At 54.1% G+C, this 57671-nt stretch carries 53 protein-coding genes (2 of these 53 only partly in view); 31 read left to right on the top strand and 22 right to left on the bottom strand.

What is annotated here, in order from left to right; translation table 11 throughout:
* A protein-coding gene (locus ACQ0PY_RS06985) for a flavin reductase family protein (RefSeq protein WP_054176122.1) crosses the window boundary here: on the bottom strand, positions 1–94 show its start. The gene continues 530 nt to the left of window position 1, outside the view; the window shows 94 of its 624 coding nt (coding positions 1–94); it begins with the start codon at positions 92–94; the stop codon falls past the left edge of the window.
* Positions 95–190: 96 nt separating this feature from the next.
* Positions 191–1027 carry an alpha/beta fold hydrolase gene (locus tag ACQ0PY_RS06980; RefSeq protein WP_109739994.1) on the bottom strand — a complete coding sequence of 279 codons (837 nt, stop codon included), beginning with the start codon at positions 1025–1027 and terminating at the stop codon, positions 191–193.
* 274 nt (positions 1028–1301) lie between these two features.
* Between ACQ0PY_RS06980 and rnk the strand changes: the two genes are divergently transcribed.
* From rnk to uspG, 3 genes are all read left to right on the top strand, one after another.
* Entirely contained in the window at positions 1302–1712 is a 411-nt protein-coding gene (gene rnk / locus ACQ0PY_RS06975; RefSeq protein WP_043001447.1) for a nucleoside diphosphate kinase regulator, read from the top strand.
* Between the two features lie 147 nt (positions 1713–1859).
* The gene (yldA, locus tag ACQ0PY_RS06970; RefSeq protein WP_272482625.1) at positions 1860–1949 is read left to right on the top strand and encodes a small membrane protein YldA; all 90 of its coding nucleotides are present in this window, start codon (positions 1860–1862) and stop codon (positions 1947–1949) included.
* A gap of 110 nt (positions 1950–2059) precedes the next feature.
* Entirely contained in the window at positions 2060–2488 is a 429-nt protein-coding gene (gene uspG / locus ACQ0PY_RS06965; protein ID WP_043001448.1) for a universal stress protein UspG, read from the top strand.
* Between the two features lie 77 nt (positions 2489–2565).
* On the opposite strand, the gene ahpF is transcribed toward uspG, so the two are convergent.
* Entirely contained in the window at positions 2566–4131 is a 1566-nt protein-coding gene (ahpF, locus tag ACQ0PY_RS06960; RefSeq protein WP_109739993.1) for an alkyl hydroperoxide reductase subunit F, read from the bottom strand.
* Between the two features lie 243 nt (positions 4132–4374).
* The gene (gene ahpC / locus ACQ0PY_RS06955; protein ID WP_002894394.1) at positions 4375–4938 is read right to left on the bottom strand and encodes an alkyl hydroperoxide reductase subunit C; all 564 of its coding nucleotides are present in this window, start codon (positions 4936–4938) and stop codon (positions 4375–4377) included.
* 376 nt (positions 4939–5314) lie between these two features.
* Between ahpC and dsbG the strand changes: the two genes are divergently transcribed.
* The 3 genes from dsbG to ACQ0PY_RS06940 all read left to right on the top strand — a co-directional run bounded on the left by dsbG (position 5315) and on the right by ACQ0PY_RS06940 (position 8218).
* Positions 5315–6061, top strand: a complete 747-nt coding sequence (dsbG, locus tag ACQ0PY_RS06950) for a thiol:disulfide interchange protein DsbG (RefSeq protein ID WP_043001450.1) — start codon at positions 5315–5317, stop codon at positions 6059–6061.
* A gap of 331 nt (positions 6062–6392) precedes the next feature.
* A complete protein-coding gene (locus ACQ0PY_RS06945) occupies positions 6393–7616 on the top strand; it encodes a phosphoadenosine phosphosulfate reductase (protein ID WP_043001451.1) in 1224 nt (407 codons plus the stop codon).
* Positions 7601–8218: an IbrB-like domain-containing protein gene (locus ACQ0PY_RS06940; RefSeq protein ID WP_043001452.1), complete on the top strand. Its 618-nt coding sequence runs from the start codon at positions 7601–7603 to the stop codon at positions 8216–8218. The genes ACQ0PY_RS06945 and ACQ0PY_RS06940 overlap by 16 nt, the downstream gene beginning before the upstream one ends.
* 48 nt (positions 8219–8266) lie before the next feature.
* On the opposite strand, the gene ACQ0PY_RS06935 is transcribed toward ACQ0PY_RS06940, so the two are convergent.
* The 7 genes from ACQ0PY_RS06935 to entC form a co-directional block, all read right to left on the bottom strand.
* Positions 8267–8464 (bottom strand): YbdD/YjiX family protein, encoded by a 198-nt coding sequence (locus ACQ0PY_RS06935; protein ID WP_043001453.1) that lies wholly within the window; start codon positions 8462–8464, stop codon positions 8267–8269.
* A gap of 57 nt (positions 8465–8521) precedes the next feature.
* Complete coding sequence (gene cstA, locus ACQ0PY_RS06930) at positions 8522–10627, bottom strand: pyruvate/proton symporter CstA (protein ID WP_043001454.1); 2106 nt, start codon at positions 10625–10627, stop codon at positions 8522–8524.
* Positions 10628–10812: 185 nt separating this feature from the next.
* Entirely contained in the window at positions 10813–11226 is a 414-nt protein-coding gene (gene entH / locus ACQ0PY_RS06925) for a proofreading thioesterase EntH (RefSeq protein ID WP_043001455.1), read from the bottom strand.
* 2 nt (positions 11227–11228) lie between these two features.
* Positions 11229–11984 carry a 2,3-dihydro-2,3-dihydroxybenzoate dehydrogenase EntA gene (entA, locus tag ACQ0PY_RS06920; protein ID WP_109739992.1) on the bottom strand — a complete coding sequence of 252 codons (756 nt, stop codon included), beginning with the start codon at positions 11982–11984 and terminating at the stop codon, positions 11229–11231.
* Positions 11984–12841 carry an isochorismatase gene (locus ACQ0PY_RS06915; protein WP_043001457.1) on the bottom strand — a complete coding sequence of 286 codons (858 nt, stop codon included), beginning with the start codon at positions 12839–12841 and terminating at the stop codon, positions 11984–11986. Before ACQ0PY_RS06915 ends, entA begins: the two co-directional genes overlap by 1 nt.
* A 13-nt stretch (positions 12842–12854) precedes the next feature.
* Positions 12855–14462, bottom strand: a complete 1608-nt coding sequence (gene entE, locus ACQ0PY_RS06910) for a (2,3-dihydroxybenzoyl)adenylate synthase EntE (RefSeq protein WP_109739991.1) — start codon at positions 14460–14462, stop codon at positions 12855–12857.
* Positions 14463–14471: 9 nt separating this feature from the next.
* On the bottom strand, positions 14472–15647 hold the full coding sequence (gene entC / locus ACQ0PY_RS06905) for an isochorismate synthase EntC (RefSeq protein ID WP_109739990.1): 1176 nt from the start codon (positions 15645–15647) through the stop codon (positions 14472–14474).
* Between the two features lie 184 nt (positions 15648–15831).
* Between entC and fepB the strand changes: the two genes are divergently transcribed.
* Positions 15832–16770 carry a Fe2+-enterobactin ABC transporter substrate-binding protein gene (gene fepB / locus ACQ0PY_RS06900; RefSeq protein ID WP_043001460.1) on the top strand — a complete coding sequence of 313 codons (939 nt, stop codon included), beginning with the start codon at positions 15832–15834 and terminating at the stop codon, positions 16768–16770.
* A gap of 49 nt (positions 16771–16819) precedes the next feature.
* On the opposite strand, the gene entS is transcribed toward fepB, so the two are convergent.
* On the bottom strand, positions 16820–18058 hold the full coding sequence (entS, locus tag ACQ0PY_RS06895; RefSeq protein ID WP_043001461.1) for an enterobactin transporter EntS: 1239 nt from the start codon (positions 18056–18058) through the stop codon (positions 16820–16822).
* 111 nt (positions 18059–18169) lie between these two features.
* Between entS and fepD the strand changes: the two genes are divergently transcribed.
* Genes fepD through fepC form a run of 3 tightly spaced genes read left to right on the top strand, consistent with a single transcriptional unit; the run spans position 18170 to position 20954 of the window.
* Positions 18170–19174: a Fe(3+)-siderophore ABC transporter permease gene (gene fepD / locus ACQ0PY_RS06890; protein ID WP_044326712.1), complete on the top strand. Its 1005-nt coding sequence runs from the start codon at positions 18170–18172 to the stop codon at positions 19172–19174.
* Positions 19171–20163, top strand: coding sequence for an iron-enterobactin ABC transporter permease (gene fepG, locus ACQ0PY_RS06885; RefSeq protein WP_109739989.1), 993 nt, complete (start codon positions 19171–19173; stop codon positions 20161–20163). The genes fepD and fepG overlap by 4 nt, the downstream gene beginning before the upstream one ends.
* Positions 20160–20954 (top strand): iron-enterobactin ABC transporter ATP-binding protein, encoded by a 795-nt coding sequence (gene fepC / locus ACQ0PY_RS06880; protein ID WP_043001464.1) that lies wholly within the window; start codon positions 20160–20162, stop codon positions 20952–20954. Before fepG ends, fepC begins: the two co-directional genes overlap by 4 nt.
* Before the next feature lie 37 nt (positions 20955–20991).
* Here the strand turns inward: fepC and wzz(fepE) are convergent, their stop codons facing one another.
* The 4 genes from wzz(fepE) to fes form a co-directional block, all read right to left on the bottom strand.
* A complete protein-coding gene (gene wzz(fepE), locus ACQ0PY_RS06875) occupies positions 20992–22125 on the bottom strand; it encodes an LPS O-antigen length regulator Wzz(fepE) (protein ID WP_043001465.1) in 1134 nt (377 codons plus the stop codon).
* A gap of 212 nt (positions 22126–22337) precedes the next feature.
* The gene (gene entF / locus ACQ0PY_RS06870; protein ID WP_109739988.1) at positions 22338–26234 is read right to left on the bottom strand and encodes an enterobactin non-ribosomal peptide synthetase EntF; all 3897 of its coding nucleotides are present in this window, start codon (positions 26232–26234) and stop codon (positions 22338–22340) included.
* Positions 26231–26449 (bottom strand): MbtH family protein, encoded by a 219-nt coding sequence (locus ACQ0PY_RS06865; RefSeq protein ID WP_043001467.1) that lies wholly within the window; start codon positions 26447–26449, stop codon positions 26231–26233. The genes entF and ACQ0PY_RS06865 overlap by 4 nt, the downstream gene beginning before the upstream one ends.
* A gap of 30 nt (positions 26450–26479) precedes the next feature.
* The gene (fes, locus tag ACQ0PY_RS06860) at positions 26480–27682 is read right to left on the bottom strand and encodes an enterochelin esterase (protein ID WP_231912839.1); all 1203 of its coding nucleotides are present in this window, start codon (positions 27680–27682) and stop codon (positions 26480–26482) included.
* 243 nt (positions 27683–27925) lie between these two features.
* Here fes and ACQ0PY_RS06855 point away from each other — a divergent pair, with 243 nt between their 5' ends.
* Positions 27926–30199: a TonB-dependent siderophore receptor gene (locus ACQ0PY_RS06855; protein ID WP_054176113.1), complete on the top strand. Its 2274-nt coding sequence runs from the start codon at positions 27926–27928 to the stop codon at positions 30197–30199.
* Between the two features lie 55 nt (positions 30200–30254).
* Entirely contained in the window at positions 30255–30878 is a 624-nt protein-coding gene (gene entD, locus ACQ0PY_RS06850) for an enterobactin synthase subunit EntD (protein ID WP_104446132.1), read from the top strand.
* A 3-nt stretch (positions 30879–30881) separates the two neighbouring features.
* Here entD and ACQ0PY_RS06845 read toward each other — a convergent pair whose 3' ends face one another.
* Both ACQ0PY_RS06845 and ACQ0PY_RS06840 read right to left on the bottom strand, forming a co-directional pair.
* Positions 30882–31817 carry a transketolase family protein gene (locus ACQ0PY_RS06845; protein ID WP_109739986.1) on the bottom strand — a complete coding sequence of 312 codons (936 nt, stop codon included), beginning with the start codon at positions 31815–31817 and terminating at the stop codon, positions 30882–30884.
* Positions 31810–32640 (bottom strand): transketolase, encoded by an 831-nt coding sequence (locus ACQ0PY_RS06840; RefSeq protein ID WP_109739985.1) that lies wholly within the window; start codon positions 32638–32640, stop codon positions 31810–31812. Before ACQ0PY_RS06840 ends, ACQ0PY_RS06845 begins: the two co-directional genes overlap by 8 nt.
* A 361-nt stretch (positions 32641–33001) precedes the next feature.
* Here ACQ0PY_RS06840 and ACQ0PY_RS06835 point away from each other — a divergent pair, with 361 nt between their 5' ends.
* The 8 genes from ACQ0PY_RS06835 (at position 33002) to ACQ0PY_RS06800 (ending at position 41865) form a co-directional block, all read left to right on the top strand.
* Entirely contained in the window at positions 33002–33952 is a 951-nt protein-coding gene (locus ACQ0PY_RS06835) for a sugar-binding transcriptional regulator (RefSeq protein WP_043001472.1), read from the top strand.
* 350 nt (positions 33953–34302) lie between these two features.
* Entirely contained in the window at positions 34303–35823 is a 1521-nt protein-coding gene (locus tag ACQ0PY_RS06830) for an FGGY family carbohydrate kinase (protein WP_109739984.1), read from the top strand.
* A 139-nt stretch (positions 35824–35962) separates the two neighbouring features.
* Positions 35963–36898 (top strand): D-ribose ABC transporter substrate-binding protein, encoded by a 936-nt coding sequence (locus ACQ0PY_RS06825; RefSeq protein WP_043001474.1) that lies wholly within the window; start codon positions 35963–35965, stop codon positions 36896–36898.
* Positions 36899–36941: 43 nt separating this feature from the next.
* Entirely contained in the window at positions 36942–37562 is a 621-nt protein-coding gene (locus tag ACQ0PY_RS06820) for a DUF2291 family protein (protein WP_044266436.1), read from the top strand.
* Position 37563: 1 nt separating this feature from the next.
* A complete protein-coding gene (locus ACQ0PY_RS06815) occupies positions 37564–39108 on the top strand; it encodes a sugar ABC transporter ATP-binding protein (protein ID WP_044256653.1) in 1545 nt (514 codons plus the stop codon).
* Between the two features lie 17 nt (positions 39109–39125).
* A complete protein-coding gene (locus tag ACQ0PY_RS06810) occupies positions 39126–40193 on the top strand; it encodes an ABC transporter permease (protein ID WP_044256655.1) in 1068 nt (355 codons plus the stop codon).
* Positions 40194–40246: 53 nt separating this feature from the next.
* Positions 40247–41044, top strand: coding sequence for an SDR family oxidoreductase (locus tag ACQ0PY_RS06805; RefSeq protein WP_109739983.1), 798 nt, complete (start codon positions 40247–40249; stop codon positions 41042–41044).
* A 35-nt stretch (positions 41045–41079) separates the two neighbouring features.
* Positions 41080–41865: an SDR family oxidoreductase gene (locus ACQ0PY_RS06800; protein ID WP_043001479.1), complete on the top strand. Its 786-nt coding sequence runs from the start codon at positions 41080–41082 to the stop codon at positions 41863–41865.
* A gap of 131 nt (positions 41866–41996) precedes the next feature.
* On the opposite strand, the gene ACQ0PY_RS06795 is transcribed toward ACQ0PY_RS06800, so the two are convergent.
* Positions 41997–44030: a choline transporter gene (locus ACQ0PY_RS06795; protein ID WP_043001480.1), complete on the bottom strand. Its 2034-nt coding sequence runs from the start codon at positions 44028–44030 to the stop codon at positions 41997–41999.
* Positions 44031–44156: 126 nt separating this feature from the next.
* Between ACQ0PY_RS06795 and betI the strand changes: the two genes are divergently transcribed.
* From betI to betA, 3 genes are read left to right on the top strand one after another with little or no spacing between them, the layout of a single operon-like run.
* Positions 44157–44747, top strand: a complete 591-nt coding sequence (gene betI, locus ACQ0PY_RS06790; protein ID WP_044256659.1) for a transcriptional regulator BetI — start codon at positions 44157–44159, stop codon at positions 44745–44747.
* Between the two features lie 17 nt (positions 44748–44764).
* Positions 44765–46237 (top strand): betaine-aldehyde dehydrogenase, encoded by a 1473-nt coding sequence (betB, locus tag ACQ0PY_RS06785; protein WP_043001482.1) that lies wholly within the window; start codon positions 44765–44767, stop codon positions 46235–46237.
* 13 nt (positions 46238–46250) lie between these two features.
* The gene (gene betA, locus ACQ0PY_RS06780; protein WP_043001483.1) at positions 46251–47927 is read left to right on the top strand and encodes a choline dehydrogenase; all 1677 of its coding nucleotides are present in this window, start codon (positions 46251–46253) and stop codon (positions 47925–47927) included.
* Positions 47928–47932: 5 nt separating this feature from the next.
* Here betA and ACQ0PY_RS06775 read toward each other — a convergent pair whose 3' ends face one another.
* The gene (locus ACQ0PY_RS06775) at positions 47933–48634 is read right to left on the bottom strand and encodes a GNAT family N-acetyltransferase (RefSeq protein WP_044256664.1); all 702 of its coding nucleotides are present in this window, start codon (positions 48632–48634) and stop codon (positions 47933–47935) included.
* A 144-nt stretch (positions 48635–48778) separates the two neighbouring features.
* Between ACQ0PY_RS06775 and ACQ0PY_RS06770 the strand changes: the two genes are divergently transcribed.
* The 3 genes from ACQ0PY_RS06770 (at position 48779) to ACQ0PY_RS06760 (ending at position 50985) form a co-directional block, all read left to right on the top strand.
* Positions 48779–49894: a YbdK family carboxylate-amine ligase gene (locus tag ACQ0PY_RS06770; RefSeq protein WP_109739982.1), complete on the top strand. Its 1116-nt coding sequence runs from the start codon at positions 48779–48781 to the stop codon at positions 49892–49894.
* 69 nt (positions 49895–49963) lie between these two features.
* Positions 49964–50212, top strand: coding sequence for a DUF1158 domain-containing protein (locus ACQ0PY_RS06765; RefSeq protein ID WP_043001486.1), 249 nt, complete (start codon positions 49964–49966; stop codon positions 50210–50212).
* Positions 50213–50565: 353 nt separating this feature from the next.
* Positions 50566–50985, top strand: coding sequence for a fimbrial protein (locus ACQ0PY_RS06760; protein WP_054176110.1), 420 nt, complete (start codon positions 50566–50568; stop codon positions 50983–50985).
* A 122-nt stretch (positions 50986–51107) separates the two neighbouring features.
* Here ACQ0PY_RS06760 and ACQ0PY_RS06755 read toward each other — a convergent pair whose 3' ends face one another.
* A complete protein-coding gene (locus ACQ0PY_RS06755; RefSeq protein WP_043001487.1) occupies positions 51108–51449 on the bottom strand; it encodes a RamA family antibiotic efflux transcriptional regulator in 342 nt (113 codons plus the stop codon).
* Complete coding sequence (locus ACQ0PY_RS06750; protein WP_043001488.1) at positions 51446–52579, bottom strand: MBL fold metallo-hydrolase; 1134 nt, start codon at positions 52577–52579, stop codon at positions 51446–51448. Before ACQ0PY_RS06750 ends, ACQ0PY_RS06755 begins: the two co-directional genes overlap by 4 nt.
* Positions 52580–52770: 191 nt before the next feature.
* On the opposite strand from ACQ0PY_RS06750, the gene ACQ0PY_RS06745 reads away from it, so the two are divergent.
* The 5 genes from ACQ0PY_RS06745 to ACQ0PY_RS06725 all read left to right on the top strand — a co-directional run.
* Entirely contained in the window at positions 52771–53352 is a 582-nt protein-coding gene (locus ACQ0PY_RS06745) for a TetR/AcrR family transcriptional regulator (protein WP_043001489.1), read from the top strand.
* Entirely contained in the window at positions 53352–53720 is a 369-nt protein-coding gene (locus ACQ0PY_RS06740; protein ID WP_044256666.1) for an MmcQ/YjbR family DNA-binding protein, read from the top strand. The genes ACQ0PY_RS06745 and ACQ0PY_RS06740 overlap by 1 nt, the downstream gene beginning before the upstream one ends.
* Before the next feature lie 98 nt (positions 53721–53818).
* Positions 53819–54472, top strand: a complete 654-nt coding sequence (gene nfsB, locus ACQ0PY_RS06735; RefSeq protein WP_043001491.1) for an oxygen-insensitive NAD(P)H nitroreductase — start codon at positions 53819–53821, stop codon at positions 54470–54472.
* Between the two features lie 398 nt (positions 54473–54870).
* Positions 54871–57486, top strand: a complete 2616-nt coding sequence (locus ACQ0PY_RS06730) for a filamentous hemagglutinin N-terminal domain-containing protein (protein ID WP_109739981.1) — start codon at positions 54871–54873, stop codon at positions 57484–57486.
* Positions 57487–57585: 99 nt separating this feature from the next.
* Positions 57586–57671 carry the start of a ShlB/FhaC/HecB family hemolysin secretion/activation protein gene (locus ACQ0PY_RS06725; protein ID WP_109739980.1) on the top strand. Its footprint extends 1594 nt past the window's final position, so 86 of the gene's 1680 nt are visible here — the first part of the coding sequence; it begins with the start codon at positions 57586–57588; the stop codon falls past the right edge of the window.

Genomic DNA, 57671 nt, shown 5'->3' with positions numbered 1-57671 from the left:
GAGAAGCGATCCAGCCAATTGGCCTGGGGCCAACAATGGCATTCAGCGGGTCGTGCGGCAGGCCGTGTCCCTGCGAGGGTTGATAGAAATACATAGTATTCTCTGATGAATTTAACGTCGGCGAAGCACGAAATGCGCTCCGCTCATCCCCCTGATGGAAGAGGATCAGCGTAGAGCAATCCGTTAAAGATTACGACTGAATAAAGTTGAGCAGATCCTGATTTATCTGCTGCTTATGGGTGGTGCAGATGCCGTGGGAACCGCCCGCGTAGACCTTCAGTTGCGCGTCGGGCAAGATTTCTGCCGCCACTTTGCCGCAGGTTTCAAGCGGGACAATCTGATCGTCATCGCCATGAATGACCAGCGTCGGAATGGTCATTTTGCGCAAGTCTTCGCGCAGATCTGTTTCCGAGAACGCCTTGATGCAGTCGTACAGCGCTTTTATTGAGCCCTGTAATCCCTGCTCAACAAAACTCTCGCGCACGGCTTTCGACTCTTTCGCTCCCGGACGGTTATAGCCGTAGAAGGCGGCAGTGAGTTCATAGAAAAAGGCGGCACGGTCATTGACAACGCCTTCACGGATACCGTCGAACACCTCTTTTGGCACGCCGTTTGGGTTGAAATCCGTTTTCACCATGATAGGCGTCACCGCGCCAATCAATACCGCTTTCGCCACGCGCTGCGTCCCGTGTCGCCCAATATAACGCGCCACTTCGCCACCGCCCGTCGAGTGACCGACGTGCACCGCATTTTGCAGGTTCAGGTGTGCGGTCAGTTCAGCCAGATCGTCGGCATACTGATCCATCGTGTGCCCCTCCCACGGTTGCGCGGAACGTCCATGCCCGCGCCTGTCGTGGGCGATTACCCGATATCCTTTCGACCCCAGAAAAAACATTTGATCTTCAAAGGCATCTGCCGTTAACGGCCAGCCGTGGCTGAAGACAATGGGCTGTCCACTGCGATCACCCCAGTCCTTAAAATACAGATCGCTGCCATCTTTGAGAGTAATTTTGTCGTACTGGCTCATGAGATCTCCTGTAACGGAACGCTGAGAAAGTGACGCGCTCGCGGCGCGCGCTTAAAAAGCATAATGCAAATTTGAGAACGATCACGTTTATCCAATAAAATTCATACCAGCGATGCTTTTTTAGCTATTTACCCGAATGTGAACTAAATCACTTCAAACCCAGGGTAAGTCTCAGTATCATCGGGAGAGTTAAACCCTTGCCGCCAGACGGTGAGGGTTTTCTTTTGGGAATATTACCTGCGGCAAAACGCAGTACTGACGACATGGAGTAAAAATGTCCAGACCAACTATCATCATTAACGACCTTGATGCAGAACGCATCGATCGCTTACTGGAGCAACCCGCGTATGCAGATTTACCCATTGCCGACGCGTTAAATGCCGAGCTGGATCGTGCCCAAATGTGTTCGCCAGAGACCATGCCGCATGACGTCGTGACCATGAACAGTCGTGTTAAATTCCGCAATCTGAGCGATGGCGAAATTCGCGTGCGCACGTTGGTTTATCCTGCGGCGATGACCGACAGCAGTACGCAACTTTCAGTGATGGCGCCAGTGGGGGCAGCGCTGTTGGGCGTGCGTGTGGGCGACACCATTCACTGGGAACTTCCGGGCGGCGTATCCACCCACCTCGAAGTACTGGAGCTGGAATACCAGCCAGAAGCTGCTGGCGACTTCCTGCGTTAATCCCATCTGCATAAGCGACTTTCCGCTTTACCCAGAGGATGCGCTCGCATCCTCTTTCCGGCATCTTCAGTAAAATCACCCTTTCTTCCTGGTTCGCCTTTTTCCTGACTCGTCCACACTGAATCGGTTTCATTGGCAGGTGCGGTCATGAACGATACATTCAGCATATTACTGGGATTCTTCATTATGGCGGCGATCATCGTCGGCGCCGTGCTTTACCTGGAGAATCACTGGTAGCGAATGAACAAGGAATCGCCGCACATGCGAAAAATACCCTGCAGAAAGCAGACAGAATTATTATTATATGCTTGAATGATTTAAGTATTAATTAACAGGGAGAAACGGGTATGTATAAGACAATCATTATGCCGGTTGATGTTTTTGAAATGGAACTCAGCGATAAGGCGATTCGCCACGCTGAATTTCTGGCGCAGCAGGATGGCGTCATTCATCTTTTGCATGTGCTGCCTGGTTCTGCCAGCCTGAGCCTGCATCGCTTCGCCGCCGACGTTCGTCGTTTTGAAGAACACTTACAGCATGAAGCCGAAACCCGACTGCAAACGATGGTCGGTCACTTCAGTATCGATCCTTCCCGTATTAAGCAGCATGTCCGCTTTGGCAGCGTCCGTGACGTGGTCAATGAGCTGGGTGAAGAACTGAATGCTGACGTAGTGGTCATTGGTTCACGTAATCCGTCAATTACCACACACCTGCTGGGTTCTAACGCCTCAAGCGTGGTACGTCATGCCACGCTGCCGGTACTGGTTGTGCGTTAATCATCTGATGACTGACAAAAAAAGAGGTGCCAGTCGGCACCTCTTTCATTTTGCAGGTGTAGTCTTACTTTCTTTTTTTATGCCGTCTTCGTACGAATCAGGTAATCAAAGGCGCTCAGGGAGGCTTTCGCCCCTTCGCCGGTCGCGATGATAATCTGCTTGTACGGTACGGTGGTGCAGTCGCCCGCCGCAAATACGCCCTTCACACTGGTTTCGCATTTCGCGTCGATGATGATTTCACCCATCCGGTTGCGTTCAATCGCCCCTTCCAGCCAGGTGGTGTTTGGCAACAGGCCAATCTGGACGAAGATCCCCGCCAGTTCAACGTTGTGAACGTCGCCGCTCACACGGTCGCGGTATTCCAGACCAACCACTTTCGTGCCATCGCCTTTCACTTCTATCGTCTGCGCGTTCAGAATAATATCGACGTTTTTCAGGCTGCGAACTTTGTCCTGCAGTACCTGGTCCGCCTTCATTTCCGGGGCAAATTCCAGCAGGGTCACGTGTTCCACAATCCCTGCGAGATCAATCGCCGCTTCTACGCCGGAGTTACCGCCGCCGATCACCGCCACACGCTTGCCTTTAAACAGCGGACCATCGCAGTGCGGGCAATAGGTGACGCCTTTGGTACGATACTGATCTTCGCCCGGAACGTTCATGTTGCGCCATTTCGCACCGGTAGCAATGATAATGCTGCGCGCTTTCAGTACCGCACCGGAAGCGGTTTCAATCTGATGCAGACCGCCTTCGCTGGCCGCTGGCACCAGTTTGCTGGCGCTCTGGCTGTCGATGACATCCACGTCATAATCATCGACGTGCGCCTTCAGTGCACCAGCCAACTTCTGCCCTTCCGTTTTCGGGACAGAGATGTAGTTTTCGATATCCACAGTATCGAGTACCTGGCCGCCAAAACGCTCACCCATCAGGCCGGTACGAATCCCTTTACGTGCGGAGTAAACCGCTGCGGCTGCACCCGCAGGACCGGAACCGACAATCAGAACATCATAAGCATCACGCTGGCTCAGCTCTTCTGCGGCGCGTTTTTCAGCGCCAGTATCCACTTTCGCCACGATTTCCGTCAGCGTCATCCGACCCTGACCAAACTCTTTCCCATTAACGTAGACAGCCGGTACGCCCATCACGTTACGCTCAGTGATCTCGTTCTGGAACGTGCCGCCATCAATCGCCGTATGCTTGATACGCGGGTTCAGCACCGCCATCAGGTTCAGTGCCTGCACAACGTCAGGGCAGTTATGGCAGGAGAGTGAGTAATACGTTTCAAATTCAAAATCGCCGTCAATATCGCGGATCTGCTCGAGCAGAGACTGCGCTTCTTTTGACGGGTGTCCACCGGTCCACAACAGCGCCAGAACCAGCGACGTAAATTCGTGTCCCAGCGGAGAACCTGCAAAACGCGGCCCCTGCGTTGAACCCGGATTGGTGATCAGGAAAGAGGGTTTGCGCACCGACAGGCTGTTGTCTTCTTTAAAGGTGACTTTCTCTGACAGTCCAGCGATTTCAGCCAGCAGTTCCTTGATTTCCGCCGATTTAGCGCTGTCATCCAGCGTCGCAATCAGCTCAACAGGTTTCGTCAGTTTCTCAAGATAAGCCTTGAGCTGGGTTTTCATATTTGTGTCGAGCATTGTTCTTCCCTCTCTGAAAACATCATCATGCAAGCTGATTTGGCTGAGTCTGCATTAATACAACTTGCGTCATGGTGCTGAATAAAACGGGCACCCATAAGCACCCGTATGTGAGGTAAATTCCCTGTATTCCTTGTCACAGGAAGGCAGCAAGCTTATGAATCCCCGGGAGCTTACATAAGTAAGTGACCGGGATAAGTAAGCGCAGCCAACACACCTGTGGCATGAAAAACGCCGGAATTTTTAGATTTTACCGACCAGATCAAGGGATGGAGCCAGCGTCGCTTCGCCTTCTTTCCACTTAGCCGGGCACACTTCGCCTGGGTGAGAAGCAACATACTGAGCGGCTTTGATTTTACGCAGCAGGTCAGAAGCATCACGGCCGATACCTTCAGCGGTAACTTCGATCGCCTGGATGATACCCTGCGGGTCAACAACGAACGTCGCGCGGTCTGCCAGACCTTCGTCTTCACGCATGTTGTCGAAGTTACGGGTCAGGGCGCCAGTCGGGTCGCCGATCATCGCATATTTGATTTTAGCGATGGTCTCTGAGCTGCTGTGCCATGCTTTGTGGGTAAAGTGGGTGTCGGTAGAGACGGAGTAAACGTCTACGCCCAGCTTCTGCAGTTCTTCGTAATGGTCTGCAACGTCACCCAGTTCGGTCGGGCATACGAAGGTAAAGTCAGCCGGATAGAAGAAGAAGACGCTCCAGCGGCCTTCGGTATCTTTCTCGGTCACTTCGATGAATTCACCGTTTTTGAACGCCTGGTTTTTAAAAGGTTTAATTTTGGTATTAATCAAAGACATCTGTACTTCCTCCATGTTTTCGTTGAGAGATAAGTTACCGAAGATTGACTGACAGGGCTAATGCGTTTCCTTTATCAAATCAATAAGCGTTAGCTAACAAACCTCTCAATTCAACGTTGTGAACGTGCTACGACGCAAAGTAAAAAGGGCCACCTTTGCAGGCAGCCCCGTTACCTGAACTACCCGTGGGTAACTTCAGCGCCAGTGAAACTGGCTATGTGTTGCGCTCTACATTACCTTAACAAAGGCTGTAACAGCGAGAATGATTACACCACCCCACTCCTCAAAGGGCAACGTTCCAGCCTGAGGTCTTATCTATGGCTGTGATAGGTTTCCCCACCGTTCTCGCAATCGCTCTGATTTATAAGGATAAATGATGTTAAAACGTACGCTTTTGCTCTCCCTGCTCCCTCTTTTTGCCTGGGCCGAAGACCTGCCTGCGCCCGTTAAAGCGATAGAAAAACAAGGGATTACCATTATAAAGTCGTTCGATGCGCCCGGCGGGATGAAAGGCTATCTTGGGAAATATCAGGATATGGGGGTCACTATCTACCTGACGCCTGATGGCAAGCAGGCCATTTCAGGCTACATGTACAATGAAAAAGGCGAAAACCTGAGCAATCAGTTGATAGAGAAAGAAATCTATGCGCCTGCCGGACGGGAAATGTGGCAGCGCATGGAAAAAGCCGACTGGCTTCTCGATGGCAAAAAAGAGGCTCCGGTGGTGCTGTATGTTTTTGCTGATCCTTTCTGTCCGTACTGCAAACAGTTCTGGCAACAGGCTCGGCCATGGGTGGAGTCCGGCAAAGTCCAATTGCGAACGCTACTCGTCGGCGTCATCAAACCAGAGAGCCCAGCTACCGCTGCTGCCATTCTGGCATCGAACGATCCGGCAAAAACCTGGCATGATTATGAAGCCTCTGGCGGAAAAATGGCGCTCACGGTACCCAAAGCGATTTCTCCGGCACACATGAAAATCCTCAATATGAACCAGAAAATCATGGATGATTTAGGCGCAAACGTCACGCCCGCAATTTATTATATGAATAAAGATAACGTTCTTCAGCAGGTCGTTGGCTTGCCTGAAAAAGCGCAACTGGATGCCATGATGACACATCCATAAGTACTACGGGTAATTATATGCCATTAGATATAATTACCCTGAATATTTCTCATAACACGTTGTAAAAATCACTTCGTCATTTAAGCTTTACTTAAGTAACACTCAAACCAGAAAGAAACATTTCTTTGCAAAAACCCTTTGTTTTTAACCACACCAGCTTGTATAGCAAGCATGTAATATCAATTAAAATATATTCAAAACGGATATATGTAAGATAATTTAATTAATTCATTGAATTTATTTAAGTATTGCACGATCCCAAAAAAGTCTTATATTATAGAGGGATATCTATTTCAGGCGAATGACTTTAACGTTTAAGGATAAGCGATACATGTCCGTTTATAAAATATCATTAAACCAAAATGTTCTTGAAGCCGCTGAAGAACGCATCACCTGGACTCTCGAAAATCTTCCCCGCGTATGCGTCTCCTTTTCCGGTGGTAAAGATTCTGGCTTGATGTTACATCTGACGGCCAATATTGCCCGTAAGCTACACAAAAAAATCAATGTGTTGTTCATTGACTGGGAAGCGCAATTTTCCTGTACCATTAGCTATATTACCGCGCTGCGCGAAATGTATGCCGATGTCATCGACCATTTCTATTGGGTTGCCCTTCCGCTCACCACCCAAAACTCACTCTCACAGTTTCAGCCTGAATGGCAGTGTTGGGAACCCAATGCCCAGTGGGTTCGTCAACCGCCGCCAGACGCCATCACCGATCCGGGTTATTTTCCCTTCTATCAATCCGGCATGACCTTCGAACAGTTTGTACGTGAATTTGCCGACTGGTTTTCGAATAAACGCCCGGCAGCGATGATGATCGGGATTCGGGCCGATGAATCCTATAACCGTTTTGTGGCAATCGCCAGTTTACGTAAACAGCGTTTTGCCGATGACAAACCCTGGACGACCGCTGCACCAGGCGGACATACCTGGTATATCTATCCATTGTATGACTGGAAAACAGCCGATATCTGGACCTGGTTTGGTCGCACCAATTTGCCCTGTAATCCGCTCTACAACCTGATGTATCAGGCCGGTGTTCCGGCCCGTTACATGCGTATTTGTGAACCATTTGGCCCTGAACAGCGCCAGGGATTATGGCTCTATCATGTTGTTGAACCGGAAAGATGGGCCGCGATGTGCGAGCGCGTGAGTGGCGTCAGGAGCGGCGGGATCTACGCCGGGCAGGATAATCACTTCTATGGCCATCGAAAAATTCTCAAGCCCGATCACTTGAGCTGGCAGGACTACGCCATGCTGTTACTGCTCAGCATGCCCATCTCCACGGCAGAGCATTACCGCAACAAAATCGCCGTCTATTTACAGTGGTACAAGAAAAACGGCCTCGGAGAGATCCCGCAAACGCAGACGGGTGATATCGGTTCGAAAGATATCCCCTCCTGGCGACGCATCTGCAAAGTGTTATTGAACAATGATTACTGGTGTCGGGCGCTCTCTTTCAGTCCAACTAAACCGAAAAGTTACCAGCGTTATAGCGAACGCATGAAAGCGAAACGCAAGGAATGGGGAATTTTATGCAACAACGATTAACTCAGGACCTCCTTAGCTATCTTTCTGGCTTATCTGATGACGAAAGAATTAAAGCCATCAATGAGTTCAGAAAGGCGATTCACAGCGTCAGTCCATTTCGCAACGAGCCGGTTGACTGTGTGCTATGGATAAAAAACGATCGCATTTCGCCTAACGATTACAATCCTAATAACGTCGCACCACCGGAGAAAAAGCTGCTGCTGAAATCCATTGAGGCGGATGGCTTTACCCAACCCATTGTTGCCACCCAATCCAGTCCGGAAGAGTATGAGATCGTCGACGGTTTTCACCGCCATGAACTGGGGAAAAGCAAAGCCTCGCTTAAATCCCGTCTCAAAGGCTATTTACCCATTACTTGTCTGGAAGGGGAGCGGCATGACCGCATGGCAGCAACTATTCGCCATAACCGTGCTCGTGGCCGTCATCAGATCCACGCGATGTCAGAGATCGTACGTGAACTGGCATTACTGGGATGGGAAGACGAAAAAATCGGTAAGGAACTGGGGATGGACGAGGACGAAGTCCTGCGCCTGAAACAGATCAACGGTCTTCAGGAGCTGTTTGCCAGTCGTCGGTTTTCAAAAGCGTGGACGGTGAAATAACCTGATTATGCCGGATGACGTGCTTATCCGGCCCGAAGATCCTTGAGTTCAACAGCAGCGCGCCCCGCCCTTTCCGCCATAGCGCGCATCCTGACGCTCACGGAAAAACTCCTCATAGGTCATAGGCGTCTGATCCGGATGGGTGATCCGCATATGCTCGACATAGTTATCATAGTCCGGCACGCCAATCATGAGTTTCGCGGCCTGGCCCAGATATTTCCCGGCTTTCGAAAGCGTATCAAACATCATTACCACCTGTCAGAAAATCCCCTCTCCCGATCGGGAGAGGGGCATAATTACACGTTAGTGTGCGCCTTTGGCCTGCGCAACGATCTCTTCCACATTTTCCGGCATCGGCTCATACGGCGTCTCTTTTGCCGTCGGCTTGTCCTCTTTGAGAGCGGCGAGCGCCGTCTTAATGGAGAACAGTGCCAGTACCACGACCACTACCATGAAGAAGATAGTCAGGCCCGCATCCAGACGGTTGTTAAACACCAGTTGCGCCAGTTGCGATTCCGTGTACTGCGGCGGGATATTGCCGCTGTCGATCATCGCCTGGAACTTATTGGCAATCGCCAGGAAGCCCACTTTTGTATCCGGGCTGAAGGATTTCTGCCAGCCCGCCGTCAGGGTACAAATCAGCAACCATGCAGTCGGCACCAACGCCACCCACGCATAACGCTGACGTTTCATCTTGAACAGGACAACCGCGCAGAGCATCAGTGCCATACCTGCCAGCATCTGGTTAGCGATACCAAACAGCGGCCACAGGGTGTTAATGCCGCCTAACGGATCCACCACGCCCTGATGCAGGAAGTAGCCCCACGCCAGCACGCACAGTGCGGTCGCCAGCAGGTTGGCAGGCAATGAGTCCGTACGTTTAAGGCCTGGAGAAACGACACCCAGCAGATCCTGCAACATGAAGCGCGCGGCACGCGTCCCCGCATCGACCGCCGTCAGAATAAACAGCGCTTCGAACAGAATGGCGAAGTGATACCAGAAGGCCACATCCATCATCCCACCCAGCGCGCCGTGCAGGATATAGGCCATCCCCACCGCCAGCGTAGGCGCACCACCCGCACGGGAGATAATCGACTGCTCACCCACCTCGTTAGCAATCTGATGCAGCGTGTCCGGCGTAATCGCAAAGCCCCAACTGCTGACCACCTGAGCGGCAGACGCCACCACATCCGCTGTGCCGGCAGGCGCCAGCACGGCCATTGGGCTGTTCATAGCGAAGTAGACGCCCGGATCGATGATGCAGGCAGAAACCAGCGCCATGATGGCGACAAACGATTCCATCAGCATACCGCCGTAGCCAATGAAGCAAGCCTGACCTTCGTTTGCCAGCATCTTCGGCGTCGTGCCGGAGGAGATCAGCGCGTGGAAACCCGAAACGGCGCCACAGGCGATAGTGATAAACAGGAACGGGAACAGGTTACCTGTCCACACCGGCCCGGTACCATCGACGAATTTAGTCAGCGCAGGCATCGTCAGCGTTGGACGCATGATCAAAATGCCAACCGCCAGACCAACAATGGTCCCGATTTTCAGGAAGGTCGAGAGGTAGTCACGCGGCGCCAGCAGCAGCCACACCGGCAATACCGCCGCCACGAAGCCGTAACCCACCAGCATCCAGGTTAACTGAACCCCAGTGAAGTCAAAGTACGGCGCCCAGGTAGGACTTTCCGCGACCCAGCCGCCGGAAATAATCGCAAACACGAGGAACACCAGACCGATAACCGACACTTCGCCGATACGACCCGGACGCAGATAGCGCAGATAGATCCCCATAAAGATCGCCAGCGGAATCGTAAACGCGACGGTGTAGGTTCCCCACGGACTGTGGGTCAGCGCTTTCACCACGATCATCGCCAGCACCGCAAGGATAATCACCATGATCATGAAGCAGGCCACCAGCGCAATCACCCCTGCGGTTGGGCCCATCTCTTCTTTGACCAGTTCACCCAGCGAGCGGCCATCGCGACGCGTCGACACGAAGAGCACCATGAAATCCTGTACCGCCCCGGCTAAAACCACGCCAGCCAGCAGCCAAATCATGCCCGGCAAATAGCCCATTTGCGCCGCCAGAACCGGCCCGACTAACGGACCCGCGCCAGCAATCGCCGCAAAATGGTGACCAAACAAGACTTTTTTATCGGTGGGGACGTAGTCGAGCCCGTCGTTATGGCGTACTGCAGGCGTCATCCGCGTCGGGTCAACCGCCAGCACATTTTTGGCGATGTACAGACCGTAAAAACGATAGGCAATGAGATAGACACAGACCGACGCCACGACTATCCACAGTGCGTTGATCTGTTCCCCACGGTTTAGCGCAATATAACCCAGAGCAAAGGCACCCATTACCGAGAGCACTGTCCAGATGAGGTATTTCCCTGATTTATTCATGGTTGTTATCCGTTTGCGTGTTCCAGAGAAGAGAGATGTTACATTTTGTTTCTATAACATCTTTTCTGGTTTTAACAACCTGACAACCCAATAAACCTGAAGTATCACCGACTATTTACATTGCATTGTTAACTGGATCACTCCATTCACCCGTTAACGCTGCAATCACATAACATTAAGCGTGCTCAGCCCAACACTGCGGTTCCCAGTCGGCAAGTACAGCAACGCCGCCCTTGCTCATCAAACACCACGATTTCCCAGCTCTGGCTTTGACGCCCCAGATGCAGCGGCTGGCAGACACCGCGCACCTTACCCTGCGAAACCGCCCGGTGATGAGTGGCATTCAGTTCTGTCCCAACCACGCATTGCCCGTCGCGGGTCATCAGATAACCCGCCATTGAGCCTAACGTTTCGGCCAGCGCCGCTGAGGCTCCGCCGTGCAGTAAACCAAAGGGCTGGTGTGTGCGGGTATCCACCGGCATTTCGGCTTCCAGCACGTCGTCACCAAGTCGGGTATAGATAATACCCAGATGCGCCACCATCGTGTTCTGACTGGTGGCGTTCAGTTCATCAAGCGTGAAATGACGTTTCCAGATCATCGTTACGCTCCCAGCGTGGAGCCGCCGTCCACCACGATGTCCTGCAACGTAATGTGGCTGGCCAGATCGGAGGCAAGGAACAGAATGGTGTTAGCGATCTCCTGCGGTCGGGCAATTTTGCCTAAAGGAATACCGAGCTTAAACTGCTCGCCAAAGCCGCGAATGCGCTGCTGTTCCGCATCATCACTGACCCACAGCGTGCGCTGCATGTCAGTATCCGTTGATCCTGGCGACACCAGATTACAGCGCACTCCGCTGCCCGCCAGTTCCAGCCCGACGGTTAGCGCCAGACTTTTCAGCGCCGCCTTCGACGCCCCATAGGCGCTCATGCCTATACGTGGCGTATGCGCGGCGTCTGAAGCCACGGTCACTATCGCCCCACCCCGCTGATGGCGAAACTGCGCCATCGTCTGCTGGAACAGATTAAAAGCACCACCAACGTTAACTGCAAACGTCTGCTGCCAGTCGTGCGGACTCAGCGCGTCGGTCGCGCCCATGCGTAAAATCCCGGCAGCATTCACCAGCACGTCCAGCCGGTCGGTTTGCACCAGCAGGCGCTGACAAACCTCAGCTACCTGTCCGGCATCCGCCACATCCATCACTTCGGTAACAAACGGGTAATCCTGCAAAGCGAACTCACGATCGAAGCCCGTGACCTGTGCTCCGGCCTCAACAAACGCCAGCGCCGTGGCATAACCAATGCCTTTACCTGCGCCGGTGACCCACACCGTTTTGCCGTGAAAATCGAATCCAGCCATCAGCGCACCTCGCGAGAGAGTAGCGCCCACCAGGCATCAATGGTCGGGTTTTTCGCCAGCATCACGAAGTCGATATCACCATGCACTTTCCGCCAGCGTGCTGCCAGCGCCATCATCCGTACCGAGTCGAGACCGTAATCGATCAGGTTCTCGTCATCCATCGGTTCATCGGACTCATCGAGCAGCGGTAAAATCAGGGCGCGCAGTTCCTCTTTGCTGGTTGGTACCGGCGCGGGCAACAACTCCTGAGTCATTACGACCCGACCTGAACGTCCCGCAACATACTTCAGCGACATCAGGTGTTCTTCACGGCTAAAGTCGGCCAGCGCGTCCGCTACCATGAACGGCTTGATATCGCGCATAAAAGCGTCCGTCGCGGTGGTCATGCAACCAATGTGTGCATATACCCCGGTGATAATCAGCTGATCGCGACCGGTTTCTTTCAGCATCAGTTCCAGCGGGGAACGGTGAAACGCGCTGTAACGCCATTTCACCAGTACATTATCAGCTTCATCCGGCGCCAGCGCGGCAACCACTTTTTGCTGCTCTGGTGAGCGTGTCAGTCCGGGCCCCCACATGTCGTTAAGCAGGGCACGATCTTCATCGCTCTGATCTTTCGGCTGTGCGGTGTAATAAACCGGAATATTATGGGCTTTACAGTAGTTTCGCAGCGCGGCGATATTGGCGATCACCTGTTCCATCATCGGACAGTTTTCACCCCAGAAGCTGACGAAGTAGTCCTGCATATCGTGGATCAGCAGCGCTGCACGGTCCGGCTCGAACGTCCAGTTGACCTTATTGACCGGAATATCGAGCGCGGTTGGCAGCGCGTAAGCCTGCAGTTTAGGAATTGCCATTGCGTGTTCTCCTTCAGGCCGAACGTGTTGCCAGCCACTGACGTAATTGTTTTTTATCGACTTTACCCACCGGGGTCAAAGGCAGCGCCTCAACGGTTTCCACCCGGTCCGGTAACTTGAATTCAGCGACGCCCTGCTCACGCAGAAAGCGGCGCACCTGTACCGCGCGCAGCGGTTCTTTCACCACCAGATACGCGCAGCTTTTCTCCCCCAGCAGCTCGTCTTCCATACTGACCAGCGCCGCATGGATCACCGCCTGATGACGCAGTAACAGGTTTTCGATCTCTTCCGCGGCAATCTTCTCGCCGCCACGGTTGATCTGATCTTTCTCTCGTCCCTGAACGGTGATGTAGCCATCCTCGTCGATGGCGATCAGATCGCCTGAGCAGTAAAAACCGTTGGCGTCAAATGCGCTGGCGTTATGCTGCGGGCTTTTGTAATAACCGCGGAAGGTATAGGGACCACGTGTCATTAGCCGTCCCGTTTCCCCTTGTGGCAGCGGGTTGCCGTCGGCATCTGCCACCCACACTTCATCATCCGGACACATCGGACGCCCCTGGGTATTGATTACCCGCTCCGGGCTGTCGTCGAGACGGGTATAGTTCACTAAACCTTCCGCCATACCGAAAACCTGCTGCAACTGGCAGCCGATTTCGGCTGGGATCCGCGCCGCCAGGGATGCAGAGAGGCGCGCACCACCAACCTGCAACAGCTTCAGCGAAGCCAGCTGCGCATTGCTGCCCCATTCATTAATCGCCTGTAACCACAGGCTGACCGCTGGCGGCACCAGCGCCGTCGCGTTGATCTGATGTTTTTCAATCAGCGGGAAGCACAGCGTGGCACTCGGGTCCGCGGCCAGTACGACCGTTCCCCCCGCCAGAAATACGCCCAGCGATCCGGGTGAACTCATGGCGTAGTTATGCGCAGCAGGGATGGCGCATAAAAAACGCGTATCGGCGGTGAAGTGACAGATTTCATTACTACGACGCACGCTGTAGTAATAGTCGTTGTGGGTTCGCGGGATCAGCTTCGGCGTCCCGGTCGTGCCGCCAGAGAGCTGGAAGTACGCCACCTCATCCGCAGGCGATGGCGTAGCAGTAAACGCGTCTGCCGGCTGGTTTATCGCCGCTTGCAGGCAGTGCTCGCCACTGTCATTGAGCAGATGCACCACGCGAATAGAATTATGCTGAGCAATAAACGTATTCAGAAAATCATTGTCGGCAAACAGCGCGTGCTGACGATCGGCAATCAGCAGCGCGGGCTCGATCTGCGTCGTATACGCGGTAAGTTCGGTGCGTTGATGACTGAACAGCGCAAGCACGGGCGCGACGCCAAGCTTCAGCAGCGCAAAGAACGTGATATACAACTCCGCCACGTTGCCCAGTTGTACTAGCGCGGTTTCGCCGGATTTGATCCCCTGACGGCGCAGCGTACAGGCGAGGTTATCCACCGCCTGGTTCAGTTCACGATAGCTCAACTGGCGCTCACCCTCGATGACCGCCGTATGGTCGCTTTCTGCATGGCGGGTCAAAATATCCGTCAGCGGCAGATCCTGCCAGTAGCCTTTTTCGCGGTACCGACGGGCAAATTCGTCAGGCCACCTGGTGAAAGGAATGCTCATCATCGCTCCTTAATGCAATCCAAAAACGTTCAACATGGTGGAAAGTTTGACGCCGGTTTCACGCCATTCCCCCACCGGTGAAGAGGCCGGGACGATCCCTGCGCCTGCAAACAGACGCACCTGGTTTTTCCGTAATGTCGCGCAGCGGATGGTCACTACCCACTCTCCGTTGCCTTCGGCGTCACACCAGCCGACGATGCCACCAAACAGTTCGCGATCAAACGGCTCCAGTTCGGCAATCAGTTGTTTTGCCACCTGATGCGGGAAACCGCTCAACGCAGGCGTCGGGTGCAGCAGACAAGCCAGCGTCAGGGCGTTTTCTCCGGCATTGGCTGTGCCTTCAAACGGCGTGCCGAGGTGCCAGAGCGTGGGCGTGGTGATGAGCTGCGGTGAAGACGGTAGTTGTAGATCCTGACAGCGATCGCGCAGTACGGTTTTCATCGCCTGCGTAACCAGCTCATGTTCATGGCGATCTTTTTCAGAGGCCAGCAGGCGGTTTCCGGCTTCCCGATCCAGTACGTCATCAGGCTGACGGCGCGCGGAGCCCGCCAGCGGCAGCGAGCTGAAGCGATCGCCTTCTTTACGCAGCAACAATTCCGGGCTCGCGCCGAGCAAAATGCCGCCATCGCGCAGTGGGACATGGAAGTTGTAACTAACAGGATTTTGCGCCACCAGACGTTCCAGCAGCGCGCCGCTGTTGATCTCAGCGTCGGTGGTGATGTCAATCAGTCGTGACAGCACCACTTTGTCGACTTCAGGCGTCGCTGTCAGCGCAGCGGCGCGCGCGACCATCGCTTCGAACGTCTCCTGCTCGGGAATCGCGTTACGCGCCGTGACGTTGAGTGTTTGATGATCGGTAAAGTAACGTGATGATCGCTGCTTTTCCTGACGAGAAAAGGTCTGCCAGCTCTGAGGAATAAACAGCGACGATGGCTGGCGAGTATCGAACGGAATCGCCCCCACCATAACCGGGTTTGCGATACCCTGCGCTTTGGCATCGGTGAACAGTGCGTGTAATTTTTGTTGGAAGGGGCTGTCTGGCGAATCACCGTTAATGGCGGGTTCATCGAAGCGGGCGAAGCATCCTGACGTCGTGAAACTCCGATACGGCGACATAAAGAAAAAACGCTGGGGTGCAAGTGTTGCCATGGTCTGCTGAACTTCCTCGGCCAAAGACGTATCCATATCATCCTCCAAAAATGATAAAGGTTTTAATAATGATTATCATTTATATTTTCGGGCGCTAACCTAAAAGCAAACAGGCGACATGTCAACTCTTGAGGTAGCACAAAGTGCGACTAACGCTTGCATCCCTTACGCTTAATAATGAAAATGAGAAGCATTAATAACTCAGCACAGGAACTGATTTGTGAGACTGCCTTCCCTGCTCGTTACGCTCTTCGTTTTCGGATTCTCCTCAGCTCATGCGGCGGACTGGCCGCGTCAGGTGACCGACATTCGCGGCAACCATACGCTGGAACACAAACCTGAACGCATCGTCTCTACCAGCGTCACGCTGACCGGTTCATTACTGGCGATTGATGCACCGGTGGTCGCCAGCGGGGCGACAACCCCCAATAACCGCGTGGCTGACGATCAGGGTTTCTTACGTCAGTGGGGCGACGTGGCAAAAGCACGCAAGTTGACGCGCCTGTATATTGGTGAACCGAACGCCGAAGCGGTGGCAGCACAAATGCCCGATCTCATTCTGATTAGCGCGACCGGCGGCGACTCCGCCCTGGCGCTGTACGATCAGCTCTCGCCTATTGCCCCGACGCTTATCATCAATTACGACGATAAAAGCTGGCAGTCGCTGCTGACGCAGTTGGGCGAGATTACCGGCCAGGAGAAACAGGCCTCCGCACGTATTGCCGAATTTGATAAGCAGCTAACCATCGTTAAGCAGCAGTTGACGTTGCCGCCACAACCGGTGAGCGCGCTGGTCTACACCGCCGCCGCCCACAGAGCCAATCTGTGGACGCCAGAGTCTGCGCAGGGAAAAATGCTGGAGCAACTCGGCTTTACGCTGGCAACGTTGCCTGGCGGACTGCAGCCCAGCCAAAGCCAGGGGAAACGTCACGATATCATTCAGCTTGGCGGTGAAAATCTGGCGGCCGGTCTGAACGGCGAGGCGCTGTTCCTGTTTGCCGGTGACGAGAAAGATGAGCAGGCGATCTACGCCAACCCACTGCTGGCGCACCTGCCTGCAGTACAGAACAAGCGCGTCTATGCCCTGGGCACCGAGTCTTTCCGTCTGGATTATTACAGCGCGATGCAGGTGTTAAACCGTCTCGCCACACTGTTTTAATTGTCATTGCCGGATGGCGGCGATAACGCGTTATCCGGCCAGTCTCACACTAAGCGGGTTCCGGCGGCGTCTGCCGGAATCGACGTAATTCACTGAGTAACAGCAGCAGTAGTAGTCCCACAATCACCAGACCAAAGCCGCTAACGCTCGCCGAAGCCACCGGTGTCATGATCGCTCCCAGACCGCCTAATAACGCCGCACCAATGGCGTCCCCGGTGACGTTTTGCGCCGTCCACAACCCGTTGATGCGCCCTAACATATTTTCCGGCGTCTGCGTTTGCAGCATCGTGTACTGTAACAGCGAACTGATGGCGCTCAGCCAACCAAACAGTGCGAGACACACCACCCCTAACGCCCAGACAGGCATCAGGGCAAACAGGCCAATGGCCAGAAACGACCCGATGGTCGAGGCCAGCATAATTAACCCCGGACGCAGGCTGTGCGCCAGTTTCCCGCTGGTGAGCGCACCAACCGCCGCCCCAAGTGGGATGGCGGCGTACAACATGCCAATCTGCGCCGCTGACATCTGCCAGCTAATCGCCAGTGCCGGATAGAGCACGCGCACAGCGCTTGCCATCGTCATCAAGCCGCCGAGCAGCGCAATACCGCCGACAAGCGGACTGGCAAGCAGGAAGCGAAACGCCGCGAGTAGCGATTTCAGCGGATGTTCACGCGGTTGTGGCGGTGGCGGCAGTGCCGGAAGACTCAATAGCGGCAGTAAGGTGATAAAGGTACCTGCCGCCGCCAGACCGAAGTTCCAGGCCACACCGCCGGTGGCGAGCAACAACCCACCCAGCATGGGCGATATCACCGAGCCCAGACGCACGGTCAGCATGGTAATCGCCCCTGCCTGCATCAGGTTTTCACGCCCCACCAGCGCAGGCGTCGCCGCCAGCAATGCCGTCACGCCCAGCGAGGCAAAAAAGCCGTCCCACAGACCCAGCAGATAAATGGCAATCAACGAAGGCTCCGGCAGCATGGCGTTCAGGCATAAACCGATGAAGCCAATACCGCAGGTACCGCGCGCAAGCAGGATCACTTTTTTACGTTCATAGCGATCGGCGAGGACGCCACCGACCATCAGCCCGACAAACATCGCGCTGCCGGTCAGCGTTACCGAAAGCCCCACCTGCCAGGTGGAATGCGTCATCATCTGGATCTGTACGGGTACCGCGACGCCGAGCAGTCCGAGCGAAACAATAGAGATAAAACGGGCCAGGAAGACCGCGCGAAATGCCGGGTGTGTCTTCAGCAAACTGAGGTTCAGCAGCCAGGATTGTCGATTCATTACAACGCCTTAATGCGATCTTTTTTTCATTATCCATTCAATGGCTGCACATGCTAACATAATCAAATAAGATCGATAACGATAATTACTATCATTATCAGGGAAGTTGATATGTCATGTTCTGTTTCCGTGACGCGTGCCCTTGCCGTGCCCGGATTGTTGTTATTACTGGTTATTGCCACGGCATTAAGTCTGACCATCGGTGCAAAATCCTTACCCGTCTCCGTGGTGATGGAAGCGCTCACCGGCACCTGTCAAAGTGCCGATTGCACTATCGTGCTGGACGCCCGCCTGCCGCGAACGCTCGCAGGATTGCTGGCCGGAGGCGCGCTGGGACTCGCCGGGGCGTTAATGCAAACGCTCACCCGCAATCCGCTGGCCGATCCTGGGCTGCTTGGCGTCAATGCCGGAGCCAGTTTTGCCATCGTGCTGGGGGCAGCGCTGTTCGGCTTTTCCACACCGCAGGAACAACTGGTGATGGCCTTTATCGGCGCGCTGGTGGCGTCACTGATTGTGGCGTTTACGGGCAGTCAGGGTGGCGGTCAGTTGAGCCCGGTGCGTCTGACGCTGGCGGGCGTCGCGCTCGCCGCGGTTCTGGAAGGTCTCACCAGCGGTATTTCCCTGCTGAATCCTGACGTCTACGATCAGCTTCGTTACTGGCAGGCCGGTTCACTGGATATCCGCAATCTGCAAACCCTCAAGGTGGTTATTCTGCCGGTGCTGATAGCCGGTACCACTGCGCTGATGCTCAGTCGGGCGTTGAACAGCCTGAGTCTGGGAAGTGATACCGCCACCGCGCTTGGTAGCAAAGTCGCGCGTACGCAACTGATTGGTCTGTTAGCCATCACCGTCCTGTGCGGGAGTGCCACGGCGATTGTTGGACCGATTGCATTTATCGGCCTGATGATGCCGCATATGTCGCGCTGGCTGGTTGGTGCCGACCACCGTTGGTCGCTCCCGGTGACGCTTATCGCCACGCCTGTTCTGTTGCTTTTTGCCGATATCATTGGCCGCCTGATTGTTCCCGGCGAGCTGCGCGTGTCAGTCGTGAGCGCCTTTATTGGCGCTCCGGTGCTGATCTTTCTGGTTCGTCGTCGTCCGCGAGGTACCGCATGATGTACGTATCGCGTCGCCTGCTGATCGCGTGCCTGCTGCTAACGGTCGGCAACCTAATCTTCGCGCTCTGGGGTCTGCGCAGTGGCGCAGTGACACTGGAAACCTCGCAAATTATTGCTGCTTTTACCGGCGATGCGCCGCGCAGCCTGACGATGGTAGTGACCGAGTGGCGCTTGCCACGCGTGTTGATGGCGCTACTGATTGGCGCGGCACTCGGCGTCAGTGGAGCAATTTTTCAGTCCCTGATGCGTAACCCGCTCGGCAGCCCGGACGTGATGGGCTTTAACACCGGCGCCTGGAGCGGCGTACTGGTCGCGATGGTGCTGTTTGGCCAGCATCTGACGGCTATCGCGCTGGCGGCGATGGCTGGCGGGATCCTGACGTCACTGGTGGTCTGGCTGCTGGCCTGGCGTAACGGTATTGAAACCTTCCGTCTGATCATTATCGGCATCGGCATTCGTGCCATGCTGTTTGCGTTTAACACCTGGCTGTTGTTGAAGGCTTCGCTGGACACGGCACTGGCTGCCGGATTGTGGAATGCCGGATCGCTTAACGGTTTGACCTGGGCGAAAACCTGGCCCTCCGCGCCGATCATTATGCTCATGCTGGCAGGCGCCGCACTGCTGGTACGGCGCATGCGTCTGCTGGAAATGGGGGATGACAGCGCCTGCGCGTTGGGAGTCAGCGTAGAGCGCTCGCGGCTCGCCATGATGCTGGTCGCCGTGGTGTTAACCGCAGCCGCCACTGCGCTGGCCGGGCCGATTTCCTTTATTGCGCTGGTTGCCCCACATATCGCCCGTCGCCTGAGCGGCACCGCGCGTTGGGGATTAACCCAGGCCGCGCTCTGCGGCGCACTGTTACTGCTGGCAGCCGATTTGTGCGCACAGCAACTGTTTATGCCTTATCAGCTTCCGGTGGGTGTCGTCACCGTGAGTATCGGCGGTATTTACCTTATCGCCTTGTTAATTCAGGAGTCCCGCAAAAAATGACCGAATCAGTAGCCCGTTTGCGTGGCGACCAGTTAACGCTGGGTTATGGAAAGTTCACCGTTGCCGAAGACCTCAACGTCACTATTCCCGATGGTCATTTCACGGCCATAATCGGACCCAATGGCTGCGGGAAATCGACGCTGTTGCGGACTCTCAGTCGGCTGATGACCCCGGCAAACGGTCACGTCTGGCTGGACGGCGAGCCGATTCAGCGCTATCCCAGCAAAGAGGTCGCTCGCCGCATCGGATTGCTGGCGCAAAATGCCACGACGCCGGGCGATATCACCGTGCAGGAACTGGTGGCGCGTGGGCGCTATCCGCATCAGCCGCTGTTTACCCGTTGGCGCAAAGAAGATGAAGATGCCGTGACGCAGGCCATGCGCGCCACTGGTATTACGCATCTGGCCGGGCAAAGTGTGGATACGCTATCCGGTGGTCAGCGTCAGCGCGCGTGGATAGCGATGGTTCTGGCGCAGGAAACGTCAATCATGCTGCTCGATGAACCGACTACCTGGCTGGATATCAGTCATCAGATTGATTTGCTGGAATTACTGAGCGAACTGAATCGCGAGAAAGGCTACACCCTCGCCGCCGTGCTGCATGACCTCAACCAGGCCTGTCGCTATGCCACTCATTTGATCGCGCTGCGTGAAGGAAAAATTGTCGCAGAGGGCGCGCCGAAGGAAATTGTCACCGCAGAATTAATTGAGAAAATCTATGGGCTGCGTTGCATGATTATCGACGACCCGGTTGCGGGCACACCGTTGGTGGTACCACTGGGCCGCCGTTAACCGCTGGCCGGAAGGCGCAGAACCTTCCGGTCGGCAATCAGACCAGACGTTCGTTTATCGTGGCGTCATCCCGTTTACGCGATACCATTGCATGCTGGAGAAGTACGCCACCGCAGGCCACAATCCCTCCCAACAGTGCCGCCAGCACGACCACGATCATTCTACCCGGCCCCTGTTTTTTCACCGGTAATGAAGGCTTAAGCTGATATTTGAACGGCGAAAATTTCACGTCCTGAACATTGACGGACTCCAGTTGTTCAACATAATACTGCCGGTTTTTTAGCTCCGCATTCAATTCAGCCACATCCGTGACTGATTTTTCAATCTCCAGCTTTCGCTGGATCCCATCAGCGCCCAGAGAAATAGAAAAATCAGGATCGTCTTTCACCGCCTGGCCATTACTGTAAACCGGCTTTTTAATTCCGGCGGCATTTGCAATCTCCAGAGAATAATTGAGTCGTTGAATATTGGTATCCAGCTGATTTTTAAGTTTGACGCGCTCCAGAGCCAGACGCTCTTTCTCAAAGCGGGTTTTAACCTCCAGCTGATTGCGAATATTTTCCAGCGAGTCCTGCACGACTATCTCAGAAATAAACTGGATATAGCCCGCCAGTACCTGTTGCGCCTCTTCTTTGGCTGGAGCCGTAAAACTCAGCACCCATGACGTGTACAGTGCTGTTTCATTTTTCTTTCCGACATTGCTGTCTACCGCGCTCATCTTTTCGCTCAGCGCGACAATGGCCCGATGCAGATCCAGTTCATCGATTTTCGCCCCTTTTAACTGCTCCATCACATACGGTGATGCGCGTAAATATTGCTCCAGCAGGGAAGACGACTGAAATTTCTTGATGAAGAGATTGAAGGTATTGTTACGATCCACACTGACATCCAGGTCCAGAACACGCAATCCCGTCAGCGTTCTTTGCAGATCCTGCCACTGAATTGGCTCAGCAGGCGTCACCACTGCTTCACTGGTCCAGCGCTGTGGCAAAAAGAAGGTGATGAATAGCCCCACACACGCAAACGCAAACGTGCACGCAATAATGCGTTTTTTCGCCTGCCATAAAATATCAATCAGGTTTAATAAATCGATTTCATTACTCTGGGTCTGCGGCAACGGAAAACTCGTAAATTCCGTATTTTTATCCTGCTTCACATTTAGTGACGGCATACCGTACGTCCTGATGCTTGTTCCATGAAAGTTATTTATGCCAATAGCGTAGCAAACCCCTAAAACATTCCGAAATACTAATGCACGGATAAAGCCAAATTCAGAATTTGACCCCTGGCGGTAATATTCCTAATAACAGAATTATCACAATAAAAAATCCCCCGTAACAATGACGCGTTGTTACGGGGGACAAATAACTGGCTCAGTATTAATCAATCACGGTTATATTTATTACAACACCCGGCGATGATCGGACCAATATTTTCAAAGGCTGACGGAGAGATAATCTCCACATGCGCGCAGTCCTGGCGATACACATCCAGTTCCGCGATCCACGGCGCCCAACTACGCTCCGGACTTACGCCTTCCGGCAGGGTGCGCTCAGCAACAAACAACGTCGCGCGCCCATCAAAGGGAACGCTGTGCGCGCTGGTCAGTAAGCGAACCGCATCAGCGTAGTTCCCTTCAATAGTGCTAAACAATTCGCCAGAGGCGTTCCCCTGCTGCGCGGCCAGAAAGGCTTCCCGCTCGCGATCAATCTCCGCCAGCACTTCCGGATCGAGTCCATTGGCCTCTTTCTCTGACCAGTTTTGCGTTTCCGGCGGCCAGGTATCCAGCAGGCCGAGGAAGGCGACGGTTTCCCCCCGCATCCGCAGACGTGCGGCAATGCCGTGTGCCAGCGTGCCACCGAGAGAATAGCCCAACAGGTAATACGGGCCATGCGGTTGTTGTTCAAGGAGCGTCGCCAGATGGTGTTCGCAGACCGCGTCCAGATCGGCTGCCGTCTGCATCGGCCCTTGCGGACGCGGCGACTGAATACCGGTAATGGCCCATTGCGGACTGAGATAGCGCGACAGTACGCTAAACTGCCAGGCAAACCCTGATGCCGGATGGAAACAAAATAGCGTTGGGCCGTCGCTTTTGCGTAACGGTAGCAGCGTTTCAAACCCCAGACGCTGTGCCTCTGCGTCATCGTCTGTATCCAGCAGCGCCGCCAGTTGCGCGACCGTCGAGGCCACCATGACCTGCCCCGGCGTCACCTGACGGGAGAAAGTCCGACTCAATTGCGCCGCCAGCTTCATGGCCAGTAGCGAATGGCCGCCCAGCGCAAAGAAATCGGCCTCAACGTCATTGACGTCACAGTCCAGCAGCTCACTGAATGCCTTCGCCACCGTTGTTTCACTGCCTGGCTGCGGGGCTCTTCCTTTGGTTCGTGACGTTAATTCCGGCATCGGTAGCGCTTTACGATCCAGCTTACCGTTGGCGCTGAGCGGCAGTTGCGCCAGCTGCAACAGCACCACTGGCACCATATGCGGCGGGAGTTTTTCCCGCAGCTGTGCCCGGAGCGAGGGGATATCAAGCGGAAGCCCTGACTGCGAGACCAGATACCCCACCAACTGGCGGGCATCGCCCCCTGTTGCCGCCGCCTGATTAAAGACGCAGGCGTGAACCACCGCCTGTTCAACATCAGGCAATGCCTGCATCACACGATCGATCTCGCCCAGTTCGATACGCTGACCGCGGATCTTGAGCTGATCGTCACTGCGTCCCAGATACTCAACAGCACCATTATCCAGCCAGCGCGCAACGTCTCCGGTACGGTACATCCGCTCTCCCGGCGCAAATGGATCGGCGATAAAGCGACTTGCCGTGAGGTCCGGTCGGCCAAGATAGCCCTGCGCGAGCTGGATGCCGGTCAGATAGAGATCGCCCGCCACGCCAACAGGAACCGGATGCATCATCGCGTCGAGGATACGCAACCCGGTATTCCATACCGGGAAACCAATCGGTACGCTGCTACCAGTAACATTTGCCAGTTCATCCCCCCAAGCCGGATACCAGCTGACATCAACTGCTGCCTCCGTTGGACCATACAAATTATGTAACGGCGCATGCGTCAGCCGTGCCCATTCGCGGCATAAATCAGCAGGTAAGGCTTCTCCGCTGCAAAAGACATGCTGTAACGTTGCGCAACTTTCACCGGCGCTCTCAGGCGTCAGCGACGCGACGAATGCCGCCAGCATCGACGGCACAAAGTGGGTCGTCGTCACCCCATAATGGGCAAAGAAGCACTGCATGGCCAACGGATCGCGATGCGCTTCCGGTTCCGCCATCACCAGCTTCGCCCCGGCGATAAACGGCCAGAAGAATTCCCACACCGAGACGTCAAAGCTGCACGGCGTTTTTTGCGCCACCACATCCTTCGCCGTCAGTCCATACTGGTTTTGCATCCACAGCAGACGGTTAACAATGGCGGTTTGCCCGACCATCACTCCTTTCGGTCTGCCCGTTGAACCAGAAGTAAAGATGATGTACGCCGTATGCTGCGGTTGCGATAACCCCAGCGGCGCGCTATCGCCTGCCGACAGCGGTTCGCTATAGCAGAGGCTTTCCAGCCCCGGAATATCGCTAAAGCGTGGTAACTGTTCCACTGTGGTGATCAGCAGTTTCGGCTGCGCGTCTTCCAGCATCATTCGCAGACGATCGTCCGGATAACCGGTGTCTAATGGCAGCCATGCCGCACCAGCTTCAACAATTCCGTGCAGCGCCAGCGTCAGAAATACAGAGCGCGGTAAGGCCACCGCGACGCTGTCGCCCGGCTGCACGCCGTGTTCACGCAGCACACCGGCGAGCGCCACCACCTGCTCGCGCATTTCGCGGTAGCTGAAATCATAGCGGGCATCCGCCAGCGCGGGCGCGTCCGGCGTTCTGCTCGCCTGTTCCGCCACCAGCGCACTGAGCGTCGTGGACGGGACCTCAACCGCCGTGGCGTTGATCTGCGCCATCTGCTGATATTCAGCTGGAAGCAGCAGATCGGCATCACCACAGCACAGGGCTGGGTTGGCGGCAAATTGTTCGATCAGCGCCATCAGACGCAGCGCATGCTGTTTGAGCGTTGCTTCATCATAACGTTGTTGGTTGGCGAGAAGCTCAATGCTCAGCCCGCCGCCTTCATCCGGGAACAGTGCCAGTTCAAGATCGTTAACCGGTCCCGTCGCCAGCGTATGAGTTTGCGCCGTGACGCCCGGGATCTCCAGTTGATAATCGAAGACTTTGACGTTAAGCACCGGGCCAAACAGCGGCTCTTCTCCGGCCGCCCGGCCGCTGTCACGGACGATTTGCTCCGCATCATAGCGCTGATGACGGCGCATTTTCTTAAGCTGAGCGGACAGTCGTTTCGCCAGTTCTGGCAGTTTTTCTGCGGCATCAATACGCACGCCCAGCGGTAACACGTTGAGCACGGGGCCGGTGGCGGTCAGCGCCGCCGATCCCATGCGACGCATAAAGATAAAGCCTGCCGCGTATTCCATCCGGCTGCACAGCCGTCCCAGCCAGAGGGCCACCAGCGCCAGCGCCAGATCGGTTCGCTGCACGTCTGGCAGTTGCGCCGCCAGGTGGCGAAACGCGCCTTCCGGAGCGTTAAACTTCATGCGGTAAATGTCAGACGTCGCCGCCCGTCCCGGCAACGGTGCGGGTGAAAGCGACGCTGGCGGCGGAAGCTGTTTACGTTGCTCGGCCCAGAACGCACCGTCCCGTTGCCAGGCCTCACTCTGACGATACTGCTGATACTCTTCCACCACCCCGGCAAACGGCGTGAAGGGTGAGTCAGGTGTCGCGTCACCCCGAAGCCATGCGCTGTAAATCGCAGCTATCTGGCGGGTAATTGCCGGGAAACTGAAACCATCGACCAGTAAATGATGATAGCGCTGATACCAGTACCACTGGTCGTCACCAACCTGGATCAACTGATGATGCACCAGCGGCTTGCCGCCATCGACGCGCAGATTTTGCTGCAGATCGGCCTGCATCAGCGCCAGCGCGGCGTCATGCGGGTTCGCCGCGGTGCGGAGATCGCAAATCTGCGGCTCAGCAAACGTAAAGGCGTCATCAACCCATTGCCAGACGTCGCCGTTATCCTCAGTAAAACGCATCCGTAAGGTATCGGCCTGCTGTAGACCGGTGACGACTGCACGCGCCAGTCGTTGCGCATCCAGTTCACCGGTTAACGCCACATAATGTGCGACGCTCCAGGCGGAAGGTAATGTGGAGAGTTTTTCGGCCATCCAGATGCCGGGCTGTGCGGCGACAAGCGGTAAACGACGGCTCATTGCGCCTCCTGCGAAACGGCATAATAACCGGGAATTAACGTGGTCCAGTGACGCGCCAGCCACTGCTGGCAGGCTTCCTGAGACTGCGGTTCGCATACCACCTGCCAGCCAGCAGGTAATGCGCAATGCTGCGGCCAGAGGCTAAACTGCTGCTGCGAATTTTGCAGAATGTAGAACTGTCCCTGCGGATTATCGAAGGGATTACTGAATTCCATACTCAACTCCTGTCGTGGAAAATCGCTCGCTCAGAGCAGCGGCGTCCAGAGGTCGATCAACCCCTGCGTCAGTCCGCCACGCCAGCAAAGCGCATCATGTCCGCCGTCAACCTGACGCCAGAAAACCGACTGCTGTGTCGTCTGTAGTTGTGTGTAGAGCGCCTGATTCGCGCGCAAGATAACCGGCTCGCGGACTCCCGCCTCGAGAACAATCCGTAGTCCCTTCGCGGACAGCGTGCCGGCGCGGAGTTGCTCAATAATCAGCCCGTTCTGTTGACCGCCACGATGGGGCCACCAGTAAGAACCGGACTGGCTGAGCACGCAGCCAAAGCGTTCCGGCCAGTGCAACCCGGCAAACAGCGATGACAACCCGCCAAAACTTTGCCCTGCAACGATCGTGCGCTCAGGACGATCGCTGAAGGGTGCGGCGCGCCGGACCTGCGGTAATAACTCGTGTTGAACCGCCAGCCAGAAATCCGCGTTGCAGGGAAGTTCACGGCTGCGATGTGTGGTATCGATGGCATCAATAAGCAGATACACCGCCGGTGGAAGTTGCCCCCGCTGAGTGAGTGAAGTGAGCGCAGGCCAGACGGGCATGCTCTGCGCCCAGAATTGCCCGTCGAGGAGAACCGCCAGGGGGCGTTCATCCGGCTGCGCATCACCGGTCGTAAAGACCCATACCCGACGCGTATTACCCAGACGCGCGCTATTCCATTGCAGAACCACCGGCGACGACACTGGCGTTTGTGGGGAGTCCCAGCCCGGTTGCGCAGGGGCGTGCGGCATCTCAAGCGCAGATACGGCGTGCCCTCGTCCCCCTTTCCAGCTCAACGGATTAAGTGGATCGGCAATCGCCTGTGGCAACAGTTGCCGCCAGCCTTCGCGCAACGCCGCGCGATCCAACACGCCATCAGTCTTCAACGAGGCAAATGACTCCTCCTGCGTTGAGGGAATAAAGCAGTAGCTGCCGCGCCAGTTAGCGCTTAACACGGTCTGCCACTGCCAGACATCCGTTCCGGCAATACGCTGCATCGTCTGAGGAAAGACATTCTGGTGATGATCGGTAACGCCCGTGATGTATACCCAGACTCGCTGAATGGCTGAATGAAATTCACTCCCCTGCGGATCGCGCCACCAGAAGGTCACCCAGTAATTTCCGTCTGCTTCACGCGTCCATTGCGGACCGTTTTTTGACTGCCACCAGGCCTCGCTGCCTACCGTTAACGCCGTCACCGTCATAACCTCATGTTTATTGTGATTTTTTTCATTGTTTTATGAAATATATTGATAATATTATTGATAACTATTTGCATTTGCAATAGCGTATTGACGCGCCGTGGGAAGCGCGAACAGTTTTTAACCAACCGCGCTGCGGGCTTTTCTGGAACGGAGGGTTTTCGCAGAGGCGGGCGACATCGGGCCGGATACCGATCTCAGGTGTCTGGTACACGTGGCTAAAGAAAAGCAGGAAAGACAATGAACAAGAAGATTCATTCCCTGGCCTTATTGGTCAACTTAGGGATTTACGGGGTAGCGCTGCCCGCAATGGCAGAAGAAACCGCTGATAGCACCGCCGTCTCTCATGAAGATACTATTGTGGTTACCGCCGCCCAGCAGAACTTGCAGGCGCCTGGCGTGTCGACTATCACCGCAGATGAAATTCGCAAAAACCCTCCCGCTCGCGACGTCTCTGAAATCATTCGTACCATGCCAGGCGTTAACCTGACCGGTAACTCGACCAGCGGCCAGCGCGGCAATAACCGTCAGATTGATATTCGTGGGATGGGTCCAGAAAACACCCTAATCCTGATTGACGGTAAACCGGTGACCAGCCGTAACTCCGTACGCCTTGGCTGGCGCGGTGAACGCGATACCCGTGGCGATACGTCCTGGGTGCCGCCGGAGATGATCGAACGCATTGAAGTCCTGCGCGGGCCTGCGGCTGCACGTTACGGTAATGGTGCCGCCGGCGGCGTAGTAAATATCATCACCAAAAAAGGCAGCAACGAGTGGCACGGCTCCTGGAATACCTATTTCAACGCACCGGAACACAAAGAGGAAGGCGCAACCAAACGCACTAACTTTACCCTCAACGGTCCGCTGGGCGGGGATTTCAGCTTCCGCCTGTTCGGTAACCTGGATAAAACGCAGGCCGATGCGCGCAACATCAACCAGGGCCATCAGTCTGAACGTACCGGTACTTATGCCGACACGCTGCCAGCCGGTCGTGAAGGCGTTATCAACAAGGACGTTAACGGTGTGGTGCGTTGGGACTTCGCGCCGATGCAGTCTATTGAACTGGAAGCCGGCTACAGCCGTCAGGGTAACCTGTATGCCGGGGATACGCAGAACACCAATACCAACCAGTTGGTGAAAGATAACTACGGCAAAGAGACTAACCGTCTCTACCGTCAGAACTACTCGCTGACCTGGAACGGCGGTTGGGATAACGGTGTCACCACCACCAACTGGGTGCAGTACGAACATACCCGCAACTCCCGTACGCCGGAAGGGCTGGCGGGCGGTACGGAAGGGATCTTCGATCCGAAAGCGTCACAGAAATATGTTGATGCCGACCTGAACGACGTCACGTTGCACAGTGAAATCAGCATGCCGTTCGATTTGCTGGTTAACCAGAATCTGACGCTGGGCACTGAATGGACCCAGCAGCGCATGAAGGATATGCTCTCCAACTCGCAAACCTTTATGGGCGGGGATATTCCAGGCTCCAGCAGCACCGACCGCAGCCCTTATTCAAAAGCGGAAATTTTCTCGCTGTTCGCTGAGAACAACATGGAGCTGACTGACAGCACCATGCTGACGCCGGGCCTGCGTTTCGATCACCACAGCATCGTGGGCGACAACTGGAGCCCATCGCTGAATCTGTCACAGGGTCTGGGCGATGACTTCACCCTGAAGATGGGCATTGCGCGGGCGTATAAAGCGCCAAGCCTGTATCAGACCAACCCGAACTACATTTTGTACAGTAAAGGCCAGGGCTGCTATGCCACGGGTGCCGCGACCGGTATCGGCTGTTACATGATGGGTAACGACGATCTGAAAGCAGAAACCAGCATCAACAAAGAGATTGGCCTTGAGTTCAAACATGATGGCTGGCTGGCAGGGGTGACCTGGTTCCGCAACGATTATCGCAACAAGATCGAAGCCGGTACGGTACCGATGAGCCGTACGTCTATCACCAACAAAGGCAAAACCACCTACACCGATATCTATCAGTGGGAGAACGTACCTAAAGCGGTCGTGGAAGGGCTGGAAGGGACGCTGAACGTACCGGTTAGCAACACCGTTAACTGGACCAACAACATCACTTACATGCTGCAGAGTAAAAACAAAGAGACCGGCGAACGCCTGTCGATTATTCCGGAGTACACGCTGAACTCAACGCTGAGCTGGCAGGTACATCAGGATGTTTCTCTGCAATCCACCTTTACCTGGTACGGCAAACAGGAGCCGAAGAAATACGATTATCAGGGCAAACCGGTGACCGGTTCAGATAAACAGTCTGTCAGCCCCTACAGCATTGTGGGTCTGAGCGCGACCTGGGACGTGACCAAAAATGTCAGCCTGACCGGCGGCGTGGATAACGTCTTCGACAAACGTCTGTGGCGTGAAGGTAATGCGCAAACGGTGAGTGATACGAAAACGGGCGCCTACATGGCAGGCGCTGGCGCGCACACCTATAACGAACCGGGTCGTACGTGGTACATGAGCGTTAACACCCACTTCTGATACCCACTCCCCTCCTCCATCCATATGGAGGAGGGTTTCTGGTTTTAATGACACGATGCAGACAACGCACTCCTCTCTCATTCTGGCTCACCACACCTTGCATGGTGTGGCGTTTGAACCAGACACCTTCCACGAACACGATCTGCTGTGGCTGCCTCATCATGCGCAACTGGCACGTGCCGGACGTAAACGTAAAGCCGAACACCTGGCCGGTCGTATTGCCGCCGTTCAGGCGCTACGTGAGTGGGGTCATAAAAACGTGCCGGGAATGGGTGAACAACGACAACCGTTATGGCCGGAAGGTCTGTCTGGCAGCATCAGCCACTGCGCCACTACCGCGCTGGCGGTAGTTTCCTACCAGCCAGTGGGAGTTGATATAGAAGCGATATTCACAGCGCAAACGGCGGCTGAGCTGGCAGGCAGTATCGTCACAGAAGCAGAAAAAGTTCGGCTGGCAGGGAGCGGATTGCCCTTTGAACAGGCGCTCACGCTGGCATTTTCCGCCAAAGAGAGCGCCTTTAAGGCAACCCCAAAACGCTCGCAGGCAGGCTGCGGATTCATGCATTATCACATTCTCGACGTTCAGCATGACCAGATGAGGTTACAGGCCATCGACCAGATCTGGCATGTGCAGTGGCTCGTAAAAAATAGCCATGTCATTACCGTGGCAACGGGTTAACCCTCACAGCATTTCCCGTGCCTGGGCCGCAATCGACTGGGCATCGAAACCGTGGTGCTGGCGCATCCAGTTGCGATCTGCTGCCGCAGCGTATTCACCATCCGGGATCCCTAAGCGCTTCAGAACCGCCCCTGTGCCGCCTTCCGCCAGGACTTCCGCCACCAGGCTTCCCAGCCCACCGTTGATATTATGTTCTTCAACGGTAATCACCGCTTTACAGTCTTTCACTGCTGCTAACAAAGCTTTGGTATCGCACGGGCGAATGGACGGTACACTCACCACCGTCGCCTGAATACCGGAGTCGGCTAACAGCGCGGCGGCATCGACAATTTCGTGGACCGTAGAGCCCGTCGCCACCAACGCCAACACATCGCCTTCACGTAACGTCATCACGGCACCCGGCACAAACTGATAGCTCTCGTCATGCAGTTCCGGGAGCGCCTTTCCGTCCATGCGAATATACACCGGCCCCTGATAGCCAATGGCATAGTCGATAATCTGCCGACATTCTCGTGGTGAAGAGGGGGCGAAAATCTGAATATTGCCAAATCCGCGCATAATAGCGATGTCGTCGATCGCGTGGTGCGTACTCGCCAGCGGACCATAGCTGGCCCCCGCGTTCAGACCAAACAGCTTCACGTTGGTATTGTTGTAGCAAACGTCAACTTTGATTTGCTCATTAGCGCGAGAAATCAGGAAAGGCGCCGCGTTACAGGTGACCGCAACCTTGCCGCCGAGCGCAAGCCCTGCCGCTGTCCCGACCATACTTTGTTCGGCAATCCCCACGTTGACCAGTCTGTCCGGGAACTGCTTAATGAAGGGGCCAATTTTCGCGGTGGAGGTTGAGTCAGCCACAACCGGCACCAGATCAACACCCTTTTCCACCGCATCGATAAACGCCTGAACCATGACGTTCGCGAGATGTTCTGCATTACTCATCTTTCAACTCCTCCAGCGCCAGTTCAATCTCTTCGCCTTTCGGCACCCGGTGGTGCCATTCTGGACGCCCCTGGATAAACGAAATACCCGCGCCTTTTATGGTATTGGCAATCACCACATTAGGTTTCCCTTCCTGTTTCAGTTCTTCCAGCGTACTGACGACCGACGCCATATCATTTCCCTGACATTCGGTTACCTGCATGCCGAAGGCACGCCATTTATCCGCGAGCGGATCGGTATTCATGATTTCACGCGTGGGTCCGGCCAACTGGAGATTATTCTTGTCATTAATGATCACCAGGTTATCGAGTCCATAATGCGCAGCCGCGAGCGCAGCCTCCCAGTTGCTGCCTTCCGCCAGTTCACCATCGCCGGTAATTAAAAAGATACGGCGTGCACTGTTGCTTTTCTTCGCGGCCAGCGCCAGTCCCACCGCAACAGGCAAACCGTGGCCCAGCGCGCCGGTGTTCAGTTCAATACCCGGCGTTTTCTGCCGTACCGGGTGGCCCGGAAGATGAGAGTTGGCGTGCTGGTAGGTGCTCAGCCAGTCAACAGGGAAAAAACCGGCCTCAGCCAGAACACAGTAGTAGCAACCTACCGCATGACCTTTGGACTGGATGTAAATGTCCCGTTCCGCATCGTCGATACGATCCGGCGCGACATTCAAAATTCGGAAATAGAGCGCGGTGAGCAATTCAACCTGGGAGAGGTCCGCACCGGTATGCCCTCCTGCAGGGCTGTAGGCGTTTAATTTGACGATGTGACGGCGCACCGCTCGCGCAGTGCGCTCAAGAGTCTGGATATCATAGTGCCAGGGATTCATTTAACACCTCTGAATTTATTTTCAATATGGAATATTTATTCCACCAGGGACTAAAAAAACCAGAAATCCCTTTGCTTCGCATCACACGGCTTACGCCACGGCATCTTACTCAGGAACATTCTGCCTCCTCACCGCGACCACATTGACGTCGGGAACAATCAGTTGACCTGAAATCACCATGAATATATATTCACAAATGATTCTTTATTCAATTATGCAACCACATTCTCGTATTTGTCCATCCCTGTTTTTGAGGATTGACTAAAGTTAGAGCTTTATCACACTTACCTGCCTTTTGTTTTCGCGTATGATAAAAGTCTCTAAGATAATGGCTGTACGTAAATGATTTTCGGGGAAATATATGGCTAAGCAGGACGAACAACGGCTATTGGTTAAAATCGCCACCCTTTACTATCTTGAAGGACGCAAACAGTCCGATATTGCTCAACTTCTCTCGCTTTCTCAGTCGTTTATCTCCCGAGCCATCACCCGCTGTCAGAAAGAAGGGGTGGTAAAAATCAGCGTCGTACAGCCCTCAAATATCTTTCTGAACCTTGAGAAAGGGATCGAAGATCGTTACGGACTCAAACAGGCAATCGTGGTGGATACCGAAGACGATGCTACGGACCACAGCATCAAACGCGCCATTGGTTCCGCCGCCGCCCACTATCTTGAAACCCGCCTGCGGCCCAAAGATCTGGTGGGCGTCTCCTCATGGAGTTCAACCATCCGGGCGATGGTTGACGAAGTGCATACCCAGAATCTGAAAGCGGGTGGCGTGATCCAACTCCTCGGCGGCGTCGGGCCAAACGGCAATGTGCAGGCGACTATTTTAACCCAGACGCTGGCACAACATCTTAACTGCGAGGCCTGGCTGCTCCCTTCACAAAGTATTGAGGGATCGGTTGAGGAGAAAAATAGGCTGATCGCCAGCAAGGATGTCGCCGAGGTGATCTCGCGTTTCGATAATGTCGATATCGCCATTGTGGGGGTGGGAATTCTGGAACCATCCCAGTTGCTTAAGACGTCGGGTAACTACTACCACGAAGATATGCTCCAGGTATTGGCCGATCGCGGTGCCGTGGGAGATATCTGCCTGCACTACTACGACAAAAACGGTGAGCCGGTCTTACAGGATGATGAAGATCCGGTCATTGGCATGGCGCTCGAGAAAGTCAAAAAATGCCCCAACGTCGTGGCGCTGGCGGGGGGAACGGACAAAGTTGCCGCCATCAAAGGGGCGCTTAACGGCGGTTATATCGACGTGTTGATCACGGATTATCCTACCGCGCGCATGCTAGTCACAGCCTGAACTCTCTTCCTCTTCGGTCTTTGCGTAAAACGGACTCAACGCAAAGACCGTGTAAAAATCCCTATATTTCAATAAACTGAAAGGATTCACCTCTGCGTTAATTTCGTACAAACCTGATATTCTTCCCGTTGTGTAAGTGTGATTCCCAGCACAATTGATGATTTTTTCTATAGCCCAACTGAAAGATTCTGGCTAAGGTATTAAATAAATAGTCAGCATCGAATATATATTCAAGACATTAAAAATACACGATGTCACAAACAAGCCTGATTAAGTAAAGACGCGACAGCAAGGGAGTCCCTCTTCCCTTCAACGCCGGGACGCAATGTGACTCAGGAGATAATCAATCTATGTGTGCAGCAACGAAAGAGTTCATCATTGCGCTGGATGAAGGGACTACCAACGCGAAAGCCATAGCACTGGACGCACAGGGTCAGGTGGTCGCCAAATTTTCTCAACCGCTGGCCATTCAGACGCCGCGTGAAGGTTGGGTTGAGCAATCCGGCGAGGTATTGATTGATGCATCACTCGATGTGATTGCGAAAGCGATCAATCATGTTGGCGCCGATAACGTCGCGGCTCTGGCAATCAGTAATCAGCGTGAAACCGCCATTGGCTGGTATCGCCAGACGGGCAAACCGCTGAATTCCGCCATCACCTGGCAGTGCACGCGCAGTGCGGCGTACTGTGAAGAACTACGCCACGCCGACAAAGAACACCTGATTAAAACAACGACTGGCCTGCCGATTGCACCGCTTTTTTCCGCCTCTAAAATGCGCTGGCTGCTGGAGTCGGTAGCCGATGGCTCGCGGCTCGCGGCCCAGGGAAAAATCTGTCTGGGGACCATCGACAGTTGGCTGCTGTGGAATTTAACCGGCGGCGAGGCTTTCTGCTGCGACTACTCTAACGCGGCCCGCACCCAATTGCTCAATCTGCACACCGGGCAGTGGGATGACACCATGCTGGAACTGTTCCACATCCCCCGCGTCGCCTTACCGGAAATTAAACCCTCCAGCGGATTATTTGGCTATACCCGCGGCTTGAACGGTATTGCGGATGGTATCCCGGTGATGTCGATGGTTGGTGACTCGCACGCCGCGCTGTTTGGTCACGCCCTCGGCGAGATGGGGTGTGTCAAAGCCACTTACGGCACCGGGTCCTCCGTGATGGCGCCGGTGACCTCAGCCCAGTGCGATAGTGGCGCGCTGGCGACGACCATTGCCTGGCACGATGGTGAGAAGATTATTTACGGCCTGGAAGGCAACATTCCACACACGGGCGATGCGGTGGCGTGGATGGCTGATAGTACCGGGCTGAGCGAACTGTCTGACGCCGAACTGGCTCATGAACTGAATACGCTTCCCGCTTCCGTTGAGTCCACCCTGGGCGTGTACTTCGTCCCGGCATTAACCGGGCTCGGCGCCCCCTGGTGGGATGACAGCGCGCGCGGCGTGATCTGCGGGCTGAGTCGCGGCGTTAAGCGTGCCCATCTGATCCGCGCCGCCCTGGAGTCGATTACCTATCAAATCGCCGATGTCGTGGTCGCCATGCAACAGCATGAGGACTTTAGCGTGTCGGCACTGATGGTCGACGGCGGCCCGACAAAGAATGACTGGTTAATGCAATACCAGGCAGACCTGCTGGGCTGTCCGGTGATGCGCAGCGATGTGCCTGAGTTGTCGGCTATTGGCGCCGCGTTACTGGCACGCAAAGCGCTCCATCCCGGCTCGCTCACTGATTTAAAAGCCTTTTTAACCGTACACAGCGCATTTCAGCCCGACATGGCTCGCCATCATCGCCTGCAAAAAAGATGGCAGGAGTGGCGCAATGCGGTGAACAGAACACGATGGAAACCGGCCCCGTCCGCCTGACGCCTCACCAGGGAAGATGCGTGACACCCCTATTCATTAACAGAAGGAGAACCCCGGACCATTAGCCCTGTTTTACAAGAATTCATGCTTTACGTTGTTTCACCGTACCCGACAATAACAACACAGAGAGAACATTGTCATGAAATTACGTTTAACGCTGTTAACCGCTGCAACCCTGACTGCTTTGTCTTTTTCTGCCCATGCGGCAGAAAAAGGGACAATTATGATTATGGTGAATTCACTGGATAATCCGTATTACGCGTCAGAAGCCAAAGGCGCCAGTGAAAAAGCCCAGGAGTTAGGCTACAAAACCACCATTTTGTCGCACAGTGAAGATGTCAAAAAACAGAATGAATTGATTGATACCGCTATCGGCAAAAAAGTTCAGGGCATCATTCTGGATAATGCGGATTCAACGGCCAGCGTCGCCGCCATTGAAAAAGCGAAGAAAGCCGGTATTCCCGTCATATTAATCAACCGCGAAATTCCCGTAGATGATGTGGCGCTGGTGCAAATTACCCATAATAACTTCCAGGCAGGTTCTGAAGTTGCCAACGTTTTTGTTGAGAAAATGGGGGAAAAAGGGAAATACGCCGAGCTGACTTGTAACCTCGCCGATAATAACTGCGTTACCCGTTCTAAATCTTTCCACCAGGTGATTGACCAGTTCCCGGATATGGTCAGCGTCGCCAGACAAGATGCTAAAGGGACGCTTATCGACGGTAAGCGAATTATGGACAGTATTCTGCAAGCCCACCCGGATGTGAAAGGCGTCATCTGCGGTAACGGTCCTGTTGCGCTGGGTGCTATCGCCGCGTTGAAAGCCGCAAACCGCAATGACGTTGTGGTCGTCGGTATCGATGGTAGCAACGATGAACGCGATGCGGTGAAAGCCGGTACCTTACAGGCGACTGTCATGCTGCAGGCACAGGCGATCGCCGCACAGGGCGTGACCGATCTGGATAACTACCTGCAAAAAGGCGTGAAACCAGAGAAACAACGCGTCATGTTCCGCGGCATTCTCATCACCAAAGATAACGCAGATAAAGTACAGGATTTCAATATCAAGTCCTGATCTCGGGTAGTTGCGCCTCTGCGGAGGCGCAGAGGAGAACATTATGTCTAAAAAAGCCTGGCTGGCGCTGGTGGTATTGACCGTGGGCGGATGCCGCATTGTCTCGCAGCAGGAGCTTGCGGATCTGAAATCTCCGCCAAATCCCCATATGGCCAATATAGACCAGACGTGGCAAAACAAAATTGTGCCGCAAATTGTTGGGCAGGCTCGTCCGGTGGCAGATTTAATGGCTGCTTTACAGGCCGAGAAAGACTTCGATAGTGCCTGTAAAAAACTGGGCTATCGTTCTCAGGAAGAGAACCCCTGCATTTTTTACGTAAAGGTTGAAGGCAATATTGGCACGATCGATACCGCTTCCCGGAGTGGAAAAATGACCATCGCGGACAAAAGCGGCAGCAATATTATTGTTCAGATTGGTCCAACATTACGCGGTACGCAATTACGTGATGCTTATAAGGGCGCGACTTACGGCGATTTTAACGACCAGGTGTTATTTGGCGAGTATGGTCGCGCCATTAACGACCAGGCGATAAAAATGATTCAGACGGCCCAACTTAAAACCGGCGAATCTGCGCAAGTGTATGGTGTATTTTCCGCCTGGGATCTTCCTCAGACGATCCCTGATATTACGCCCGCAAAAATTGAACCTGCAGGAGGACAATAACATGCAACAGCAAGATATCGTCACTCCCCAACCCGTCGAATCGGAAGTCATTATCGAAACCCGCAGCCTGTCTCGTGTCTATCCTGGCGTGGTGGCATTAGATAACGTCAATTATCGGGTATATCGGAATAAAGTGAATGTTCTGATCGGAGAAAATGGTGCAGGTAAATCCACCATGATGAAAATGCTTGCTGGTGTCGAAACGCCATCCTCCGGTGAAATTTTTCTGGATGGTACGCCTGTTTCTATGAATTCGACGCATCAGGCTGAAAAATTGGGTATCAGTATTATTTTTCAGGAGTTGAATTTATTCCCGAATATGAATGTCATGGATAATATTTTCATGGCTAACGAGTTTTTTCAGAAAGGGAAAATTAACGAAAAATACCAGTACGCGTTGGCACAAAGCCTTCTAAAGCGACTGGAACTGGATGTTGATCCATACACGCCCTTAGAAGAACTGGGGATCGGCCACCAGCAACTGGTCGAGATTGCCCGCGCGCTCTCAAAAGATACGCGCGTCTTAATCATGGATGAACCCACCTCTGCGCTGAGTCAGTCTGAAGTCAAAATCCTGTTCAACGTGATTGAGCAACTCAAACGACGCGGCGTCACCATTATCTATATTTCCCATCGGCTGGAAGAGCTCATGGAAATTGGCGACTACATCACCATTTTCCGCGACGGTCACTTTATCAGCGAGCGTCCGGTCAGTGATGCCAGCATTCCGTGGATCATCGAACAGATGGTGGGCGATAAGAAAAAACACTTCGATTATCAACCGGCTCCGCAAGGCAATACGGTTCTCGACGTGCGAGGGCTGACCGCGCTTCACTCCAGCGGCGGCTATAAGCTCAATGACGTGTCGTTCAGCCTGAATAAAGGCGAGGTGATTGGGATCTACGGTCTGCTGGGTGCCGGACGCACCGAGTTGTTCAAAGGACTGGTGGGTCTGATGCCCTGCCAGAGCGGTAGCATTCAACTCAACGGTGAGTGTATCGATAAAGCCCACTTTCAGTCTCGACTTAAGAAAGGGCTTGCGCTGGTGCCGGAAGATAGACAGGGCGAAGGCGTCGTTCAGATGATGTCGATTCAATCCAATATGACGCTCTCTGACCTCAGTCTGCAGGGTTTTCGTCGGGCCTGGAAATGGCTGAATCCGCATAAAGAGCAGACCAGCGTGAAGGAGATGATTCAGCAACTTGCCATCAAAGTCAGCGATCCTGCATTGCCCATCACCTCACTCAGCGGTGGAAACCAGCAAAAAGTGGTACTGGGTAAAGCATTGATGACACAGCCGCAGGTAGTGTTCCTCGATGAACCGACCCGCGGCATCGACGTAGGGGCGAAAACCGACGTGTATCACCTTATCGGCAAAATGGCGCAACAGGGGCTGGCAGTGATGTTTTCTTCATCAGAGCTGGACGAAGTGATGGCGCTGGCGGACCGTATTCTGGTGATGGCTGATGGCCGGATCACCGCTGATGTCCCCCGTCATGCAGTCACCCGCGAGAAGTTGATCGCGGCTTCTACACCGCAAGATTAATCAGGCTGGAATCCATCATGAACCAGAAATATATGATTTACATGTACCTGCTGAAGGCCAGAACGTTTATCGCGCTGCTGCTGGTCATCGCATTCTTCAGCGTGATGGTACCGAATTTCCTGACCACATCTAACCTGCTGATTATGACCCAGCACGTTGCGATTACCGGCTTACTGGCAATTGGAATGACGCTGGTGATCCTCACCGGGGGCATTGACCTGTCGGTCGGCGCCGTTGCAGGGATCTGCGGCATGGTGGCGGGAGCATTACTCACCAATGGCTTGCCCATCTGGGGCGGTAACATCATCTTCTTCAACGTAGCGGAAGTGATCCTCTGTGTCGCCATCTTCGGCGTTCTCGTCGGGTTCGTAAATGGCGCCGTCATCACCCGCTTTGGTGTGGCTCCTTTCATTTGTACTCTCGGCATGATGTACGTTGCCAGGGGATCTGCCCTGCTGTTTAACGACGGTAGCACCTACCCCAACCTTAACGGTATGGAAGCGCTAGGAAATACCGGTTTTGCTACGCTGGGTTCCGGCACGCTGCTCGGGATTTACCTGCCAATCTGGCTAATGATTGCCTTCCTGGTGTTGGGCTACTGGATCACCACCAAAACCCCGCTTGGCCGCTATATCTACGCGATCGGCGGTAACGAATCCGCAGCGCGTCTGGCCGGTGTGCCGATCGTCAAAGCGAAAATTTTCGTGTACGCCTTCTCCGGGTTGTGCGCTGCCTTTGTTGGGTTGATTGTCGCGTCTCAGCTACAAACAGCGCACCCGATGACCGGCAACATGTTTGAGATGGACGCCATCGGCGCCACCGTCCTGGGCGGAACCGCGCTCGCTGGCGGTCGCGGACGGGTATCCGGTTCTATCATCGGGGCCTTCGTCATCGTCTTTCTGGCCGATGGCATGGTGATGATGGGCGTCAGCGATTTCTGGCAAATGGTCATTAAAGGTGTCGTTATCGTCACCGCCGTGGTTGTCGACCAGTTCCAGCAAAAGCTACAGAACAAAGTCATTCTGATGCGTCGCCATGAAGAAAAACAGACGACAGCACCCTCAGCGAATACCGTATCCAGTTAAGTAGCATCACTCCGCCGGACATCACCTGTCCGGCTTATACAGGGGAAAGAAATATGCAACGTGATTTTCATGGTAAGACGGTCGTCATCACCGGGGCATGCCGGGGAATTGGCGCAGGTATCGCCGAACGTTTCGCCCGGGACGGCGCAAACCTGGTGATGGTCTCCAACGCGGAGCGCGTTCACGAAACGACAGAGCAACTGCGCCAGCGCTACCAGGCTGATATTTTATCTTTGCAGGTTGATGTCACTAACGAAGAGCAGGTACAGGCGCTGTATGAGCAAGCCGCTGCGCGCTTTGGCACGATTGACGTCTCCATCCAGAACGCTGGTGTGATCACCATCGATTACTTTGACCGGATGCCAAAAGCTGATTTTGAAAAAACCCTTGCCGTCAATACCACAGGGGTGTGGCTCTGTTGCCGGGAAGCGGCGAAATATATGGTGAAACAGAACCATGGCTGTCTGATTAACACCTCTTCCGGTCAGGGACGTCAGGGCTTCATTTACACCCCGCACTATGCCGCCAGCAAAATGGGGGTGATTGGTATCACGCAGAGCCTGGCGCATGAACTGGCCCCGTGGAACATCACCGTTAACGCCTTCTGTCCAGGGATCATCGAAAGCGAAATGTGGGATTACAACGACCGCGTATGGGGCGAGATCCTCAGTACCGATGAAAAACGCTATGGCAAAGGTGAACTGATGGCAGAGTGGGTTAAGGGCATCCCCATGAAACGCGCCGGTAAACCCGAGGACGTCGCCGGACTGGTCGCTTTCCTGGCCTCTGACGATGCGCGCTATCTTACCGGACAAACCATCAATATTGATGGTGGCCTGATTATGTCGTAATACCCGCCAGGGTATTGATGAAGAGAGTTATCACTATGATCGCAAAAGATTTTGCTCAACAACTGTTTAACCTGCAAGGACGCGTCGCTTTCGTCACGGGCGCAGGTAGCGGCATCGGTCAGACCATTGCCTGGGCGCTGGCCAGCGCGGGTGCACGGGTCGTCTGTTTTGATCTGCGTGAAGACGGCGGATTGAAAGTGACCGCTAATCATATCGACGCGATGGGGGGGCAGTCGGCACTCTATACGGGAGATGTTCGTCAGCTTAGCGACCTTCGCGCCGCCGTTGCCCTGACCAAAGAACGGTTTGGTCGTCTGGATATCGCGGTGAACGCCGCCGGTATTGCCAACGCTAACCCGGCCCTGGAAATGGAAAGCGAACAGTGGCAGCGCGTTATCGACATCAACCTCACGGGCGTCTGGAACTCCTGCAAAGCGGAAGCGGAACTGATGCTCGAATCCGGCGGCGGATCTATCATCAACATCGCCTCCATGTCCGGGATCATCGTCAACCGAGGCCTTGAACAGGCGCATTACAATAGTTCTAAAGCGGGGGTTATTCACCTCTCGAAGAGCCTGGCAATGGAATGGATTGAAAAAGGCATTCGTGTGAACTCCATCAGCCCGGGATACACCGCCACGCCGATGAACACCCGTCCTGAGATGGTTCATCAGACACGTGAATTTGAAAGTCAGACACCAATACAGCGCATGGCAAAAGTGGAGGAGATGGCAGGTCCGGCGCTGTTCCTCGCCAGCGATGCGGCTTCGTTCTGTACTGGCGTCGATCTCGTTGTGGACGGCGGATTTATCTGCTGGTAGACAGATAATCGCCCGCAGCCAGGAGAGACTGCGGGCGAGGCGATTAAGCGGGTGCCGTCTCATCCAGACCTGACTCGCGGATATGCGGGGATAACTCCCCGCATAACGGCTACTTCTTCGTTTAGCTCGTCCTACATGCCCGGGAACAACACGCCATTTCCTGGCGCTTCGCGATCCAGATGAATGAAGTTCAGATGACGTTCGTACTGGTCGAGGATATCGGTAATCACCTGCTCTTTGCTGTAGTCCATCAGGTCATTGCCCTGGCTGCCTTCCAGCAGGAAGGTCTCCAGCCGGTAATAGGTCGATTTCCCGCTGCGCGCACGGTAGGTGAAACCAGGCACGGCATACTGCTGAGGCCAGATCTGGTAGATAAAGTTACGTTCATCGCCCATATGCACCAGCAGGTCGAGGTGACCAAGATTGTCCCCTTCTTCTGGCGGCATACTTTGCAGTTCCACCCTCGCGCCACGCAACCGCAGCTCCTGCGCGACCTCTTCCATCGCCGGATAACAGACTGTTTTCATCATCTCGCGGGTGTAGCGTGTGCCGGGATAGTTCATCAGGCGTGACAGACGTTTTTTCCAGCTCAACCGATCCTGCACGCCCATGGGGCGCGGCGCGGTATGGCGGCTGGCGCTCTCGCGGCGATAATCTTCTACCTTGAGCGATTTATACAACCCGGCCATCACAAAGAAAATCACAAAGCTGAACGGCAGGCCCATGATCACCGTGGTGTTCTGCAGGGCTGAAATTCCGTTCGTCATCAGCATTCCCAGGGTCAGCAGCCCGATGGCCACCGACCAGAAGATACGGATCCAGTTTGGCGCATCGCTGTTGATATCCTTCAGCTTCGAGGTGAAGTTTCCCAGCACCAGCGCGCCGGAATCGGCTGACGTCACATAAAACAGCAGACCGGTAATGGTAGCGACGGAAGCGCTAAACGTGAATGCCGGATATTGTGCCAGCAGGCTATAGAATCCGCGCTCCGGATGCACCATCGCTTCCTGGGCAAATCCCGCATCGCCGTGGATAATTTCATACAACGCGCTGTTGCCGAACACCGACAGCCACAGCAGAGTAAAGGTGAACGGAATAATCAACGTACCGAAGACAAACTGACGGATGGTACGCCCACGTGAGATCCGCGCGAGGAACAGACCGACAAACGGCGACCATGCCACCCACCACGCCCAGAAAAATAGCGTCCAGTTATTCATCCACTCAACCGGACGATCAAAGGCAAAGCTGTTGAGCGTCATCCCCATAAAGCGATTCACATAGTCGCCCACATTGAGCACCAGCGCGTTGAGCAGGAACGAGGTGTCGCCCATAAACAGCACAAACAGGATCAGCCCCAACGCCAGCAGAACATTAAGCTCTGAAAGTACGCGGATGCCCTTATCCACCCCGGAAGTGACCGAAATCGTGGCGATCACCACCGACAAGACAATCAGCGCTGCTTTCGCCGCCATCGAATCCGGGATATCAAACAACACGCTCAGACCGTAGTTGAGCTGAACCACACCAATACCCAGCGTCGTGGCGATACCAAAAATAGTTCCGATGACAGCGGCGATATCGACACTATGCCCAATCGGTCCGTTGATGCGTTTACCGAAGATCGGATACAGCGCAGAACGGATGGTCAGCGGCAGGTTATAGCGATAGCTAAAGTAACCCAGCGCCATGCCCATCAGAGCATACATCGACCAGCCGGTCAGGCCGTAGTGGAACAACGTCCAGACCATCGACTGGCGCGCCGCTTCAATGGTCTGCCCTGCCCCTTCTGGTGGCTGCATATATTGCGTCACCGGCTCCGCCACAGAGAAGAACATCAGGTCGATACCAATCCCGGCGGCGAAGAGCATGGCCGCCCAACTGAGCAGACTGAACTCCGGTTTCGACTGCTCCGGGCCGAGCTTTACCGAGCCAAAACGCGAACAGGCAATGAAAACAACAAAGACGATGTACAGCGTGGCCGCCAGCAAATAGTACCAGCCAAAGGTTTGCGAGACCCAGTTCAGGGTCCGGCCAATCCAGACGGCGGAGAAATCACTAAAAAAGAGGGTGGTCAGGGAAAACAACAAAATCAGCCCGGCGGAGGTGTAAAACACCACCGGATTGATTTTGTCCTTTTCTCTGCTCTGCGGAAGGTCTGACATCAATTATCCTCACTTTTCTTGTAACTATTTGAAATCAAATTCGCAACAATTAAGACACATTTATATTGAACGTTCAATCAATAAAAGGTTAAATACATAAACATTACTGATGAATGGAGCCGCAACATGCCCAAACTGGGGATGCAAACCCTTCGGCGCAGACAGCTGATCGACGCTACGCTGGAAGCGATTAATGAAGTCGGGATGCACGATGCGACGATTGCGCAAATCGCCCGTCGTGCCGGTGTTTCAACCGGGATCATTAGCCATTACTTTAAGGATAAGAATGGATTGCTGGAGGCAACGATGCGCGACATCACCAGCCAGCTGCGTCATGCCGTTTTGCATCGACTCCATGCATTACAGGGAGCACGCGCCGAGTTGCGATTGCGCGCCATCGTGGCGGGAAACTTTGACGAGACCCAGATAAGCCACGCCGCAATGAAGGCCTGGCTGGCATTCTGGGCCAGCAGCATGCACCAGCCGATGCTGTATCGCCTGCAACAGGTCGCCAGTAAACGTCTGTTGTCGAACATTGTGTATGAATTTATGCGCGAACTGCCGCGTGAACAGGCGCAGCAGGCAGGCTATGGCCTCGCGGCGCTGATCGACGGGCTGTGGCTACGCGCCGCACTAAGCGGTAAGCCGTTTAATCTCAGTCTTGCGCAGGCGCTGACCACCCATTTCATCAGTCAGCACTTACCCAAAAGCCACTGACTCACCGAGGAGAATGCATGTCCCGAATGGCAGAACAACAGCTTTACATTGATGGTGGCTATACCGCCGCCACCAGCGGTCGGACTTTCGAGACGATCAACCCTGCCAGTGGCGAGATTCTGGCCACCGTACAGGCCGCAGGGCGTGAGGATGTCGACCGCGCGGTAAAAAGCGCTCAGCGCGGACAAAAAATCTGGGCGGCGATGACCGCCATGGAACGCTCGCGCATTCTGCGCCGGGCAGTGGAGATTCTGCGCGAACGCAATGATGAACTGGCGAGACTGGAAACGCTGGATACCGGCAAACCGTTCAGCGAAACCGCCAGCGTCGATATCGTCACCGGCGCAGACGTACTGGAATACTACGCCGGGTTGATTCCCGCGCTGGAAGGGAGCCAACTCCCGCTGCGCGAGACCGCGTTCGTCTACACCCGCCGCGAGCCGCTGGGCGTTGTCGCCGGGATTGGCGCATGGAACTACCCGATTCAAATCGCGCTGTGGAAATCCGCACCGGCGCTGGCGGCGGGTAATGCGATGATCTTCAAACCCAGCGAAGTCACCCCGCTGACTGCCCTGAAGCTGGCAGAAATCTACAGCGAAGCCGGCCTGCCGGACGGCGTCTTTAATGTCCTGCCGGGCGAAGGCGCAGAAACGGGCCACTATCTGACTGACCATCCGGGCATCGCCAAAGTCTCCTTCACCGGCGGCGTCGCCAGCGGTAAAAAAGTGATGGCAAACGCGGCCGCCTCGTCGCTGAAAGCGGTGACGATGGAGCTGGGCGGCAAATCGCCGCTGATCGTTTTCGAGGATGCTAACGTTAATCTCGCCGCAGACATCGCGATGATGGCAAATTTCTATAGCTCCGGTCAGGTCTGCACCAACGGAACCCGCGTGTTCATTCCGGCGCGGATGAAAAGTGCGTTTGAGCAGACCATTTTGTCCCGCGTGGCGCGGATCCGCGCAGGCGATCTGTTTGATCCCGCCACCAATTTTGGCCCGCTGGTCAGCTTTGCGCATCGCGAAAACGTCCTGCGCTATATCGAAAGCGGTAAAAAAGAAGGTGCAACGCTGCTGTGCGGCGGAGAGGTACTGACGGGAAACGCGTTCGATGAGGGAGCCTGGGTCGCGCCAACGGTGTTTACCGACTGCCGCGACGACATGACCATCGTGCGCGAGGAAATCTTCGGACCGGTGATGTCCATTCTGACATACGAGAGTGAAGACGAAGTTATTCGTCGCGCCAACGACACTGATTACGGTCTGGCGGCGGGTGTGGTCACTCAGGATCTCAACCGCGCCCATCGCGTCATCCACCAGCTTGAAGCAGGGATCTGCTGGATCAACACATGGGGGGAATCCCCTGCCGAAATGCCGGTTGGCGGCTACAAACATTCCGGTATTGGCCGCGAAAATGGCCTGATGACGCTTCAAAGCTACACCCAGGTGAAGTCCATCCAGCTCGAGATGGCCCCCTTCCAGTCCGTATTTTAACCAGGAGGTTTCATTGCATTTTGACTACATCATTATTGGTGCCGGCTCTGCCGGTAACGTACTGGCTACACGACTGACAGAAGACAGCAATACCACCGTCCTGCTGCTGGAAGCGGGTGGCCCGGATTACCGTGCGGATTTCCGTACCCAGATGCCGGCGGCACTCGCCTTTCCGCTACAGGGAAAACGCTACAACTGGGCCTACGAAACCGAACCCGAACCGCATATGAACTACCGCCGGATGGAATGCGGACGCGGAAAAGGGCTCGGTGGCTCGTCTTTGATTAACGGCATGTGCTACGTGCGTGGCAATGCGATGGATCTCGACAACTGGGCGCAAGCGCCCGGGCTCGAACACTGGAGTTACCTCAACTGCCTGCCCTATTACCGTAAAGCAGAAGCGCGCGATATTGGTGCCAATGACTATCACGGCGGCGACGGCCCGGTCAGCGTGACCACCTCAAAACCGGGCGTGAATCCGCTCTTTGAAGCGATGATCGAGGCGGGCGTTCAGGCAGGCTATCCGCGGACAGACGACCTGAATGGCTATCAGCAGGAAGGTTTTGGCCCAATGGATCGTACCGTCACGCCTCAGGGACGGCGCGCCAGCACCGCGCGAGGCTACCTGGATCAGGCGAGAAAACGCCCTAACCTCACCATTGTGACCCATGCGCTGACTGACCACATCGTCTTTGACGGCAAAAAAGCCGTCGGCGTGGAGTGGCTGGAAGGCGACAGCACGATCCCGACCCGCGCCAGGGCAAACAAAGAAGTGCTGCTGTGCGCAGGGGCGATTGCTTCGCCGCAGATCCTGCAACGCTCCGGCGTGGGTGATGCTGCGTTACTAAAGGCTTTTGCGATCCCGCTGGTTCACCACCTGCCCGGCGTCGGGGAAAATCTGCAGGATCATCTTGAAATGTACCTGCAATATGAGTGTAAAGAGCCCGTGTCGCTTTACCCCGCTCTGCAATGGTGGAATCAGCCGAAGATTGGTGCTGAATGGCTGTTTGGCGGAACCGGTATCGGCGCGAGTAATCACTTCGAAGCCGGAGGATTCATCCGCAGCCGTGAAGCCTTTGCCTGGCCGAACATTCAGTACCATTTCCTGCCGGTGGCGATCAATTACAACGGTTCTAATGCAGTGAAAGAACATGGTTTCCAGTGCCACGTCGGGTCAATGCGCTCGCCGAGCCGCGGTCACGTCCATCTGAAATCCCGCGACCCACGCGAACATCCGGCAATTCTGTTTAACTACATGTCAACAGAACAAGACTGGCAGGAGTTCCGCGATGCGATTCGTATCACGCGGGAAATCATCAACCAGCCGGCGCTGGATAAATTCCGTGGACGAGAGATCAGTCCCGGCATTGCGTGTCAGACTGACGAACAGCTGGACGCATTTGTGCGCGAACATGCGGAGACGGCGTTTCACCCCTGCGGCACCTGTAAAATGGGCTTTGACGAGATGGCAGTGGTCGACGGTGAAGGGAAAGTGCATGGCGTTGAGAATCTGCGCGTCGTGGATGCGTCGATCATGCCGCAAATTATCACCGGCAATCTGAATGCAACGACCATTATGATTGGCGAGAAAATTGCCGATGCCATTCGCGGACGCGCTCCGCTGGCGAAAAGTACAGCGCGTTATTACATGGCAGGCGACGCGCCGGTACGCAAACCGGCGCGACGGTAAGCGTATTACTGTCGACACTGGGCCAGCGTTTTAATCTGCTGGCCCTGCGCGTCAAAATTCTCCGCCGCTAACCAGCGCTGCAATGCGCGGTCACACTCAGGCCACTCGCCATCAATCATCGATAGCCAGTCACTGTCCCGGTTGCGGCCTTTGCGGACAATTTTCTGGCGAAAGCGGCCTTCAAAGACAAATCCCAGGCGCTCTGCCGCGCGACGCGACGCCAGGTTGAGAGAATCACATTTCCACTCCACGCGGCGATATCCCTGTGCGAAGGCGTAGCGCAACAGCAGCCAGACGGCTTCTGTGCCCAGTACGCTATTTTTCATCCGCGGCGACCAGGTGACATGGCCGATTTCAACGCTGCCGTGCTCGCGTTCGATCGCCATAAAGCAGACTAACCCCACCGCACGTTCAGCGCGGATATCCACCACGGTGAAAGGTACCAGCGCGTCATCATTCGCTTTTCCACTGAGCCAGTGGAACGTCGCCGCAACGCTATCGGGTCGACGGCTTGCCAGCCACGTCCAGTCTCGCTCGTCGTCTGCCTGCGCATAAGCGTCGAACAAATCGGCGGCATGACGTTCAGGATCGAGCGGCTCAAGGCGACACCAGCGACCTTCCAGCACGGTCCGTTGCAGAACGGACGCGCCATGCCAGTCCGGTAGCGCATCGCCCACCGTCTGGCCGTATTCATTGATTTCCGGCACCGATTACTCCTTACACAAGGATAAAATTTGGTTATAGCAGTTCCCGATGCGCCTTCAAAGCACCGGATTCAGATTTCTTCCACCACGCCGAAACCCGCACTCACTTCTATACTCATCTGACAAATCAAAGGAGAAGCGAACACTATGCCACTACCCGATTTTCACGTCTCTGAACCGTACACCCTCGGCATTGAACTGGAAATACAGGTGGTTAATCCGCCGGGATATGATCTGAGCCAGGACTCTTCGACGCTGATTGCCGCAGTGAAAGACCGGGTACACGCCGGCGAAGTGAAGCACGATATCACCGAAAGCATGCTGGAGATGGCGACTGACGTTTGCCACAGTATCGATCAGGCGGCGGCGCAGTTTTCCGCGATGCAACAGGTGATCCTGCAAGCGGCGGCTAACCATCACCTCGAAATTTGCGGCGGCGGTACGCATCCGTTTCAGAAATGGCAGCGCCAGGAAGTATGCGATAACGAACGCTATCAACGCACGCTGGAAAATTTTGGCTATCTCATTCAGCAGGCCACCGTATTTGGCCAGCATGTTCACGTCGGCTGCGCCAGCGGAGATGATGCGATTTACCTGCTGCACGGGCTGTCGCACTTTGTCCCGCATTTTATTGCGCTCTCGGCGGCTTCACCTTATATGCAGGGCTCCGATACCCGCTTTGCCTCGTCGCGGCTGAATATCTTCTCTGGTTTCCCGGATAACGGCCCCATGCCGTGGGTGAGCAACTGGCAGGAGTTTGAAGGGTTATTCCGTCGTCTCAGCTATACAAGCATGATCGACAGCATTAAAGATTTACACTGGGATATTCGCCCCAGCCCGCATTTTGGCACGGTCGAAGTGCGGGTGATGGATACGCCGCTCACCCTCAGCCATGCGATCAATATGGCCGGTTTAATTCAGGCTACCGCGCACTGGCTACTGACGGAACGACCGTTTAAACATCAGGAGCGTGACTATCTGCTGTATAAATTCAACCGTTTTCAGGCCTGTCGCTACGGGCTGGAGGGGATTCTGACCGACGTGCATACCGGCGACCATCATTCGCTTTCAGAGGACACACTGCGCCTGCTGGAAAAAGTTGCGCCGTCCGCTGATAAAGTCGGTGCCGCAAGTGCGATTGAAGCCCTGACCCGGCAGGTTAAACAGGGGGCCAGCGAAGCGCAAAAAATGCGTGAGTTTGTCAGCGATGGCGGATCGCTCATCGGGCTGGTGAAAAAACATTGTGAGATTTGGGCCGGGTAAGCGGCGCCGGTTTGCGTTAACGGTGAAGATCCCGGACAATGGCTTTTTTAACTCACGTTTAACATTGCCATGAAACACCCGCTTGAATCACTGATGACCGCCGCCGGTATTCTGCTGATGGCCTTTCTCTCCTGCCTGCTGCTTCCCGCGCCTTCGCTGGGGCTGGTGCTGGCACAAAAGCTGGTTGCGACCTTCCATCTGATGGATCTCAACCAGTTCTACACGCTGCTGTTCTGCCTGTGGTTCTTAGCGCTTGGCGCTGTTGAATATTTCGTGATTCGCTACGTGTGGCGTCGTTGGTTTTCGCTGGCTCACTAAGCCGGTGAACCAACCGGGCGCCACTTCTTTTGGCGCTCACTAACAGGAACCCGAGAGACTCACCACATTACCAATCAGGCGTGATTTGTTAATTTAAATATTAAAACAATAAATATTCTTATCTATGCGCCTTCCACACATTCCATCTTTCCGGCACAGAGATCATTTACTAATAAACCCGAAAGCAAGATACGCCTGCGGGCACCGTCCTGAAAGCCCATTATCTGACGTTCCCGGAAGTGATCGCGTATTGTGATAACGGCATGATAATGAGCTGGGCAGTGGGCGATGGTCCCGGCTCTGCCTATACCCTGCCAATGGGGAAATGAAATCTTATCAATGGCAGTATCACTGTGCTCGCCTGCACCATACCGTCCGGTACTAATCTCGCGTTCCCCATTGGGGATGTGCAGGCCGATCAGTTTACCCAGTTGGGTACCCATTCACAGGAAAGCAGCACGGCTGACCTGAAACGCGACTGTGACGCGAACGCCGATATCAATGTGACGTTAACCGGCGCACAAAACCCTGATACCACGGACGACAGCGTTCCCGAGCTCAGTAACCAGGGTGACGAAAGGGTTGCCGCGGGGATCGGCGTGCAGTTACTGTACAACGATACGCCACTGGAACTGAATAAGATGCTTAATCTTAAACGCTCGGCAGGCGGCCTGGAGCCGTTCCCCATTACCGCCCGATATATACAGACCAAAGATAAAGTACGGGCCGGACAAGCAAATGCGACGGCGACACTCAATCTGACGTATCAATAAAACCCCACAGGCTATATATAGTAAATCGCCCATTATTGGCAAAAATCCTTCATACCCCTCACCTATGTTTTTTAATCCACAGTGAGGAGATGTTTTGCCAAAGAAAGCGTTTTTCCGGGAGATCAGTGTGCCCGACTGTGATTTTCTTTGCGGTAGGCGCCCGGCGGCTGGTTAAACGTGCGGGTGAAAATGCGAGTAAAGGTCTGTTGAGAGTCAAACCCGTAGCGCAGACAAATGTCATACACTTTTTCGTCGGACTCGCGCAGATCCCGCGCCGCGAGCAGCAGTTTACGTTCACGAATATAACGTCCCAGACTCTCCCCTTTGTACTGTAAAAACAGACGCTGCAGATGCCATTTGGAATACCCCGCGTGGCGCGCAATGTCGTCAATGCGCAGCGGCTGATTCAAATTATCATCTATCCACTCGACAATCGTGTCGATAACCTGAGCAGAAATGGTCATTCGGAACTCCTCTCCTGCAAATGTGAGGTCTGCTCCCACCAGACGGTGAACGGCTGCGCCAGATCGTCCAGTTTTACCGGTTCACCCTGCATTGGCGTGAGCAGACGGTACGCTTTATGTCGACTGGCCAGCGCCAGCCGTTTGTAAGGGTCATCCCAGGTATGTTTAGCCAGCACAAAGCGTCCGGCATGACCGGGCAATATCGCTTTTGCCCGCAAATCCTGAGCGGCCTGAGCGGTCTCTTCTGGCATCATATGGATGTACTTCCAGTCCTGGTCATATTGACCGTTCTCCATAATGGCAAGATCGATGCCGCCAAACTGCTCGCCGATGGCCCGGAAATGAGGCCCGTAGCCGGAGTCACCGCTGTAATAAATTTTCTGTTCCGGCGTTTCGAACAGAAAACTGGCCCACAGCGTCTGGTTGCGCTTAATGCCGCGGCCGGAAAAATGCCGCGCAGGCAGAACGTGAATCATCAGCGAATCGTCAATTCGCACGGACTGATTCCAGTCGCGCTCTTCAATGATGTCGCTATTCATTCCCCAATAACGCAGATGCGAACCGACACCCAGCGGTGTAAGCACGCGCTTCACTTTGGGCATTAACGCCTTGATGGTGGCGTAGTCCAGATGGTCATAGTGGTCGTGCGAAATGATCAGCAGATCGATCGCCGGCATCGCCTGCGCCGTCCACGGATAGTCGCCTGCGAAAGCCTTATTGAGGAAGGAAAACGGCGCGGCATAACTGCTGAGCACAGGGTCAATCAGAATACGTTTGCCGTCCAGTTGCAGATACCACGACGAATGCCCGAGCCAGATTAGGATGTCTTCAGTGACCGGCAGACTGGCAAGATCGGTCGCAACCAACGGCAGGGGCTGATCGGGGCGCGCATTCTCACGCTTCGCGACCAGAAACTCCCACCACGCCGCGAGCATACTTTTGTTTCCGGTATAGCCCGGCGTCGGTATCTGATTATGGAATTGCCCGTCCCGGTAGTTTGCAGATTGTTCAACCTGGCTAAGCTGAGCGCCCTGTGGCGCCTGGCCGAAGCCAGCATTGAGGACAAACGGTAACGTTGCTGCACTGGTAATGAGCATAATAACAACCACGCAAACTGTGAGACGCTTCATATCCTGACCTGAAAACGCGCGCCTGTCCGATGGTTTGCTCGACGCACCCTTGATTATGAGTGAGTAAGCACTCATTATAGAAATCAGACGTTTCTCGTCAAGATGATTTTCAATCTTTGACATTCACCGTTGCGGCGCTGCATACGCCGTGTTTCAATCACATTTTTAGACCACATTAAGGGTAAAGTGTAGTGGCTCGTCCGAAGAGTGAAGACAAAAAAAAGGCATTACTGGAGGCAGCAACCACGGCGATTGCGCAGTCCGGGATCGCGGCGTCAACCGCAGTGATTGCCCGCAATGCTGGCGTGGCGGAAGGGACATTGTTTCGCTATTTCGCGACCAAAGACGAGTTAATCAACGAACTGTATCTTCATCTTAAACAGAGTCTCTGCCAGTCGATGATCGCCAATCTGGATCGTTCACTGACCGATGCCAAAGCGCTGACCTTTTATATCTGGCGCAGCTATATCAGTTGGGGGATAAACCACACGCAGGGGCATCGCGCGATACGCCAACTGGCCGTCAGCGAAAAAATCACCAAAGAGACGGAACAAAAAGCCGACGATATGTTTCCTGAACTGCGCGATCTCTGTCACCGCTCAGTGCTACCGGTCTTTATGTCCGATGAATATCGCGCCTTCGGCGATGCGCTGTTTTTAACGCTGGCAGAAACGACAATGGAATTTGCCGCCCGTGAACCGGCTCGCGCTGAAGAGTTTATTTCTCTGGGTTTTGAAGCCATGTGGCGCGCCCTCACCCGCGAGGAAAAGTAATGGACGAAAAAACGCTGCACGAGTGCGCAAAACGCCTGGCATTAGCCTTCCCCTTTACTGAGCACTGCTGGCCGTTCGGCCCGGAGTACGACGTGTTTAAGGTCGAAGGAAAGATTTTTATGATCGTCACCGAATTTAACCGCCGTGCGGTAATAAACCTGAAAGCCGACCCGGAAAAATCCCTGTTAAATCAGCAGATTTACCCCAGCATAACCCCCGGTTATCACATGAACAAAAAGCACTGGATTTCCGTCGCGCCCGGTGACGATATTACCGAGTCGTTACTGGAAGAGCTGGTGAACGACTCGTGGAATTTAGTGGTCGATGGCCTGCCTAAACGCAGCCAGAAACGAATCCGTCCGGTCTGATTAGTCTCAAATAACGAAAACTGTGTTCGCCATTTCTCTCTTATCATCTCCGGGAGAACCCTGTAACCTGCGAAGATTAAAACCAACCGGGAGTCGTTATGGATATCGTTTCAGTTGCCTTAAAACGTCATTCAACCAAGGCATTCGACCCAGCTAAAAAGCTGACCGCTGAAGAAGCCGAAAAAATCAAAACACTGCTGCAGTTCAGCCCGTCCAGTACTAACTCTCAGCCGTGGCACTTTATCGTCGCCAGCACAGAGGAAGGCAAAGCGCGCGTGGCGAAATCTGCCGCCGGTAACTTTGTCTTCAACGAGCGAAAAATGCTTGATGCCTCGCATGTCGTGGTGTTCTGCGCCAAAACGGCAATGGATGATGCATGGCTGGAACGCGTGGTTGATCAGGAAGAGGCCGATGGGCGTTTTGCTTCCGCGGAGGCGAAAGCCGCTAATCACAAAGGTCGCACTTTTTTTGCCGACATGCACCGTAAGGAGCTGAAAGACGATGCACACTGGATGGCAAAGCAGGTGTATCTGAACGTGGGTAACTTCCTGTTAGGCGTCGCCGCACTGGGTCTGGACGCGGTGCCAATCGAAGGTTTCGACGCCGCCATTCTTGATGCAGAATTTGGCCTGAAAGAAAAGGGCTTCACCAGCGTGGTGGTGGTGCCTGTCGGTCATCACAGCGTGGAAGATTTTAATGCCTCGCTGCCAAAATCTCGCCTGCCGCTGAGCACGATTATTACTGAGTGCTAATGTCTTCAGGCACGTTGCTTCGCGACGTGCCTGTTCTCATTACCCTTCCACTCGTTAAGGTTTTTTCAAGTTTCTTACACATTGTGTAACACCTCAGAAATATCTTGAACAGAAATTATCCATATCATTTATCAATCGATTTTCCCATTTTCGACGACGCCTCTCTTTCATATTAATGAATTACCTAATAAACACATTTTTATAATAAATAATTGCGATATTTTTTTGTGCAATTATCAATGTGTTACTTTTCGCACCCAGCCAACAATTGCTGTTAAAAAAAAACGAATCGTTACAAGTCCTTTTCTGGATTAAAGGGATTGCATGATTTCATATCCCCCCCATTTTTCACCAATGAAATGGGGAATTTATATTCAAGGAAATACAAGGATCAGTAAATGAAAAGCAAAAATATTAATATCGAGCGCAATAATCGTCAGGTTTTACACGCAAAGCTGGCTCCAACCTGCTTTGCAACGATGCTTGCGCTTGGAATGATTATGCCAGCTCACGCTGCGGTTGTAGCAGGTAATACTAACCAACCGGGTATTCATACCAACGCAAATGGCACTACCGTTGTTGATATTAATAAAGCCAGTGCGGGTGGCGTTTCACATAACGTTTATTCTGAGTTCAACGTAGACAGTAACGGCGTTATTCTGAACAACAGTAGCAGCAATTCGAACACTCAGTTAGCCGGCCAGATTAATGGCAACGCTAATATGGCGAGCGGCAGTGCAAAGGTGATTCTTAACGAAGTGCGCTCCTCCGATCCGAGCCAGCTTAACGGCATGATCGAAGTCGCCGGTCAGTCCGCTCAGGTCATTATTGCTAACCCATCAGGCATTACCTGCGACGGTTGCGGTTTTATTAACACCAACCACGCAACGCTAACCACGGGTACCGCCACCTACGATAATCAGGGCAACGTAACCGGACTGGACGTCAGCAAAGGCCAGGTGTCTATTACCGGTAAAGGTATGGACACCCGCTCCACTCAGTACACCGACATTATCGCTCGCTCCGTGAAGGTCAATGCGAAACTGCAGGCGAATGAGCTGAACATCATTACCGGTAATAACCGTATTGATAAGAATGGTCGCGTACAGAAAAAATATGACGACAGCACCAGCCCGGAAGTCGCGCTGGATGTATCTGCGCTGGGTTCCATGTATGCCAATAAAATTTACATGGAAGGGACAGACAGTGGCGTCGGCGTGCGTATTGATCACGCAGACCTGACCGCGACGGATACCTTGTCTCTCAATGTTGATGGCGTGATTGAAAACAACGGCGGCCATATTAGCGGTAAAAACTCCACTGCTGTAATGGGATCATCTGTTCTGAACCATAATGGCCAGATCACGTCTGATGGGATGGTCTCCGTTTCTGCCGACGAATTACTGGACAACAGCAATGGTCAAATCAAAGGCAATTATGTTGATTTGTCTGGCAAAAACACAGTAAACACCCATGGCAAGATTCAGGGAAACCAGCAGACCACCATCATGGCGGATTCGCTGAATAACACCCAAGGTGAAATCACCAGCGAAGGCGCCCTGAGCATCGCTCGCTCTTCTAACAGCTATAACTCCTGGGGAGCGACCGGCGTCAATAATACAAACGGTCGTATCAATGCTAAAGGCTCGCTGACCGTGGACTCAGCAAATCTGGACAACACGTCTGGCAGCCTGACAAGCAACGGCTCGATGAGTGTTAACGTCGATACGCTGACCAACAATAACGGGGTTATTTCTGCAGGTAATGGCTGGAATATGATTAACGCCTCCATGTTGAATAATGATAACGGCGTTATTCAGACTCAGGGACGTGACAGCCAGTTGCAGGTAAGCGGCAATAACATGCTCTCTAACCATAACGGCACAATTCATAGCGACGGTTCCGTTTCTATCAATGGCGCACTGGATAACATGTCCGGCACGATTTCAGCCGGCAATGATATCTTCATGTATGGTTCGTCTTATTATTCTGATCTTGCCAGCAAGCTGGAAGCGGGTCACAACATTGATATGACGGTGACAAATACTTTCCAGAACGCAGGGACTCTCGCTGCGGGACAGGATATGTCTTTAACCATCGGTTCCAATGGTTGGGGCAGCTACGGTGGCCCAGCCCAGAACAGTGGTTCTATTACCGCCGACGGTAATCTGAATCTGCAGATGAATAGCAGCGTGTTTAATAACAGCGGTGCAATCCACGCTAATCAAATGAATCTGCAACTGTCCGATCTTGCTAACAGCGGTACGATCTCCAGTAACAATGACATCAACGTTAACGCCAACAATGTCTATAACCTGATGTATGGCAACATGAATGCTGGCCATAACATCTACATCACAACCTCTTCTCTGATGACTGACGCAGGAAGCGCTATTCAGGCAGGGGAAGATGCTAGCCTGTCTGTGATGAGCAACCTGAACAATACCGGTGATATCCGTGCCGCGCATGATATCAACCTCAATGTGATGGGAAGTTACGGTTATTCACAGAGCACCTCTTATAACAACGGTACCATTGCCGCTGGTAATAAATTGAATGCCCAGATGGATCGCGTAACGTTGATGAATAGCGGTACGCTGAGCGCGGAAAACGGTATTACGCTGACCACTAATTACCTGAACAACAGCGGCAACATCTCCAGCACCGGTGATGTTAAGCTGAATACGTCTAACGGTATGTTCAACGAAAGCACCGGTACGATTACGGGCGATCACGTTTATACCACGGGTTATGTCACTAACATGGGCGTTATTAATGAAACGGGTTCGGCTAATCAGGATGATGGCGCGAATACCCCTGACAACAATAATACCGATAATGGTGGTTCAACCAATAACGATGATAACACCGTGGTACAGCCTAATGGAACACCTGCAGGTAACGGTGTCTGGGAAAATGGCGTCGTTTATAAACCAGGTGACATGTATTACGGCTACGTCGTGGTAGATATCATCTATTATCCTGGCGGTTATGTTATCTGTACTGGGATTTAATATATTTTAGTTCCAAAGCCCCATGAAGTTATGGGGCTTTATTAATTTATTTTAGAAATGCTTCTGAGGTTCAGTACCTACAGGGAAGAGTTAAATATCATGATTGTTTATCGTACCAGCCTCAGTCTCATTCTTTTCTCACTGTTCGCGATACGCCCTGGCATCGTGGAAGCTGAGCCCGTCTC

The organism is Citrobacter sp. LST-B2, from assembly GCF_057983045.1.
The sequence above is the reverse complement of the archived record's forward strand: the minus strand, read 5'-3'. Positions and strand labels throughout refer to the sequence as shown.

Bases quoted from the DNA above. Each gene is read 5' to 3' on its own strand.
- ACQ0PY_RS06980 (WP_109739994.1), bottom strand. From the start codon at position 1,027: ATGAGCCAGTACGACAAAATTACTCTCAAAGATGGCAGCGATCTGTAT.
- rnk (WP_043001447.1), top strand. From the start codon at position 1,302: ATGTCCAGACCAACTATCATCATTAACGACCTTGATGCAGAACGCATC.
- yldA (WP_272482625.1), top strand. From the start codon at position 1,860: ATGAACGATACATTCAGCATATTACTGGGATTCTTCATTATGGCGGCG.
- uspG (WP_043001448.1), top strand. From the start codon at position 2,060: ATGTATAAGACAATCATTATGCCGGTTGATGTTTTTGAAATGGAACTC.
- ahpF (WP_109739993.1), bottom strand. From the start codon at position 4,131: ATGCTCGACACAAATATGAAAACCCAGCTCAAGGCTTATCTTGAGAAA.
- ahpC (WP_002894394.1), bottom strand. From the start codon at position 4,938: ATGTCTTTGATTAATACCAAAATTAAACCTTTTAAAAACCAGGCGTTC.
- dsbG (WP_043001450.1), top strand. From the start codon at position 5,315: ATGTTAAAACGTACGCTTTTGCTCTCCCTGCTCCCTCTTTTTGCCTGG.
- ACQ0PY_RS06945 (WP_043001451.1), top strand. From the start codon at position 6,393: ATGTCCGTTTATAAAATATCATTAAACCAAAATGTTCTTGAAGCCGCT.
- ACQ0PY_RS06940 (WP_043001452.1), top strand. From the start codon at position 7,601: ATGCAACAACGATTAACTCAGGACCTCCTTAGCTATCTTTCTGGCTTA.
- ACQ0PY_RS06935 (WP_043001453.1), bottom strand. From the start codon at position 8,464: ATGTTTGATACGCTTTCGAAAGCCGGGAAATATCTGGGCCAGGCCGCG.
- cstA (WP_043001454.1), bottom strand. From the start codon at position 10,627: ATGAATAAATCAGGGAAATACCTCATCTGGACAGTGCTCTCGGTAATG.
- entH (WP_043001455.1), bottom strand. From the start codon at position 11,226: ATGATCTGGAAACGTCATTTCACGCTTGATGAACTGAACGCCACCAGT.
- entA (WP_109739992.1), bottom strand. From the start codon at position 11,984: ATGGCTGGATTCGATTTTCACGGCAAAACGGTGTGGGTCACCGGCGCA.
- ACQ0PY_RS06915 (WP_043001457.1), bottom strand. From the start codon at position 12,841: ATGGCAATTCCTAAACTGCAGGCTTACGCGCTGCCAACCGCGCTCGAT.
- entE (WP_109739991.1), bottom strand. From the start codon at position 14,462: ATGAGCATTCCTTTCACCAGGTGGCCTGACGAATTTGCCCGTCGGTAC.
- entC (WP_109739990.1), bottom strand. From the start codon at position 15,647: ATGGATACGTCTTTGGCCGAGGAAGTTCAGCAGACCATGGCAACACTT.
- entS (WP_043001461.1), bottom strand. From the start codon at position 18,058: ATGAATCGACAATCCTGGCTGCTGAACCTCAGTTTGCTGAAGACACAC.
- fepD (WP_044326712.1), top strand. From the start codon at position 18,170: ATGTCATGTTCTGTTTCCGTGACGCGTGCCCTTGCCGTGCCCGGATTG.
- fepG (WP_109739989.1), top strand. From the start codon at position 19,171: ATGATGTACGTATCGCGTCGCCTGCTGATCGCGTGCCTGCTGCTAACG.
- fepC (WP_043001464.1), top strand. From the start codon at position 20,160: ATGACCGAATCAGTAGCCCGTTTGCGTGGCGACCAGTTAACGCTGGGT.
- entF (WP_109739988.1), bottom strand. From the start codon at position 26,234: ATGAGCCGTCGTTTACCGCTTGTCGCCGCACAGCCCGGCATCTGGATG.
- ACQ0PY_RS06865 (WP_043001467.1), bottom strand. From the start codon at position 26,449: ATGGAATTCAGTAATCCCTTCGATAATCCGCAGGGACAGTTCTACATT.
- ACQ0PY_RS06855 (WP_054176113.1), top strand. From the start codon at position 27,926: ATGAACAAGAAGATTCATTCCCTGGCCTTATTGGTCAACTTAGGGATT.
- entD (WP_104446132.1), top strand. From the start codon at position 30,255: ATGCAGACAACGCACTCCTCTCTCATTCTGGCTCACCACACCTTGCAT.
- ACQ0PY_RS06845 (WP_109739986.1), bottom strand. From the start codon at position 31,817: ATGAGTAATGCAGAACATCTCGCGAACGTCATGGTTCAGGCGTTTATC.
- ACQ0PY_RS06840 (WP_109739985.1), bottom strand. From the start codon at position 32,640: ATGAATCCCTGGCACTATGATATCCAGACTCTTGAGCGCACTGCGCGA.
- ACQ0PY_RS06835 (WP_043001472.1), top strand. From the start codon at position 33,002: ATGGCTAAGCAGGACGAACAACGGCTATTGGTTAAAATCGCCACCCTT.
- ACQ0PY_RS06830 (WP_109739984.1), top strand. From the start codon at position 34,303: ATGTGTGCAGCAACGAAAGAGTTCATCATTGCGCTGGATGAAGGGACT.
- ACQ0PY_RS06825 (WP_043001474.1), top strand. From the start codon at position 35,963: ATGAAATTACGTTTAACGCTGTTAACCGCTGCAACCCTGACTGCTTTG.
- ACQ0PY_RS06820 (WP_044266436.1), top strand. From the start codon at position 36,942: ATGTCTAAAAAAGCCTGGCTGGCGCTGGTGGTATTGACCGTGGGCGGA.
- ACQ0PY_RS06815 (WP_044256653.1), top strand. From the start codon at position 37,564: ATGCAACAGCAAGATATCGTCACTCCCCAACCCGTCGAATCGGAAGTC.
- ACQ0PY_RS06810 (WP_044256655.1), top strand. From the start codon at position 39,126: ATGAACCAGAAATATATGATTTACATGTACCTGCTGAAGGCCAGAACG.
- ACQ0PY_RS06805 (WP_109739983.1), top strand. From the start codon at position 40,247: ATGCAACGTGATTTTCATGGTAAGACGGTCGTCATCACCGGGGCATGC.
- ACQ0PY_RS06800 (WP_043001479.1), top strand. From the start codon at position 41,080: ATGATCGCAAAAGATTTTGCTCAACAACTGTTTAACCTGCAAGGACGC.
- ACQ0PY_RS06795 (WP_043001480.1), bottom strand. From the start codon at position 44,030: ATGTCAGACCTTCCGCAGAGCAGAGAAAAGGACAAAATCAATCCGGTG.
- betI (WP_044256659.1), top strand. From the start codon at position 44,157: ATGCCCAAACTGGGGATGCAAACCCTTCGGCGCAGACAGCTGATCGAC.
- betB (WP_043001482.1), top strand. From the start codon at position 44,765: ATGTCCCGAATGGCAGAACAACAGCTTTACATTGATGGTGGCTATACC.
- ACQ0PY_RS06770 (WP_109739982.1), top strand. From the start codon at position 48,779: ATGCCACTACCCGATTTTCACGTCTCTGAACCGTACACCCTCGGCATT.
- ACQ0PY_RS06765 (WP_043001486.1), top strand. From the start codon at position 49,964: ATGAAACACCCGCTTGAATCACTGATGACCGCCGCCGGTATTCTGCTG.
- ACQ0PY_RS06755 (WP_043001487.1), bottom strand. From the start codon at position 51,449: ATGACCATTTCTGCTCAGGTTATCGACACGATTGTCGAGTGGATAGAT.
- ACQ0PY_RS06750 (WP_043001488.1), bottom strand. From the start codon at position 52,579: ATGAAGCGTCTCACAGTTTGCGTGGTTGTTATTATGCTCATTACCAGT.
- ACQ0PY_RS06740 (WP_044256666.1), top strand. From the start codon at position 53,352: ATGGACGAAAAAACGCTGCACGAGTGCGCAAAACGCCTGGCATTAGCC.
- nfsB (WP_043001491.1), top strand. From the start codon at position 53,819: ATGGATATCGTTTCAGTTGCCTTAAAACGTCATTCAACCAAGGCATTC.
- ACQ0PY_RS06730 (WP_109739981.1), top strand. From the start codon at position 54,871: ATGAAAAGCAAAAATATTAATATCGAGCGCAATAATCGTCAGGTTTTA.